This window comes from Pediococcus sp. AC40 (assembly GCF_030252485.1).
In the GTDB taxonomy this organism is placed as follows: Bacteria; Bacillota; Bacilli; order Lactobacillales; family Lactobacillaceae; genus Pediococcus; species Pediococcus acidilactici.
In genome coordinates, this window is sequence record NZ_CP127012.1 from 1,095,760 (window position 1) to 1,153,430 (window position 57,671).

Annotated in this window: 59 protein-coding genes and 1 pseudogene (2 of these 60 only partly in view); 3 read left to right on the forward strand and 57 right to left on the reverse strand. The window is 41.0% G+C overall.

Annotated features, from left to right (window positions below; genetic code table 11):
- The 26 genes from purH to NL111_RS05380 form a co-directional block, all read right to left on the reverse strand.
- On the reverse strand, positions 1 to 1,370 hold the 5' portion of the coding sequence (gene purH / locus NL111_RS05255) for a bifunctional phosphoribosylaminoimidazolecarboxamide formyltransferase/IMP cyclohydrolase (RefSeq protein ID WP_063504746.1). The gene continues 166 nt to the left of window position 1, outside the view; only the first 1,370 of its 1,536 coding nucleotides appear in the window; its start codon is at positions 1,368 to 1,370; its stop codon lies off the left edge, out of view.
- Positions 1,371 to 1,382: 12 nt separating this feature from the next.
- Complete coding sequence (gene purN, locus NL111_RS05260) at positions 1,383 to 1,964, reverse strand: phosphoribosylglycinamide formyltransferase (protein ID WP_285109984.1); 582 nt, start codon at positions 1,962 to 1,964, stop codon at positions 1,383 to 1,385.
- Entirely contained in the window at positions 1,964 to 3,010 is a 1,047-nt protein-coding gene (gene purM / locus NL111_RS05265) for a phosphoribosylformylglycinamidine cyclo-ligase (RefSeq protein WP_285109985.1), read from the reverse strand. The genes purN and purM overlap by 1 nt, the downstream gene beginning before the upstream one ends.
- 2 nt (positions 3,011 to 3,012) lie before the next feature.
- Positions 3,013 to 4,482 (reverse strand): amidophosphoribosyltransferase, encoded by a 1,470-nt coding sequence (purF, locus tag NL111_RS05270; RefSeq protein ID WP_285109986.1) that lies wholly within the window; start codon positions 4,480 to 4,482, stop codon positions 3,013 to 3,015.
- On the reverse strand, positions 4,467 to 6,671 hold the full coding sequence (gene purL / locus NL111_RS05275; RefSeq protein WP_285109987.1) for a phosphoribosylformylglycinamidine synthase subunit PurL: 2,205 nt from the start codon (positions 6,669 to 6,671) through the stop codon (positions 4,467 to 4,469). The genes purF and purL overlap by 16 nt, the downstream gene beginning before the upstream one ends.
- A 17-nt stretch (positions 6,672 to 6,688) precedes the next feature.
- Positions 6,689 to 7,363 carry a phosphoribosylformylglycinamidine synthase subunit PurQ gene (gene purQ, locus NL111_RS05280; RefSeq protein WP_058120820.1) on the reverse strand — a complete coding sequence of 225 codons (675 nt, stop codon included), beginning with the start codon at positions 7,361 to 7,363 and terminating at the stop codon, positions 6,689 to 6,691.
- Complete coding sequence (gene purS / locus NL111_RS05285) at positions 7,360 to 7,620, reverse strand: phosphoribosylformylglycinamidine synthase subunit PurS (RefSeq protein ID WP_285109988.1); 261 nt, start codon at positions 7,618 to 7,620, stop codon at positions 7,360 to 7,362. The genes purQ and purS overlap by 4 nt, the downstream gene beginning before the upstream one ends.
- Complete coding sequence (purC, locus tag NL111_RS05290) at positions 7,607 to 8,341, reverse strand: phosphoribosylaminoimidazolesuccinocarboxamide synthase (protein ID WP_285109989.1); 735 nt, start codon at positions 8,339 to 8,341, stop codon at positions 7,607 to 7,609. Before purC ends, purS begins: the two co-directional genes overlap by 14 nt.
- Entirely contained in the window at positions 8,319 to 9,479 is a 1,161-nt protein-coding gene (gene purK / locus NL111_RS05295) for a 5-(carboxyamino)imidazole ribonucleotide synthase (protein WP_285109990.1), read from the reverse strand. Before purK ends, purC begins: the two co-directional genes overlap by 23 nt.
- Complete coding sequence (gene purE / locus NL111_RS05300) at positions 9,463 to 9,945, reverse strand: 5-(carboxyamino)imidazole ribonucleotide mutase (RefSeq protein WP_285109991.1); 483 nt, start codon at positions 9,943 to 9,945, stop codon at positions 9,463 to 9,465. The genes purK and purE overlap by 17 nt, the downstream gene beginning before the upstream one ends.
- A gap of 392 nt (positions 9,946 to 10,337) precedes the next feature.
- Positions 10,338 to 10,514 (reverse strand): hypothetical protein, encoded by a 177-nt coding sequence (locus tag NL111_RS05305; RefSeq protein WP_162891422.1) that lies wholly within the window; start codon positions 10,512 to 10,514, stop codon positions 10,338 to 10,340.
- Positions 10,515 to 10,785: 271 nt separating this feature from the next.
- The gene (locus NL111_RS05310; protein ID WP_285109992.1) at positions 10,786 to 11,184 is read right to left on the reverse strand and encodes a helix-turn-helix domain-containing protein; all 399 of its coding nucleotides are present in this window, start codon (positions 11,182 to 11,184) and stop codon (positions 10,786 to 10,788) included.
- A gap of 211 nt (positions 11,185 to 11,395) precedes the next feature.
- Positions 11,396 to 11,725, reverse strand: coding sequence for a DUF4260 family protein (locus NL111_RS05315; protein WP_285109993.1), 330 nt, complete (start codon positions 11,723 to 11,725; stop codon positions 11,396 to 11,398).
- A 26-nt stretch (positions 11,726 to 11,751) separates the two neighbouring features.
- A complete protein-coding gene (locus tag NL111_RS05320) occupies positions 11,752 to 12,498 on the reverse strand; it encodes a LytR/AlgR family response regulator transcription factor (protein ID WP_285109994.1) in 747 nt (248 codons plus the stop codon).
- 16 nt (positions 12,499 to 12,514) lie between these two features.
- On the reverse strand, positions 12,515 to 13,813 hold the full coding sequence (locus tag NL111_RS05325; RefSeq protein ID WP_285109995.1) for a sensor histidine kinase: 1,299 nt from the start codon (positions 13,811 to 13,813) through the stop codon (positions 12,515 to 12,517).
- Between the two features lie 79 nt (positions 13,814 to 13,892).
- Positions 13,893 to 15,548 (reverse strand): ABC transporter ATP-binding protein, encoded by a 1,656-nt coding sequence (locus NL111_RS05330; RefSeq protein ID WP_285109996.1) that lies wholly within the window; start codon positions 15,546 to 15,548, stop codon positions 13,893 to 13,895.
- Positions 15,526 to 16,251, reverse strand: coding sequence for an ABC transporter ATP-binding protein (locus NL111_RS05335; protein WP_058120813.1), 726 nt, complete (start codon positions 16,249 to 16,251; stop codon positions 15,526 to 15,528). Before NL111_RS05335 ends, NL111_RS05330 begins: the two co-directional genes overlap by 23 nt.
- Positions 16,252 to 16,275: 24 nt before the next feature.
- The gene (locus NL111_RS05340) at positions 16,276 to 16,995 is read right to left on the reverse strand and encodes a hypothetical protein (protein ID WP_119178924.1); all 720 of its coding nucleotides are present in this window, start codon (positions 16,993 to 16,995) and stop codon (positions 16,276 to 16,278) included.
- A 192-nt stretch (positions 16,996 to 17,187) separates the two neighbouring features.
- Entirely contained in the window at positions 17,188 to 17,355 is a 168-nt protein-coding gene (locus tag NL111_RS05345; protein WP_002831747.1) for a hypothetical protein, read from the reverse strand.
- 61 nt (positions 17,356 to 17,416) lie between these two features.
- Positions 17,417 to 18,046 carry a thiamine phosphate synthase gene (thiE, locus tag NL111_RS05350; protein WP_285109997.1) on the reverse strand — a complete coding sequence of 210 codons (630 nt, stop codon included), beginning with the start codon at positions 18,044 to 18,046 and terminating at the stop codon, positions 17,417 to 17,419.
- A 214-nt stretch (positions 18,047 to 18,260) separates the two neighbouring features.
- Positions 18,261 to 18,686 (reverse strand): nucleoside-diphosphate kinase, encoded by a 426-nt coding sequence (gene ndk / locus NL111_RS05355; RefSeq protein ID WP_002830276.1) that lies wholly within the window; start codon positions 18,684 to 18,686, stop codon positions 18,261 to 18,263.
- A 209-nt stretch (positions 18,687 to 18,895) separates the two neighbouring features.
- Positions 18,896 to 20,968 carry a hypothetical protein gene (locus NL111_RS05360; protein WP_285109998.1) on the reverse strand — a complete coding sequence of 691 codons (2,073 nt, stop codon included), beginning with the start codon at positions 20,966 to 20,968 and terminating at the stop codon, positions 18,896 to 18,898.
- Positions 20,969 to 20,979: 11 nt separating this feature from the next.
- Entirely contained in the window at positions 20,980 to 21,297 is a 318-nt protein-coding gene (locus NL111_RS05365) for an EF2685/EF0750 family sortase-dependent surface protein (protein ID WP_058120811.1), read from the reverse strand.
- A 1-nt stretch (position 21,298) separates the two neighbouring features.
- Positions 21,299 to 22,354, reverse strand: coding sequence for a WxLIP family cell surface protein (locus NL111_RS05370; RefSeq protein ID WP_285109999.1), 1,056 nt, complete (start codon positions 22,352 to 22,354; stop codon positions 21,299 to 21,301).
- Positions 22,341 to 22,994, reverse strand: a complete 654-nt coding sequence (locus NL111_RS05375) for a WxL domain-containing protein (RefSeq protein ID WP_002830284.1) — start codon at positions 22,992 to 22,994, stop codon at positions 22,341 to 22,343. The genes NL111_RS05370 and NL111_RS05375 overlap by 14 nt, the downstream gene beginning before the upstream one ends.
- A gap of 232 nt (positions 22,995 to 23,226) precedes the next feature.
- Entirely contained in the window at positions 23,227 to 24,684 is a 1,458-nt protein-coding gene (locus NL111_RS05380) for an AcpB/EbpR/MafR family transcriptional regulator (protein WP_285110000.1), read from the reverse strand.
- 242 nt (positions 24,685 to 24,926) lie between these two features.
- Here NL111_RS05380 and NL111_RS05385 point away from each other — a divergent pair, with 242 nt between their 5' ends.
- Positions 24,927 to 25,295 carry a TIGR02328 family protein gene (locus tag NL111_RS05385; RefSeq protein WP_002830286.1) on the forward strand — a complete coding sequence of 123 codons (369 nt, stop codon included), beginning with the start codon at positions 24,927 to 24,929 and terminating at the stop codon, positions 25,293 to 25,295.
- Between the two features lie 230 nt (positions 25,296 to 25,525).
- Here the strand turns inward: NL111_RS05385 and NL111_RS05390 are convergent, their stop codons facing one another.
- The 3 genes from NL111_RS05390 to NL111_RS05400 are packed head-to-tail and all read right to left on the reverse strand — an operon-like array spanning position 25,526 to position 29,658.
- Positions 25,526 to 26,953 (reverse strand): glycoside hydrolase family 1 protein, encoded by a 1,428-nt coding sequence (locus NL111_RS05390; protein WP_220444305.1) that lies wholly within the window; start codon positions 26,951 to 26,953, stop codon positions 25,526 to 25,528.
- A gap of 10 nt (positions 26,954 to 26,963) precedes the next feature.
- Positions 26,964 to 28,814 (reverse strand): beta-glucoside-specific PTS transporter subunit IIABC, encoded by a 1,851-nt coding sequence (locus NL111_RS05395; protein ID WP_285110001.1) that lies wholly within the window; start codon positions 28,812 to 28,814, stop codon positions 26,964 to 26,966.
- Positions 28,804 to 29,658 carry a PRD domain-containing protein gene (locus NL111_RS05400; RefSeq protein WP_058120808.1) on the reverse strand — a complete coding sequence of 285 codons (855 nt, stop codon included), beginning with the start codon at positions 29,656 to 29,658 and terminating at the stop codon, positions 28,804 to 28,806. The genes NL111_RS05395 and NL111_RS05400 overlap by 11 nt, the downstream gene beginning before the upstream one ends.
- Positions 29,659 to 30,034: 376 nt before the next feature.
- Here NL111_RS05400 and NL111_RS05405 point away from each other — a divergent pair, with 376 nt between their 5' ends.
- The gene (locus NL111_RS05405) at positions 30,035 to 31,588 is read left to right on the forward strand and encodes an APC family permease (RefSeq protein WP_051069949.1); all 1,554 of its coding nucleotides are present in this window, start codon (positions 30,035 to 30,037) and stop codon (positions 31,586 to 31,588) included.
- 332 nt (positions 31,589 to 31,920) lie between these two features.
- On the opposite strand, the gene NL111_RS05410 is transcribed toward NL111_RS05405, so the two are convergent.
- From NL111_RS05410 to NL111_RS05455, 10 genes and pseudogenes are all read right to left on the reverse strand, one after another.
- Positions 31,921 to 32,274, reverse strand: a complete 354-nt coding sequence (locus NL111_RS05410) for an arsenate reductase family protein (RefSeq protein ID WP_002830291.1) — start codon at positions 32,272 to 32,274, stop codon at positions 31,921 to 31,923.
- 200 nt (positions 32,275 to 32,474) lie between these two features.
- Positions 32,475 to 33,893, reverse strand: coding sequence for a S41 family peptidase (locus NL111_RS05415; RefSeq protein WP_285110002.1), 1,419 nt, complete (start codon positions 33,891 to 33,893; stop codon positions 32,475 to 32,477).
- Positions 33,893 to 34,117 carry a YozE family protein gene (locus NL111_RS05420; RefSeq protein WP_002830294.1) on the reverse strand — a complete coding sequence of 75 codons (225 nt, stop codon included), beginning with the start codon at positions 34,115 to 34,117 and terminating at the stop codon, positions 33,893 to 33,895. The genes NL111_RS05415 and NL111_RS05420 overlap by 1 nt, the downstream gene beginning before the upstream one ends.
- Before the next feature lie 31 nt (positions 34,118 to 34,148).
- The gene (locus NL111_RS05425; RefSeq protein ID WP_285110003.1) at positions 34,149 to 34,739 is read right to left on the reverse strand and encodes a YpmS family protein; all 591 of its coding nucleotides are present in this window, start codon (positions 34,737 to 34,739) and stop codon (positions 34,149 to 34,151) included.
- 9 nt (positions 34,740 to 34,748) lie between these two features.
- Positions 34,749 to 35,699: an SGNH/GDSL hydrolase family protein gene (locus NL111_RS05430; RefSeq protein WP_285110004.1), complete on the reverse strand. Its 951-nt coding sequence runs from the start codon at positions 35,697 to 35,699 to the stop codon at positions 34,749 to 34,751.
- A gap of 61 nt (positions 35,700 to 35,760) precedes the next feature.
- Positions 35,761 to 36,606: a DegV family protein gene (locus NL111_RS05435; protein ID WP_002830297.1), complete on the reverse strand. Its 846-nt coding sequence runs from the start codon at positions 36,604 to 36,606 to the stop codon at positions 35,761 to 35,763.
- Positions 36,607 to 37,001: 395 nt separating this feature from the next.
- The gene (locus NL111_RS05440) at positions 37,002 to 37,484 is read right to left on the reverse strand and encodes a dihydrofolate reductase (RefSeq protein WP_004165921.1); all 483 of its coding nucleotides are present in this window, start codon (positions 37,482 to 37,484) and stop codon (positions 37,002 to 37,004) included.
- Between the two features lie 17 nt (positions 37,485 to 37,501).
- The gene (locus NL111_RS05445; RefSeq protein WP_285110006.1) at positions 37,502 to 38,452 is read right to left on the reverse strand and encodes a thymidylate synthase; all 951 of its coding nucleotides are present in this window, start codon (positions 38,450 to 38,452) and stop codon (positions 37,502 to 37,504) included.
- A gap of 4 nt (positions 38,453 to 38,456) precedes the next feature.
- Positions 38,457 to 40,351, reverse strand: a pseudogene (locus NL111_RS05450) (ABC-F family ATP-binding cassette domain-containing protein).
- A gap of 2 nt (positions 40,352 to 40,353) precedes the next feature.
- On the reverse strand, positions 40,354 to 41,562 hold the full coding sequence (locus NL111_RS05455; protein WP_285110007.1) for a CCA tRNA nucleotidyltransferase: 1,209 nt from the start codon (positions 41,560 to 41,562) through the stop codon (positions 40,354 to 40,356).
- Between the two features lie 114 nt (positions 41,563 to 41,676).
- Here NL111_RS05455 and NL111_RS05460 point away from each other — a divergent pair, with 114 nt between their 5' ends.
- On the forward strand, positions 41,677 to 42,546 hold the full coding sequence (locus NL111_RS05460) for a YitT family protein (RefSeq protein WP_002830302.1): 870 nt from the start codon (positions 41,677 to 41,679) through the stop codon (positions 42,544 to 42,546).
- A gap of 63 nt (positions 42,547 to 42,609) precedes the next feature.
- Here the strand turns inward: NL111_RS05460 and NL111_RS05465 are convergent, their stop codons facing one another.
- The 18 genes from NL111_RS05465 to pyk all read right to left on the reverse strand — a co-directional run.
- Positions 42,610 to 43,080 (reverse strand): nucleoside 2-deoxyribosyltransferase, encoded by a 471-nt coding sequence (locus tag NL111_RS05465; RefSeq protein ID WP_002830304.1) that lies wholly within the window; start codon positions 43,078 to 43,080, stop codon positions 42,610 to 42,612.
- 57 nt (positions 43,081 to 43,137) lie between these two features.
- Positions 43,138 to 43,389, reverse strand: a complete 252-nt coding sequence (locus tag NL111_RS05470) for a hypothetical protein (RefSeq protein ID WP_002831868.1) — start codon at positions 43,387 to 43,389, stop codon at positions 43,138 to 43,140.
- 67 nt (positions 43,390 to 43,456) lie between these two features.
- Positions 43,457 to 44,728: a tetratricopeptide repeat protein gene (locus NL111_RS05475; protein WP_036671484.1), complete on the reverse strand. Its 1,272-nt coding sequence runs from the start codon at positions 44,726 to 44,728 to the stop codon at positions 43,457 to 43,459.
- A gap of 65 nt (positions 44,729 to 44,793) precedes the next feature.
- The gene (gene hbs, locus NL111_RS05480; protein WP_002830307.1) at positions 44,794 to 45,069 is read right to left on the reverse strand and encodes a non-specific DNA-binding protein Hbs; all 276 of its coding nucleotides are present in this window, start codon (positions 45,067 to 45,069) and stop codon (positions 44,794 to 44,796) included.
- A 184-nt stretch (positions 45,070 to 45,253) separates the two neighbouring features.
- Entirely contained in the window at positions 45,254 to 46,561 is a 1,308-nt protein-coding gene (gene der / locus NL111_RS05485; RefSeq protein ID WP_002830308.1) for a ribosome biogenesis GTPase Der, read from the reverse strand.
- 139 nt (positions 46,562 to 46,700) lie between these two features.
- Positions 46,701 to 47,912, reverse strand: coding sequence for a 30S ribosomal protein S1 (gene rpsA / locus NL111_RS05490; RefSeq protein ID WP_002831871.1), 1,212 nt, complete (start codon positions 47,910 to 47,912; stop codon positions 46,701 to 46,703).
- 74 nt (positions 47,913 to 47,986) lie between these two features.
- Entirely contained in the window at positions 47,987 to 48,667 is a 681-nt protein-coding gene (gene cmk, locus NL111_RS05495; RefSeq protein ID WP_002830311.1) for a (d)CMP kinase, read from the reverse strand.
- 15 nt (positions 48,668 to 48,682) lie between these two features.
- Positions 48,683 to 49,408 carry a LysM peptidoglycan-binding domain-containing protein gene (locus tag NL111_RS05500; RefSeq protein WP_159214272.1) on the reverse strand — a complete coding sequence of 242 codons (726 nt, stop codon included), beginning with the start codon at positions 49,406 to 49,408 and terminating at the stop codon, positions 48,683 to 48,685.
- 73 nt (positions 49,409 to 49,481) lie between these two features.
- A complete protein-coding gene (locus NL111_RS05505) occupies positions 49,482 to 50,906 on the reverse strand; it encodes a RecQ family ATP-dependent DNA helicase (RefSeq protein WP_285110008.1) in 1,425 nt (474 codons plus the stop codon).
- Complete coding sequence (locus tag NL111_RS05510) at positions 50,903 to 51,916, reverse strand: helix-turn-helix domain-containing protein (protein WP_285110009.1); 1,014 nt, start codon at positions 51,914 to 51,916, stop codon at positions 50,903 to 50,905. Before NL111_RS05510 ends, NL111_RS05505 begins: the two co-directional genes overlap by 4 nt.
- An 8-nt stretch (positions 51,917 to 51,924) precedes the next feature.
- Positions 51,925 to 52,638: a pseudouridine synthase gene (locus NL111_RS05515; RefSeq protein ID WP_285110010.1), complete on the reverse strand. Its 714-nt coding sequence runs from the start codon at positions 52,636 to 52,638 to the stop codon at positions 51,925 to 51,927.
- 2 nt (positions 52,639 to 52,640) lie between these two features.
- Entirely contained in the window at positions 52,641 to 53,231 is a 591-nt protein-coding gene (scpB, locus tag NL111_RS05520) for an SMC-Scp complex subunit ScpB (RefSeq protein WP_002830317.1), read from the reverse strand.
- Positions 53,209 to 53,961 carry a segregation/condensation protein A gene (locus NL111_RS05525; RefSeq protein WP_004165932.1) on the reverse strand — a complete coding sequence of 251 codons (753 nt, stop codon included), beginning with the start codon at positions 53,959 to 53,961 and terminating at the stop codon, positions 53,209 to 53,211. Before NL111_RS05525 ends, scpB begins: the two co-directional genes overlap by 23 nt.
- Positions 53,951 to 54,310, reverse strand: a complete 360-nt coding sequence (locus tag NL111_RS05530) for a hypothetical protein (RefSeq protein ID WP_002830319.1) — start codon at positions 54,308 to 54,310, stop codon at positions 53,951 to 53,953. Before NL111_RS05530 ends, NL111_RS05525 begins: the two co-directional genes overlap by 11 nt.
- A 15-nt stretch (positions 54,311 to 54,325) precedes the next feature.
- Positions 54,326 to 55,213 carry a site-specific tyrosine recombinase XerD gene (gene xerD / locus NL111_RS05535; RefSeq protein ID WP_036671239.1) on the reverse strand — a complete coding sequence of 296 codons (888 nt, stop codon included), beginning with the start codon at positions 55,211 to 55,213 and terminating at the stop codon, positions 54,326 to 54,328.
- A gap of 3 nt (positions 55,214 to 55,216) precedes the next feature.
- Entirely contained in the window at positions 55,217 to 56,083 is an 867-nt protein-coding gene (locus NL111_RS05540) for a CvfB family protein (RefSeq protein WP_004165934.1), read from the reverse strand.
- A gap of 12 nt (positions 56,084 to 56,095) precedes the next feature.
- The gene (locus NL111_RS05545; protein ID WP_002831884.1) at positions 56,096 to 56,554 is read right to left on the reverse strand and encodes a DUF441 domain-containing protein; all 459 of its coding nucleotides are present in this window, start codon (positions 56,552 to 56,554) and stop codon (positions 56,096 to 56,098) included.
- A gap of 301 nt (positions 56,555 to 56,855) precedes the next feature.
- Positions 56,856 to 57,671: the 3' portion of a pyruvate kinase gene (gene pyk / locus NL111_RS05550; protein ID WP_002831885.1), read on the reverse strand. It continues 948 nt past the right edge of the window; 816 of the gene's 1,764 nt are visible here — the last part of the coding sequence; the start codon falls outside the window, past its right edge — the gene reads right to left on this strand; the stop codon is at positions 56,856 to 56,858.

Consider the following 57,671-nt stretch of genomic DNA (forward strand, 5'->3'; position numbering starts at 1 on the left):
GACGCCATAATTGCATTTTTAAATCCAGCAGCTTTTTCTGCCTGTTCAACGGCAATTTCAACCGATCCAATCCGATTCATTTGCCCTGCGCCAATTCCTAAAGTCTGATTTTCCGTAGCAACCACGATTGCATTGCTCTTAACGTGTTTAACCACCGTTTGACCAAAAACCATGGCTCTTAGTTCGGTCTCTGTCGGTTGGCGCTTAGAAACCACCTTGAAATTAGCCTGGCTTTCAGCGACTTCATCAGGCTCTTGTACTAAAAGCCCGCCCATTACGGAGACTGTTTCGAGTTCCTTAGACGCTTGTTTTTTACTAAAATCAACCGTCATTATTCGTAGATTTTTCTTCTGCGCCAACACTGCAAAAGCTTCCTTTTCAAAACTAGGAGCAATTATAATTTCCAAAAAGAGCTGGTGCATTTTTTGGGCAGTCGCCAAATCAACTGGTCGATTTAATACAATAATCCCGCCAAAAATAGAAATTGGGTCAGCAGCGTACGCCCGGTCCCACGCTTCCTGAATCGACTTGCCTAGTCCAATTCCGCAAGGATTCATATGCTTAACGGCAATCACCGCAGGCTGCTCAAACTCGGCACTCATTTTCAAAGCCGCGTCAGCATCTTTAATATTGTTATACGAAAGTTCCTTTCCATGTAATTGCTTAGCTCGGGCAATCGAGAACGGTACTGGTAAGGCATTCTCGTAGAAAGCGGCTTTTTGGTGACTATTTTCACCGTAGCGCATTGCCTGTTTTTTAGTATAGGTCATTGTGAGTTGGGTAGGAAATTCTTCATCCGCACGGCCCAGATATTGGGCAATTAACGTGTCATACGCTGCCGTATGCTGGAAAACTTTCAAAGCTAGCGCCCGCCGAAAAGCAATTGCATCGTGCGGTTGCGCCAGCTGTTCTAAAACTGCTTGATAATCTGCAGGATCCGCCACCGCCCAAACCGACGCAAAATTTTTAGCCGCGGAACGCAACATGCTGGGTCCGCCAATGTCAATTTGTTCAATTGCTTCTGCTTCAGTGATTCCGTCTTGCATAATGGTGCTTTTGAATGGATAGAGGTTCACGCAGACTAAGTCAATCAGGTCAATTTGGTGTTCTTTTAGCGCCTGCAAGTGGTTCGGTAAGTCGCGTCGAGCCAATAGTCCGCCGTGAATTACGGGATGTAACGTCTTTACCCGACCATCCAGCATTTCTGGGAAACCCGTTAATTCCTCTACTCCCGTCACCGTTAGCCCCGCTTCTTCAAGAACCTTTTTAGTCCCGCCAGTAGAGACTATTCTAAATTCTTGAGCTGCTAAGCCCTTGGCAAATTCAACAATTCCAGTTTTATCCGACACGCTTAATAATGCAGTTTTCATGAGCACGCTCCCTTATTTAATCAATTTTCGTTGTTTTAAAACTTCGCATAGGCTAACAAAATATAACTCATGCTCAACTTGATGAATTCTTTGTGCTAATCGCGGCACATCATCATCGGGCAAAATAGGAACCACCCGCTGCGCAATGATGGGGCCAGTATCAATTCCATCGTCAATCCAGTGCACGGTGACCCCGGTAACTTTTATACCGTATGCCAAAGCGTCTTCAATTCCGTGTCGTCCCGGAAAGGCAGGCAACAATGCGGGATGAATATTAATAATGGCCTGCGGGTAGGCTTCTAGTAGCACTTTCGTAATAATTTTCATGTAACCGGCTAACACAATTAGTTTTAAATCGTATTTTTGCAACTCGAGCAGAATTGCTTGTTCGTAAGCCGTTTTGTCGGCAAACTCGCCCAAACGGTGGGTCCAAACTGGAATCCCCAATCTGACCGCTTTTTCAACTACTGGTGCATCTGGTTGATCACAGACTAAACATGCAATGCGAATTGGTACGTTAGTTTCTTCGATGTGGCGGGCAAGTGCAACAAAATTGGTGCCGGTCCCCGACGCAAATATTGCGATTTTAATCATTAATCAGCTCCTAAAAGTACGACGGCTGGTGCATTTTCTGGGCGCCTCTTCACTTGGCCAATCTTAAAATACGGTTCTTTTTGACGGTCGAGTTCGTCCCTTACTTGCTGATATTGCTGAGGGCTCACGGTTAACACCATGCCAATCCCCATATTGAAAGTTTGGTAACGGTCGGTTTGTGAAAGTTTTCCAAGCTTAGTGAGAACCTTAAAAATCGCTGGTTTAGGCCAACTAGCCAATTTTATTTCAGCCTGTTGGTTAGGTTGTAACATCCGCGGTACGTTTTCTAGTATTCCGCCACCAGTAATGTGAGCAATCCCGTTTAATAACCTTTTTTGTAATAGTGGTCGGATCACGTTGCCATATAACCGGGTCGGTTCCAAAAGTTCTTCGATTAATGGACGGGCGATCCCTGGCAAATGGTCGTCAAATTGATAGTGGTGATCCGTGAAGAGAATTTTACGCACCAATGAGTAACCGTTACTATGTAAGCCAGTCGAAGGTAAGCCAATCAAATAATCCCCTTCACTTACCATAGCTGAACTAAGGAGATTCCTTTTAACTGCTAAACCAACCGCAAAGCCGGCTAAATCAAAATGCTGGTCTTGATAAAGTCCTGGCATCTCGGCCGTCTCTCCGCCTAATAACGGGATGGATTGGGCCTGGCAAGCTTTCAAAATCCCTTTTAAAATTGCGGCTGTTTGGTCGCTTTCTAAATGTGAAAACGCCAAATAATCTAAAAAGAATAGCGGTAATGCGCCCTGTGCCAACAAATCGTTAACGCACATTGCTACCAAATCTTGCCCTAACGATTCGACTTTTCCAGTTTGGGCAGCTAACAGCACTTTAGTTCCCACTCCGTCAGCCCCCGCCACTAAAACTGGATCGTCTAATTGATCTTCGGAGAGTTGGTAACATCCGGCAAAATTGCCAATCCCATTTAGAATGTGGGGGCCTTGTTCACCAACTGCTTGCTTTAAGCCTTCAATAATTTCTTCGCCCGCAGCAATGTTTACTCCCGCTTGTTCATAAGCATTTTTGGTCATTATTATTTCTCCTTTGCGACTCCCGTTGCCGATAACATAGTATCTTTTGCGGTTTTAGGAACTTCAAAATCGGCCGCGTAATCGTAAAGCGGCGTAGGATATTTTCCATCAAAGTACGCTACGCAAAGTCCGTCGTTAGGGGCATCTTGGTGTAAACCGATTGCGTCAATCAAACCGGGCAAACTTAAAAAGTGCAACGAGTCCGCCCCGATTGCAACGCACATTTCCTTTACCGTGAGGTTTGCCGCCATTAATTCACGAGTATGTTCGATATCAATTCCGTAAAAGCAAGGGTATTTCAACGGTGGTGAACTGATCATCAAATGCACCGCTTTAGCCCCCGCTTTTTTCAACATTTTTACAATGTACTTGCTGGTGGTCCCCCGAACAAGCGAGTCGTCAACGAGGGCTACCTTTTTCCCCGCAACTACCGCGGATAACACTGTCAACTTCATCTCGACCCCCTGTTCACGTAACTTAGGGGTGGGTTGAATAAACGTGCGGCTGCTGTACTGATTTTTAATCAGGCCCATTTCATTTGGGACCCCCAACTGCTCCGCCACTCCTGCCGCTGCTGATAGCGAAGAATTGGGTACCCCGACGACAATGTCCACGTCTAACGGATTTTCTTGGGCTAATCGCTTACCCATTCGTTGTCGCGCGCGATGGACGTTCACCCCGTAAAGATTCGAATCTGGACGGGCGAAATAAATAAATTCCATCGAACAAATTGCTAGCTGAGTCTCGGTCGTAAAATGGTTAATTTTAATTCCCTGGTCGTCAATTTGGACTAGTTCGCCAGGTTCTACGTCCCGAACAAACTCGGCACCCACCGCCGTTAACGCACAAGTTTCACTTGCGATCACGAATGCGCCATTAGCTAATTGTCCAATTACCAAAGGCCGGAAACCATTGGGGTCCAATGCTGCGTATAAAGCATTTTCCGTAAGAATTAGGTACGCGAAACCACCCTTAATTTGTCGCAAACTAGCCTTTAATTTTTCACTAAAGCTCGCCTGCTTTTGGTGCTGAATGAGGTGCATTAGAACTTCGGTATCCGAATTGGATTGAAAAATTGCGCCCTGCTCTTCTAACTGGTAGCGCAGTGTAATTGCATTTGTCAAATTACCATTATGGGCCATCGCCACGTCCCCTTGTAGATAGTGGAAAAGCAGCGGCTGAACATTTTCAACCCCGCGGCTTCCAGCCGTACCGTAACGGACATGGCCAATTGCACTGCGCCCAATTAAGTTCGTTAAGTCATCCGGGTTACTGAATACGTCCGCTAAAAGACCTAGGCCTTTGTGGATGGCAAATTTTCCCGTGGGAGTACGGGTTACGATGCCCGCCCCCTCTTGCCCGCGATGCTGTAAGCTGTGTAATCCGATATACGTTCGTTGCGCTGCATCAGGATCTCGCCAAACTCCAAAAATGCCGCATTCTTCGTTAAGTCCCTTTAATTCAGTTGCCATGCGAGTGCTTCCTTCCAACTAGTTTCGGCCGCCATTAAACCAACGTCCAACATGTCATCAGTGGTTAAGATTTTAAGCCGATCACCCCCTACACGCCCTAATAGCATTGCTTTGCCAGCAGTTTTAGCTTCAAAATGCTCCCGGTTTGCTGGCGTAACGGTTACGAGGAATCGCGATTGGTTTTCAGCAAATAATTCGGCGGCCGCTAAATCAGTTTGCACGTTAAACCCAATTTCTCCTGCGAAGGCACTTTCTGCGAGGGCGATCGCTAATCCACCTTCTGCCAAATCGTGTGCACTAGCCAAAAGTCCTTCATGAATTAGGTCGCTTACTAAGCGTTGCTGGTCAAATTCGTATTGCAAATCAAAGTCGAACAGTTTACCTTCCACGTGGCCTAATTGCATTTTTTGGAGTTCACTACCGTTTAAGGCATCCGTAGTTTCGCCTAAAACATAAATCAAATCACCCGTTTGTTTAAAATCTAAGGTGGTTATCCAAGCTGGATCTTCAATTATTCCGACCATGCCCACCATGGGAGTAGGATAAATTGGTTGCCGATTAAATTCGTTGTACAGTGAAACGTTGCCCGAAATCACGGGAGTATCAAAAACATCGCAGGCCGCGGCCATTCCATTAATGGCTTGGGCTAATTCGTAGTAACATTCTGGATCTTCTGGGCTCCCAAAATTCAGACAATCGGTAATTGCTAAAGGCTTTCCTCCCGTTGCCACCACGTTGCGGGCGGCTTCGCTAACGGCAATTTGTCCGCCAAGGTAAGGATCCAAGTATAAGTAACGGGGATTCGCGTCGGTAGTCATTGCGAGTGCTTTTTGGGTCCCGCGGATTCGAACCACAGCAGCGTCACTTTGGACGGTTGAAATCGTGTTAGTTTGTACCTGTGCATCGTAGCGTTCAAAGATTGCTTCTTTATTAGCAATCGTGGCTTGACGCAACATGGCATTAAAAGTTGCCGTTAAATCCTTAATTTGCGGTTGAAATTGCTTTCCATCGTTCTTGACACGTTGCGGTTTTTGGCTTGGCCGATGATAAGTTGGTGCTTCATCAACTAACGCATGAATTGGGACATCGGCTACGGTGGTCCCTTTAAAAATCAGTTGATATCGCTGGTCTTCGGTAACCTCCCCAATTTTTACAGCGGTACTATCATATTTTGCAAAAATTTCCTCTACTTCACGTTCGTGCCCCTGCTTAACGCAGAGCAACATCCGTTCTTGGGATTCAGAAAGCATTAATTCGTAGGGAGTCATGTCTGCTTCACGTTGAGGAACCAAGTCAAGATCCAAGCGCATCCCGAATCCTGCCTTGGCCCCCATTTCTGCTGATGAGGAAACTAAGCCCGCTGCCCCCATATCTTGAATGCCTACCAACCATTCGGCATGGTTATGGATTAATTCTAAGCAAGCTTCCATTAACTGTTTTTCAGCAAACGGATCCCCAATCTGGACCGCCGACCGTTGTGTAGTCTGTGCATCATTAAATTCAGTGGAAGCAAAAATAGCTCCTTGAATCCCATCTCGACCAGTTTTAGCGCCCGCATAATAGATTGAATTGCCGACCCCGGCGGCAGCTCCCCGCTGTTGGTCGGCGACGTTCAACAAGCCCACGCACATGGCGTTCATCACTGGGTTATTCTGGTAAATTGCATCAAAAGTCGTTTCTCCGCCAACCGTGGGAATCCCCATGCAATTACCGTAGTCGCCAATTCCCGCTACAGTTTGGTCCACTAAGTATTTTGTCCGGGCGTCAGTCAATTCACCAAAATGCAGACTATCCATTAACGCAATTGGTCGAGCGCCCATGGAAAAAATATCTCGAATAATGCCGCCCACGCCGGTTGCCGCACCTTGATAAGGTTCCACTGCCGTAGGATGATTATGACTTTCGGCTTTAAAAACTACCGCCTGCCCGTCGCTAATATCGACAATGCCAGCACCTTCTCCCGGTCCCTGTAATATTTGCTGACCCGTTGTGGGAAATTGTTTTAAAAGTGGCTTAGAGTTTTTATACGCACAGTGCTCACTCCACATGGCAGCAAATAATCCTGTTTCAGTGAAGTTAGGGAGTCGACCCAGCGTGTTCCTGATTTGGTTAAATTCGTCTTCGCTTAGTCCCCACTGGATATATAATTTTTGATCCCAAATTTCGGTCGGTGTTAATTCCGTCATCATCGCAAAATCTCCCCTTATTAAACGTGTTGCGTGATACTAGCAACTAAACTTTGGAACAATATTTTCCCGTCCGTCCCCCCTAAAACTGCTTCACTAGCTCGTTCCGGATGGGGCATTAGTCCGAGGACGTTGCCCCCTTGGTTAGTAATTCCGGCAATGTTATCAGTACTGCCGTTAGGGTTGTTTACGTAACGCAGAACAATTTGGTTGTGTTCCTTCAAATCTTGTAAAGTTGTTTCATCACAATAATAGTTTCCTTCACCGTGAGCGATGGGGAACGTTACGGTTTGCTTTAAACTAAATTGGCGGGTAAACGGCGTTTGACAATTTTCAACAACCAATTTTTGGGGTCGGCAAATAAAATTTAAGCTCTCATTAGGATGCAATGCTCCGGGTAAAAGCCCGGCTTCCGTTAAAATTTGAAAGCCATTGCAGACTCCGATCACTGGTTTTCCAGCTTCCGCAAATTCTTGCACCGCGGACATGATGGGCGAAAAACGGGCAATTGCGCCGCTCCGGAGGTAATCACCGTACGAAAAGCCTCCCGGAATTAAGACGGCGCCGGTTTCAGCTGGTAAAGCAGTCTCGCGATAATCCACAAAACGTGGAGTGACCTTAAGGACGTCTCGTAAAACGTAATACATATCCCAGTCACAATTGGAGCCTGGAAAACGAAGGATGCTATATATCATTTTTCGTCCTCCTGATCGTCTTGAATCTCAAACCGGTAAGTTTCCATGTTAACGTTGGCTAATAATTCATCACACATTTTTTGGACTTGTTCGTTAATTTTTTGTCCGCCATCGACCACCTGGATTTCGAAATATTTTCCCACCGACACTTTTTGGACCTCTTGGTAATTCAAATGATGAAGCGCTTTTTTAATGGCGGCTCCCTGAGGATCCAAAATAGATTCTTTATAAGTGACGTAAACTTTAGCTTTGTACATGCGCTTCCTCCCGTGAATTTATTAAACGCCGGAGTACCTCTTGATAAACTGTCACCAGATCACCCGTTTTTTTGCGAAAAACGTCCTTATCTAAGGAAGTTTTGGTGGTTAGGTCTACCAACCGGCAAGAATCGGGTGAAATTTCGTCCGCAAGCATAATTTTTCCATCTGCGGTTTTGCCAAATTCAACCTTGAAGTCCACTAGTTGCAAGTGAGCCTGCCAAAATCGTTCCTTTAACAGCCGATTAATTTGAAGTGCTAAGTTTTCGAGGATTTCACCTTCTGCATAACTAATAATTTTCAAAGCTACGGCTTGATTAGTGTTGATGAATGGATCATCCAATTCGTCGGATTTATAAAAAAATTCCACAATCGGCTGGTCGAACTCTCGTAAATACGGCACCGCAAATTTTCGCTGAAAACTGCCTGCTGCTGCATTACGTACGACTACCTCTAGTGGAATAACGTCTACTTTGTAATTTAATTGTTCGGTATCGGAAATTTTTTTAATAAAGTCCGTATGAATCCCTTTTGCACCTAGCATTTCAAAGAGGATACAATCGATCTGATTATTCAAAGCTCCCTTACCAATAACTTGGTCTCTCCGTTTACCATTTAACGTCGTTGCTTGATCCAGGTACTCAACCCACACCACGTCTTCCTCATCCGTCCTATACAATCGTTTAGCTTTACCCTTTTTAATTAACGTCGTTTTCTTCATTGCTAATCTCCCAAATCTTTTCCGCTTGAATTGAATCTAAGCTTGGTTGCAGTTCTCCTAACAAGGTAATGTGCCCCATCTTCCGATTCACCCGACTTTCCGCTTTGCCATAACCGTGAAAATGCCAATGCGGCCGTTGTGCTAGCTTTTGGCGGGCTAATGTTAAATGTTGCCCGAGTAAATTGACCATCACTGCGGGGGCGTGTTGCGTAATTTTCGGTATTTCAAGTCCACAGATACTGCGAACGTGGGCTTCAAATTGTGAAATGTTACATGCTTCAATCGAGTAATGTCCCGAATTATGGGGACGGGGTGCTAATTCATTCACTAACAAACGCTCATCAGCTAACATGAAGAATTCAATCCCCAATACTCCTCGTAAACATAAACCTTGCGCAATTTGGCGAGCAATTTTTTGTGCTTTTTGCTGAACCTCTTTCGTTACCCGTGCCGGGACAATGCTTTGATGGAGAATATGGTTGTGATGGATATTTTCCGCTACTGGAAAACATCGCACCTGGCCATCCCGGCTTCGCGTCACCATTACCGATAATTCTTTGCTGAATCTCTGACGCTTTTCCAAAATGCACGGTGTTTGAGATGCTAAACTCCGGTCCGCTGGCAAATCGTCCTCCGAATTAATATCTTGCTGACCATGCCCGTCATAACCGCCCTCACAAGATTTTAAAATGCAAGGGTACCCTAGCTTAGTAATCGCGTCATTTAGCTCGGTTGGATTGCTGACGGGTTGATAAGGCGTTACCGGGAGGTCGTGGCTAGCAAGAAAATGTTTTTCGCGAAGACGATCACTAGTTACGTATAGTAAATTAGTCCCTTGCGGAAGAGCCGCTAACTTTTGTGTAGCCTCCAAGCTAGCTAAATCGACATTTTCAAATTCATAAGTTAAAACATCGCTACGTTCGGCCATCTTTAATAGGGCTTGCTGGTCGTTATAAGCGGCCACGATTTGGAAATCACTAACCTGACCAGCCGGACAGTTAGGGGTCGGATCTAAAATGCCCACCTTATACCCCATTGCCTTGGCAGCCAGAGCGATCATCTGTCCTAATTGGCCGCCGCCAATAATTCCAATCGTTGCTGGCGGTAGGTATACACCCGCTTCACCACTGCTTTTCACTATTCTGGGCCTCCTGTGTTTGTTCTTGCCGAAATTCAATCATTTTTTTAGCAAGCCGCGGCTCGGTAATCGCTAAAATTTCGATTGCCAGTAAAGCTGCATTTTTAGCCCCGGCCTCTCCAATTGCCGTGGTTGCTACCGGTACTCCGCTGGGCATCTGCACAATTGACAATAAAGAGTCCAAGCCGTGCAACGCATGACTTTCAATCGGGACGCCCACCACCGGCAAAATGGTGTTGGCCGCTAACATTCCTGGTAAATGTGCAGCTCCACCAGCTCCCGCAATTATTACCCCATAACCATCTTTTTGAGCTTGCCCGCCAAATTTTTGAAGTTCACTAGGCATCCGATGCGCTGAAATTACGTGTCGCTCATAAGCCACCTCAAACTTATCAAGCATCGCTGCCGTTTCCTTCATCGTGGGCCAATCGGAAATTGATCCCATCACTACCGCAATTTTTTTCATAACAGCTCCTTTCAAACAAAAAAACTTGGTTAGTTTTCACGTTTAGTGTACCAACTTAGTTAACTTTAATCAACGCTTTTTACGAACTATTTTTATTCAATTTAATTTTATAGTTCGCATATAACTCATAAAAATAGATATTTCATCATTAATCATTCGAATTATACGTAAAAAACTCCCCAATCAGCACTAAGCGCTGCTCGAGGAGGTCCAATATAAAGTATGGTGAAAATAATTTTTGAATAAGTGCTTAAAAATAAGGTCCCGAAACTGGGTCTGGAGAAAAAAATATTCACCACTAACTCAATTAATAAAGTATGCATCCGTAGGTCCCTTTAAGTTATTATTTAGTAACTAATCATCAAAAAAGTTGCATCACTAATCTTAAGGTACTACCCACCTATTTTTACTTGTCCGCTAGCAACTTGCATTTTTTGAGCAGCCACTAGTAAAAGTTTTTCCGTTCCAACTGCCGACGACTTTGCGTCAGCGCATACGCGCCCGTTGTTAACCAGTGGCCCTAAACTTCTCAAAATCACGGCCAGCGTTAATAAATCTTTTTGTCCCATATTGATCCCTTCTTTCTTAATTTTAAAGTATTATATATGTGAACGCTTTCATTTTATCGTGGATACTTCTGGGACGCAAATAATAACTATCGTCAATTTCTTATACTTAGCCATCCAACTCTTTCAAGTTCACTTATTTAAGTAAGCCCTCCTACCTCTCATCAAGAAGAAACGCGATTCACACCAGCTTCACAGCAAAGACTCTTTACTATTGCTAAATCATTTTCTAACTGCTAACCAAACCATTCCACTACATCCTAATCCAGTAACGCTAAATATAATCTGCCTCCAATGTATTACGTTTAGGAAGACCTAGCACGGGATTTAAATTATGTCTATGGGAAGCAACCACGCTAAACACCACGCAAAAAATAAAAATTAGCCACCACCGTTTGCTTAAAAAATCCCAAAAAGTCATCCCCGTCCGGGCTCTTTGAACCCGTAATTTTTTGGCAGGGGCTTCCCGATCCCGGATCAACGCGTCTAAACTAATTTCAAACAAGTCGCTAAGTTGCATCAACCGTTCTACGTCAGGATAAGCACTTTCCGTTTCCCACTTCGAAATGATTTGCCGACTAACTTGCAATAACTTTGCTAAATCATTTTGGCTCCACCCCTTTTTTCGCGTTCTTTTCGAATTCTTTGACCAACCATTTTTGTTCCTCCCCACTCAATATGCAACTTTCCTCAGTAAAAATCACGAACTTGTTGTTAGCATTCCGCCCCGATTATAACAAGCGTGCTCTATCAACGTCTTAAAGTTACTTATAAATGACCTGAGTGTACTGGGTCCCGCAATTTAAGGGCGCTTTTATTTCAATCTATTTAAAAAACTTCAAAATTAAAGTAGGATAACTTTGATTTTGAAGTTTTTCTTTTTATTATCGCGGCATTAGTCCCCAACCCAATAATCGATCAATTGTAATGTGAATTAGCCATACTAGTATAATTGACAGCGTCATTTTTCCTAAGACATTTTCTCCAACCAAGTAGCTGCATGATAAAACCAGTGGCAACGTAAATGTATGGGTTAGATTATATAAATAATTACCCATCTTCGGGGAAATCAGGTAGCCTAAAGCTCCCACATCAAATATTAAAAATGTCGCCAGTAAAAAAAGTAGGTTTACCCTAACTTTAACAAAAACGATTCCTAAAACCACTAACAATAACAAATATTCTAATTTGGTTGCCCACGTTTTAAAGTCCATTTACTCACGCTCGCTTTTTAAATTGCCTAAACCAGTAGCTGTCTTAATTTACTAAGGTACTTTCTAGAAACAAAACAGCTCTCACCACTACTCAACAGTACTTGCATTTGGTTCAAATCTAAAACTTGGATCTTTTCTCGGTTAATTACAAAAGAGTTATGACACCGCACCATCTTTGGCGACTCTTCTAATAAATTATTTAGCGAGCCGTAAATCTCTAAAACTTTATTTACGGTATGAATTATAATGCGATGTTTGTTGGCGGAAGTTTCAGCGTAAAGTACTTCGTTTTCTAAGATTCGTTCTAACTTAGGACCAATTTTAAAAGTTAAGTACCTTTCACTATGTACTTTACTATTCTTAAACGCTTGATTTTTTTCGTACGCAGCTTCAATACAAGCTTCGATTCTTTTTTGGTAAGTTACAGGTTCATCTTTAAGAACGTAATCCAACGCTTCAACCTTATATAAAAAGGTCAAGTAGGTCATTTCATCGTGAGTTGTAGAGAAAACAATTGACGAACTTCGATCCCGCTGACGGACTGCTTTAGCGACCTCAAATCCGTTAACGTTACTTTTATCTAAACAGATGTCTAAAATAAACAGCGCGCCACTTGCATACTCTTTATTTTTAATGATTGGCAAAATATCTTCAGCCTTCGTGCTCGCTGCCAAAACGTTTAATTCTAGGTTCTTCTTTGAACAATAATTCTTGATAATTTTTTCTAAATTATAAAGTTGCTCAATGTTGTCTTCGCAAATTAGAATATCCATATTATGTTCCCCGTTATTAACACACAATTTCTTGCAAGAAGTAGCCGTTTTCAATTGAAGTCATTACTTCCAAATGATCTTCTTTAGCGGTGATATCGCGTAAACTACTCAACCCAATTCCCTCATGGGTCCCTTTTGTTGTATAACCTTCTTGAAAAATTTCCCGTAAATTAGTTTTACTGGCCCTTTTCAAGGAGTTACGAATTAAAATCGATCGGTATCCTTCGTTTACGGTAACTACAACGTCAATTTGTCCCCCATTTGTTTCAACGTATTCAATTGCGTTATCCATTAGAATTCCCACAATTTCAACTATATGTACGTTAGCCACTTGTAGCTCACCAATCGGTTGAATACACTCAAAATGAATTTTAAGTTTCTGATGCTCAGCTTGAATTAATTTATACGCGATAATTCCCTTCAATGCCGTATTACCAATATTTTGCAAATCGCCAATCCTGATTTCATCATATTTATCATCTGCATTTAGCATTGTTAACGTTTCTTTATAATATTTACGCAAATCGGCGTACTCTTGGTCCTCAAGCAAAAATAACGAACTAGAAATCACATTAACGTAATCATGTTTAATTTTTCTGAGATTCCTATATCCATCCTCAAGAACGGCAGCGTAATTTTCTAATTGTTTAATTTGTTGCAACTCATTTTTTAGCTTAGTCCGGTGCAGTTCGTTTAAAAAAGAAAAAATCATACTCAAAACGGCAATCAGCAATAAAGCAACGAATAAAGCTTCTAAAATCAACGAATTAACGTTTGACCCAACGACAACTTTGCCTTGTACCGTCGTAAACATTAAAATTGCCAAAATAACTATGTACCATTTGCAGAGCAATTTTACTATTTTTCGCTTGTTAAAAAAATCAAGTAAATTATTAGTGAGATAACTTTGCAAATAAACTGCAATAAATCCTCCCACAACGAAAGCACCTAAGCGGATAAAATCCCCTAAATGCGCGCTTACCTTCGATAAAGAGAAAATATCACTAATCAGCAAATACATAATTAGGCTGCATAGCAAAAATGAGATGGGAAACAAAGAATCGATAACGTTGCTTTTGGTAATTACTTGGTTTAACCCCACTAAAACTGCCGTTAAAAATAAGCCCGAAAATATCGGAGATTGGTTTGCGATAAGACCGCTCAAAATTGACAATACCGGCGCAAGCACAATCAGAATAGGATAGGATTGTTTAGCTAAATGCGCTTTGAGTATGTAGAAGTTAAAGATCTGCATAATGAAACACTGTGCACCCGCAGTTACCGCCACATTGACCATATACTTCACCTCATACATATTCTACACCTCAAATAATGTTTGCGCTTTCTTCATTTGTCTTATAATTTAAAAAAATCGTTTCATCTCCCATTAACATCTATACTTCGATTAATTTCTTGTTTACTAACCGAAAAACTTTATCAAAGCGCGCTAAGTTGACCACGCTAGTTTTATGGGTAATTACGATTACGGTAATCTTAGTTTTGGCAAGTAAAGTTTGTTCAATTTCATTGCTTAATTTATTGTCCAATGCAGAAGTAGCTTCGTCTAATAAAATGATCGACTTTTCTTGGATAAAAGCTCTGGCAATCGAAATCCGTTGCCGTTGTCCACCAGAAAGGTTTTTTCCATTTTCGCCGCAATTATAATTTAAGTCGCCGTTAACTGTCGCTAGAAATTCCCCTAATCCAGCTTCCTGTAGCGCCTGCACAATTTGCTGGTCACTATACAAATGCCCCAAAGTCACGTTGTACTTGATTGAATCATTAAAAATAAATACTTCTTGTTGCACCACTGCCACTTGAGAATACCACCACTTTGCAGAAATGCTATTTAAATCATTCCCATCAATCGTGATCTTTCCTTGATCGGGTGAAAAGAGCTTCAGCAATAAGTTAAAAATGGTGGTTTTACCACTGCCCGAATTGCCAATAATTGCATAATTATGATTTGCCAGCAGTCGACAATTCACATTGGTCAATACTTGTTTTTTAGTCTCTGGATATCTAAAGCTAACGTTGGTAAATCCGATTGCTTGAGTAAAATGATTCTGGTGGCTTCCGGATGTGATTGAACTTGTTTCTTTTCGCAAAAATACGGTTAAAGAATTTAAAAGCGCTTTAGCCCCTTGATAACGAGAATTCTGTAATCCTAGTTGATTAATCGGCATCACCACAAAATTTACCAATTGCACAATGGCCGTAACGCTTCCCACACTTAGCGTTCCTTTAGTTGACATTATCATCCCGCCACCAAAGGCAACTAAAAAAATCATCAGCCCAGAAATTTCCGAAATGGTGGAAGTTATGTCTTCGGTAATGCTTAGTTTTAAACTTTTTTGGGTGTACTCACGTAAAAAAAGCTGGTACGAACGATTCACACTCTTTTCTGCTTGATAAATTTTGATGGTTAAAAACCCCGCCAGCATCTCTTTAATTTTATTTGCAAATGTTTTTTCGGCAGCCAGCGCACGTTCTTTTTGAATTTGGCCCTTTTTTGCTGAAAAAGCACTGAGTATAATTGGGACTGCTGTTAGAATCAATATTGCCGCGGCCAAAACTCCACTACTCATAAACATTGTCACTAACGAATATCCCACTAACATCAGGTTGCGAACCATTTCAAAAAATCCCATCAAATAATCTTTACCAATCTGGTCAGCCTCACTAAGCAGTGCGTGTTGGTAATCAGAAGTAGTTTGCTTTATAAAGCTTACGTAGTTTTCTTGAAGCATGCTGGACATTAAATACATTCGGTATTTTTGTATTTGCTTGGCCGTGTATAAACTAGTTAGCACTTTTGCAAGGTAATTTCCTAAAACAAAAACAATTACCACAAGGATGCTAACGCAAAGATGGCGGTAAAGCAGAGTTAAATTTTGTTGAACACCATCATCAATTAAGAACTTAATTGAAAACGCAAATCCAATATTAGCTAGCGGAGCTAATATATTTATTAGCATTGTTGCAACCCAAAGGCTGTTGATCGTAACTAACTTTTCCTTACCCATTTTAAATACCTGATTCTTTTTCAAATTTTTTTAAATAGTAATCCCGAATACCGTCTTGCAACTCACTGTCTTTGATCTCCTTGATTACTTGAGCATCAACCAGGTACAGATAATCTGCAATGTTTTGTAATTCTTCTAAAATGTGACTAGTAAGCACCACGCAAGTCCCTCGGCTCGCTAGCTTAACGATCAGCTTCTTTACTTGTTCTACCGCAGATAAATCCAACCCGTTAAAAGGTTCATCCAGTAGCAAAAGCTTAGGAAGTGTGCACATTGCCCGAGTAATTCCTATTTTTTGCCGCCAGCCTAACGATAAATTTGCCGCGTTATCATTTTGCTTGGTGGTCAATTGCATCTGACTTAATAGATCAGCTAACATCGTTTGGCCTACCCGAATGTTCATCATTTCCAATTGCACATCAATAACATTTTGTACGGTGTAACTACTTGGAAATTGAGGTGTTTCAATTAAGCTTCCGATGCTACCCCTTTTCATAAAGTTTTGCCCATTAGTAATTTCTTCTCCGTCAAAAACAATCTTTCCGCCATCCACTCGTGATAAACTTAATATGCACTTCATCAGGGTGGTTTTTCCCGCTCCATTAGGTCCTAATAGACCGTATACCCGACCACTTTTAAAATTTAAATTTACGTTATGTAAAGTATCTTCATTATCAATTTGTTTTAATAATCCCTTGATTTCCAAAATGCTATTTTGTTTTTTCAAAGTGCGCCCCCTTTCGTTTAAAAACTACAGTTCTAATAAAGCAAATTTTTTAAATGCTACCAATCCCAGCAACGTTGCAATTACCAGTAAAGCTAGCAAAGTTATTAACGGAAGCTGAATACTGTTAGTGCCAAAGCTTAGCGTACCAGCGTTACAAAGGATAATAATCATCAATACCGCAGAACCAACTACGTAACTAACCTTAGGGATTAATAAGGCAACTGAAGCTGGAATTAATGCAATAAATCCGTACAGTAAATCAAGTAACCAATCTTTCACTAAAAAAACTTGATACGTACCTGGTAAAAACTGCTTAAACTTTAAATACGTTAACGCCACAATCGAGCTGTGAAGTAGTAATAAAATCATGCCCGAAAAAATGCAGATCATTAAAAACATCCCTGCTAAAATACTTCTTCTAGAAAAAGGGAAGGTTGCAATTTGGCTGAGTCGTTGCGTTTGCCTGCTCCTAGCGATGATTTGAAATGCTAAAAATCCTTGCAGTAATAAAACTCCCGCTCGTATAAACAAACTAAAAAAATAATAATAGACGGCCCAATATTGAACTAGCTTCGGGACGTTTATAAAGGAATCCGGAAGCAATTCCATCAATTTATTTTCCTTAACTAACCCATGTAAAATCACTGTAGTAATTATTAAAGCTGCACCTAAAATAATGGTTAAAGTACCTACAAGTCTTTTTGAACCCACTTGTTTTGAACACATTTTCGTAATTTTAAACATTTTTACCGTCCTCCTTGCTTCTATCTTGCAAGAGCTAAATAATTAAGTAAATTAACTATTCCTGAATAGTCCTTTTTAGTTCCTAATTAGCTAAAAAAAGATCCTCACGCTTGCAAAAAAGTCCTTGGTTACTTTCTAGCTCACAAGTAACCAAGGACTTTTATAAAATATTTAATTAAGTTTATGTAATGCTCACCCTAATTTTTTCAAATCCTCCTGAGAAATAAAAAGAGTCACTTCACCAGTTTCCTTATTAACCTTAGCTTTTACTTCCACACCATGGGCAAAGAAAGTTGGCTTGCCAACGTCAATTCTTAAGTATTGATTGCCATAGCATAACACTTGATAAAGTTTTTCCATTATTATCTCCTCCGTTAATCGAGTCTAAAAAAAATTATTAGCCATCAAGGTAATCCCCAGCTTAACTAAGAACATCTATAACTGTAGATTTTAATTGCTGAGCTACTTGCTGCGGTTGCGTAGCCTTCATGATTGCCGAAACTGCTGCAACTCCGTCGACATTCGTATTCCGCAAAACGGACAGATTTTCCGCATTTAGCCCGCCAATTGCAAAAACCGTTATTTTTGCTTCCTGCTTAATTCGTTTTAGCGTTACAACACTAGTATGCACGGCTTTAACGTGGGTCGTAGTGGGAAAAATTGCTCCCACTCCCAAGTAGTTAGCCCCTTCTTCAACCGCGCGTCGTGCTTGCGCAACTGTTTTAGTAGTCGCTCCAATAATTTTGTGGGGTCCTAAAATTCGCCGTGCTACCGCCGCTGGTAAATCAGCTTGTCCAAGATGAACACCCGCAGCATCGACAGCTTGCGCAATCGCTACCTGGTCATCGATTATTAACGGGACTTGGTAACGGTCGGTAATCTTTTTTACATGACCCGCCAATTTATAGTATTCAGCACTGCTGATTTCTTTTTCCCGTAGCTGTAGTAAATCAACCCCTCCTTGGCAAGCCAACTCAATCCTTTCTAAAAATTGTTGTTGATTTAGTCCTAACCGATCCGTGACGAGGTAAAGTAATGGCTTTTCTAACATTTGATCCACCTCAAGGGGCTTTAATAAAACTCAAACGTAGCCAAAAATCAGTTTGCTCCGCTCAACAAAAAAGCGGCCATTATGCCTAAATTTAGGTATTAATGGTCGCTTTTTTGTTGACACTTGCAAACTAAATCATTTAACAACCCACCAATTGCAATATGACTAAAATAGTTATTGTCACACCGTAGCTGGTAAATTACGGAAAATTAAGTTAGATTAATTCGGGGAACCAAATTTTAATTTCTCGTTCGGCACTTTCAACGCTATCGGAGCTGTGCACAACGTTTCGAAGTAGTCCATCTGGCCATTCCCGACCAAGATCTCCCCGAATCGTTCCGAAGGCAGCTTCGGACGGATTGGTAGCCCCCGCCATCCGATGAAAAACTTCAATCACGCGAGTACCACTAGCAATCATGGCCACGATTTTGCCTTCCAACATGTATGTTTCAATTTCCTTAAAGAATGGTTTATCAACTAATTTTGCATAGTGCTGATGTAACTGGCTTTTAGTTGCCCGGGTAACTTTAAGAGCATCAATTTCGTACCCCTTACGCTCTAGCCGCGTAATCACTTCACCAATGTGCCCTAAATTAACTCCATCCGGTTTGACTAAAATTAAGATTCGCTCTTGATTCATTAAAAATCCTCCGTTTCCGTCTAAGAGTGCCTTAATTGTACTAGAAATTATAAAGTCACACTACACATTAACTAAATCTATAGTGTAATCTGATAAGACTTACACGAAAAAAGTCAGATTTTTAATTAACCTTCGTATTACGATACTTCGTCGTAAATATCCACTTTAAGAATTGGCCCAAAGTTAAAAATTGATTAATAGATTTTCTTTTATTCAGGAGCATCTTCTAACGTCCACCTTAATTCACCATGATAATCGCCCACTCGATCCAGCGGGTTTAATTCAATTTGCAAATATTTACTTAAATCTAAGCTGACATTTCCCTTACCTTGATAAACAATTTGACTTACGTTGTTTATCGACACTTCTCCAAACCGTAAGCGTTGCGAAAGTACCCAGTTTTCTTTGCTGGTCAAGGGCCGTTGTTCACATAGCTTTACGGTCCAGTAACGCTGGTCCACCTTACTTTGATCAGCAATCTTTAAAAATTCTTCTTTTGGTAATGAAACTGTAGTAGTTTCGGCTGGAATGTTAAGTGTTTTAAAATTAATTTGCTCGGGCAATAACATTTGCGGACCGTGTTCTTGCTTAATGGTTCGAACTTCCTTATTAGACCGTTGATGATTAGCGTCTTCAACATAAAATGTCACTTGTTCGCCCAACCAAGCCTTAGGAAATGAATACATAAACTCGTCAGTCACTCTTTTAGGTGCATTAGTGTACTCCTTTAGGACCTGCTGCTCTCCTTTACAGCTGGCTACCAGAGTTATTTTCCCAGCTGTTGCTTGCGCAAAGGAAAAGGCCACCTTTCCTTTATTAGTAAATCGGGAAACGTAAATATTATCATCCTTGTCTTTTAATTCAAAATGCATCTGCTGTTTTTTTCGGTAGCGGTGCACCACCGTTTGGTCGTAAGGCATGAAGTAACCAGTATCTTTACTTGCATCATTTTTAACTGGAAAATATCCTGAAACTTCTGGGTACGTTGTGGACATGTCAAAAGGTGTCGTTAAAATCCCCTTTTTTTCAATGGAGGAACGAATTTCTTTGTATTTTTCGTTTACAAAAATTGTAGATATCTTGCCAATATAATTAATTGTCGTAACAGCACCACTTTTACCAACAGTCTTTCCTTTTACAGTTGTAGTTACGTCAAATGGTAGAGCTAATTCTCCGTTAACTATTTTAGCGGGATTTACATGATTTTGTTTTCCACACCACCTTAAATAAATCTTATAATGTAAAACGGTATCAGAAATTTGATCGGCAGTATTTTTTTTTGCCTGGAATCGAATTGTTTTATTCCCCTTTGCATCATAAATATAGTAAAAATTAAAGTAGTTAGATACATCCTTCCCATCAAAATCAGTTACCGTTGTTTGCTCAATCTCATATTGTCCGCTTTTCTCAATTTCCTGCAACCCACCAAAGTTAACTTCCACAGCCGAGTCTCCACTAGAAACAGTTTGGTGCGCAGCTAAATAGACTCCGCCGCGGTCTGCTAGTTTAAAATAGGCGTCTTCAGCGTAGGCCGGGGGAGTTTCAGGCTTTGCTAAAAATTCGGTCTGATACACTAATGATGATGGTGAGCTATCATTGTTATGCACTATGAAATTAACTTCAGAAATCGACTTAGTAACAACTTCAAAACTTTGTCGGGGGTCCCGCCACGGAATCCCCGCAGTAAGGTTTTTTAAATATAACCATTGTGCCCCATCCTGATTTTCGTTGTCATACATAATATTTGTGGGATTATTTGCATATACCGCTTCAATTACTCCACCAGGATCTTTGTAACCAATAAATTTATTAGTATTAAGTCCGTAATAATTAAACGCCGTCTTGACTGTCAAGGGCTTCTCGTGCTCGTCGACAAATTTATAGGTAACCACTACTTCATCAGCAACATCTATCCCTAAAAAATATGTTTTAGAAAAGCTCAACGTACCTCCTTTCAAGTTACTTTTACTTCGTTTTAAAGTTACTAGTAAATTAACCGTATTTCCCTTATAAAACCCTACATTTTTTATCAATGCTTGACTTTCATTAGTCTTTTGATCAACCGCTAAACGATTAGCGGTCGCATCTCCTTTCAAAGGGGTTACTTCTGTATGGGCTCCACTATGCATAATGAAGGTGTTTTCGGCGGGAGTAACTGCTTGGTTAGCCCATTTAAAACCATCCAAATTAGGTAGTGGTCTCAAACTGGCTTTTACACCAGGAGCTAGCCACCACAAACTCATTAGAAAAGTTACCAATATCAATCCTTTAACTTTTTTCATCAGTCGGCCCCTTATTCATAAAACTTTTTATACCAACGTCTGACCAAAACGTAACTGACCACAATTAGTCCTATTAAAAATAGCCCCCAAGAGGTGCTTTCATTAGTTTGCGGTAAACATCGAACATAGTCACTGTTTACTGGGGATTGAGGCTTTTTGGGAGAATCTTGTTTCGATAAAGAAACTTTCTTCATGGGCACCACTTGGTTAGCATTATTTTCCTGATAAAAGGTAATTCCAGCTTCGGTATTAACTCGGTCACTCGCGAGTACATCCGGATTTACGTTGACTAACAATGCTAATAAAATTAATCCACCCCAAAATTTCATTTTACTTCTCCGTTTTTTGATTTTTGTGCTTCAATCGATAAATATAAACGCCTAAAATTAAGATTATCATTACCAAAAAGTCCATCATTAGATAAATTAAGCTATTATCTGCCGGCTTCTTAACTTCAACCGCGCTTTTATTTAGTTTCTCAGCATCTCCTTTAATCGAAAATTCTTTTTTTAGTAGCCATTTTTCTCCAGCAGGACTCTTTAAATGAATTGTTAAAACGTATCTACCACTTTTCAAAGGCTCATTATCCCAATCAATCGGCAAGCAAAAACGAGTCCGGGGAGCGATCGATATTTTTTTGGTAACCTGTTTTAATACGGCAGATTGTCCTTTTTTAGTTACGGTGGCCCGCATATCTAATCTACTCAGCAGCACCGGTTGGGGGTTTTCCAAGGTTGCAAAAACGGTCAAGTATCCATTAGCTAGCCCCGGAAAAACTTTTTTTAAAGTTAACTTCGGATGAATCACTTCATTTGTACATTCTAATTTTGCACCAATTGTGTAAGCAAAATTATTTAACAAACTTACTCCTTGCTCTTTGGGGGAATTTTTTAACGGCTTGGAGTAACAATAAAATCCACCTAAAACAGTTCCTTTAAACCCCTTTGTAGGAATTTTCAAAGGAAATTCAACTTTGCGAACTTCTTTTGGTTTTAAGATGACGGAATGCGGTCCTGAAACCATTGCTTTAAACGAAGGAGTCCCTAGCAACTGCGCCTTTGATTTAGAATAGTCAATCGCCCCATTCTGGTTAGTAATTGCATTATTAGTTTCAATAATTATTCGTTGCTTTTGATTGGTTATGTTTCGTAATTTGATAGTTAATTTTTCAGAAGAACCTGCCCGAACTCGTAAATCAAAATAGCTAGCTTTAGATTGCTGATTTTTTGGCAAAATAGCCTCTGCGTCGAACGACACTTGGTTATTTTTGGTCGTACTAGCTCGAGTGTTAGTATGGCTAACCAAAATAGTAAAAAAACAAACCAATCCAAGTAATTTTATCCACGACGTTCCTTTTTGAATGAATGGTGATTTAAACTGGCGCATCGGTCAACACCCAAGTCAAATCAGCTGTATAGCTTTGCGCTTCAACTCCCGCGCGCGGCACATGTAATTTAACGTTCTCATTTTTACCATCTTGACCTGCAAAAACGGCCGCAAACGCTCCTGCGCCTTGCCCTTCTTTTGCAGTCATCACTTCTTGATATTCCTTATTTAGTTCAAAAGAATTTTGTACAATCTCAGGTTTGGGTGATTCATTGTTCTTGGTGGCCACTTTTCCATTAGATAGGGACATTTTTGCACCGACTAATTCCTTACCGTTCGCGCCCACAAAAGGCGAAATCGCGACTCCTAGCGTCCAACCTTTTGCACCGCCCCGGGTGTCGTTAACCTGGACATGGGGTTTTTGATTTAAAGCGTAGTAATCCGTGTCTTCCTGCTTAATTTCTTGTTGCCCAAAGGTTATGTTAGACGCGTAAGGAATCGATAACGCTCCCATGTCTCCTGTACCAGAATCATCATCGTGCGTATCATCTGGAACAACTGGGTGTACGTCTTCACCAGAACCTGCCGTTAAAGTTACGTCCGTTTTATTAGTTGCTTCAGAAATTTGCGAAGCCATTACTGTAGTTGAATTTAAAGCCAATATGCCTAATGCAAGTGTTATGATCACCTTTTTTCTCATTAAGATTCCTCCTTAAAATATATAAGTTACAGTAATTCTCGCACGTCTTTTTTTCAGTTACTAGTTCACCTTTTTTCTCTATTTTAAAAAAATTTAAGGTTCAGTAATAACAAAAGACCCCTCTCCAACTGAATCTTGGAAAGAGGCCTTCTTAGACTTGAATTAATAGTAATTTCCCAGCCGTTTGTATACACGCTTCAAAGTTGGAATGACCCAACGTAGCCCGTATTAATTACCTTGACAATTGATATAGCATTCCTCCTAGCTGTCGCCAATTACGTTCGGTAGGAAGTACTTTCATCAGAATAAGCGGCGTATCTCCAGTGTTAACGTAAAAATTAGAAATCACTAAATCTACTTGCGAAACGGGAGTTTTGTAATCAAAAAACTCAAAGGTAAAGGAATGACCGAAATAAGCCCTGATCTTATTCATTAGCCATAAGCGATGGGTGTGGTGTACATCGTCTTTCACTAGAATTTTAATAGGGACAGCTTGCTTCACGAACAGACCGTAATAGTCTAGAACAAAATAATAATTCAAAAATAATTGTTGCCAGTTTGATAATAGCTTTTCAACTGATTCACTAGCATTTCTGAGTAGTTCTTGATGAAAATTATTCATAATCTGGCACTCACGTGGACGTTCCGCCTCTAGTTCCGTAATGTAAGAACGGTTAAAAAAAACATCTGTATTACCAAAAAAGAAGGCACTTCTTTCATGAAAAGCTATAAAATTAAAGACCAACTCCAAATCGGTGGTTGCTAGCTGAAAATTAAAATGCTCTTTTACTACCTTCGCTAAATTTACTACTGCCTGATAGGACGCCGTTTGACTTTTTTGATGCGCTAATGCGTAGCTATTTTCATAATTTGAATTTCCATCAATAATCCCGAAACTATAAATAACTTGATATAAAAAATATAGCTCCGACTCTTTTAAGGGGAGTTTTCCAATTAAGTGCCACTTCCTCATCAAAGCAAAACTAGGATCGTTATCGACCACTTTTTTCTTTGCTAATTCAATTTGAACCGGTGCGTGTGAACTACGCTCCAAAGTAATTGCCATCCAATAAGCAAAAGTTTTCCATTGTAGAGGCTCTAATTCAATTCCATATACTTCCTCAAAATTAGTAATGTACGCTTTAATTTTCTTTAAATCCGCTTTAAAAGGCCAGCTATTCGTTATTTCTCTAGTAGAATTCCAATAAAAGTAATAATAAAAGCTACGAATATTTACTTCGCTACCTTTTAAATCCAATCGATATGGCAAAAAATCCAACCGGTAACGACTGAAGTACTGTTTTAATAATTTAGCGTATCGAGAAACGGTTGATATACTCGTAAATTGGCTATCTGCATAATCCGTGAGTCGTAAATGTGGGTTCTGGAACATAAAATCAATTAGCTTATAATTATACGAAGCTCGGTAAAATTTCAAGTAAATCGGGTAAATTGGAAAATCCTCTTCTTTTAAAATTTGGACGTTTTTATTGCGATCGTTAAATAATTGTATTTTTTGGCTAGTTTCTTTAAATAATTGCTCAAATTCGTCTAGATAATTTAAAATTGATTTTTCAGTTACGCCCATTACCCCTGCAAGTTCCTTAGTTGAACACCAAGTGTTACTTTCCAACAAATATTCTAACAACTTAACTTTTTTTAATGACGATGCCGTTAAAAACGTTTTCATTTTTACCTCCAAATCCAACTAAAAACGCTTTTCGTTCCAGTTGGTTCATTATCCAATTAAAAATATGCAAATACTTTTATTTTTGTAGTTATTTATATCATATTGGTTCTCTAAATTACACGTTCATTTTAAAATTGGCTTTATTTCAGTATAGTAAGTAATCACGCTCAAAAATCAAGTTAGTTCCTTTTTTTCACAGATTAAGCTATTCTTAAACTAAATTAATACAGGAGGCCGAGTTCATGCGTTTATGGCACGAAGAACTAATTTCCAAACTGCCCCGGGCCCAGCTTTTAGGTCAACACCGGGAAGTTGCGGCACTCCGCGGCAAGGGCTGGGGCAAAAAACACGCCACCGTCGATTATGTTTTCACCCATTCGCCATACAAGTTGTACCAATTTCATTTGCTAGTAATGGCTGAAATGCAAGCGCGGGGATACCACCCTGATACCAAGTGGTTCGATTCCACTTACCGGGGATTGCATTGCCCAGCTTATTTAGCATTGGCACCTTGTCCGCTCACCGACCCAATCTATCCCGAACATGATCAGCAATATTTGGCAGAATGCTTGGAAAATTTGAGATCTAAGGGAATTCAGATAATGATTTGAAAAAGAGAGTGGGACAAAAGTCGGGCAGTTTGCGAGCATTAACTAAAAATAGACCATCATGTCTGAAGTTGGCATGATGATCTATTTTTGGTTAAGCGGAACCAACTGACTTTTGGCACACGTTTTGGCTTTATTGAAGGCAAAACACTAAAACAACTTTCTAATGACCTTTTCATCCTTGAAAAGTATTTTTTTAGTTTGTTCCCCACCTCTTCCGATTATAAAATGTTTTATAAATCTTTTCCGTTAGATTTAATCACCTTTTTGTACCAATCAAATGAATCTTTTTTCAATCGTTGCAACGTCCCGCGTCCGGAGTCATCCAGATCGACGTAGATGAACCCATATCGTTTGCTCATTTGGCCGGTTGTCGCGCTAACAAGATCAATTGGTCCCCAAGTTAAGTAGCCAAAACAATTTACTTGGTCAATTTCTACTGCCTTTTTGACTTCTTGAACATGTTTACGTAAATAATCAATTCGATAATCATCATGGATTTTTCCATTATCATCCAATCGATCCTCCGCACCTAGTCCATTTTCTGTAATCATAATTGGGATTCCATACTTTCGATACGTATAATTTAATAAGTATCGAATTCCCACGGGGTCAATTGTCCAGCCCCACTTGCTCGTTTCCAAAAAAGGATTAGTTAAACCGCCAAAAAGTGCGCTTTTTGCTTCCTTTGCCCCGTGATATTCGGCCACCGATGAGGCGTAGTAATTCATGCCGATAAAATCGATTTTTCCTTCTTTAAAATCTTCGGAATCATTTTTTGAAAATGCCAGTTGAATCCCGTCATCTTCATACTCTGCTAATTTGTATTGTGGAAACTCGCCGTTACACATTGCATCAATTTGATAAAAATCGCGGTCCATTTGTCTAAAAGCGTTCATTATATTTTCCGGTTCGCTGTTAATCGGGTAAACGGGTTCAATTCCGAATACGCAGCCAATTTTATTGGAAGCATCAATTTCATGTCCTAACCGGACTGCTTTACAACTGGCTAAGGTCATGTTGTAACCAATGGTTGCCAACGTTTGCGATTTATCTTTCATCTCAGAATATTTCAAGCCAGCAATTATATACGTAAAGATGTCGCTAGCCTCCGTTCGTGGATCAATATGATTCATTTCATTAAAGGTGACCCAATATTTAACCTTCCCGCGCAACGCAGTAAACATCGTCTTGCAAAATTTGAGATATAACTCAACAACCGAGCGATTTTGCCAAGAACCATATTTTTTAACCAGATTAATTGGCATTTCAAAATGATACAAAGTTACGATAGGCTCAATATGATACTTTTTTAACTCGTCAACTAAATTTATATAAAATTCAATTCCTTTTGGATTAGGCTCTAAGTCGTCGCCATTTGGATAAATTCTACTCCAATCAATTGAAATTCGAAGTGCCTTAAACCCCATCTGCGCAAGGAGTTTAACATCATCTAGATACCGGTGATAAAAATCAATTCCAATATGGGATGGGTACCGACATTCTGGATCAATTGTCTGGTGGATCTTTCTTGGTTGCCCATCCTCACCAACCGTTACGTAGTCCATAATCGCTGGTCCCTTACCGTCTTCGTTCCAAGCTCCTTCCGTTTGGTGGGCAGCAATACTTCCGCCCCATAAAAAGTTATCTGGAAATTTCATTACTTCCTCCTTAGCCGAGCACTACGTTTAGCATCTGGTCTTTGTCAGTTACAATCTGATTAACACTGGGGATTACGTCTAGAAAGTCGTTTGTGTTAGTAATAATCACCATTACGGTCGGGTCATATCCAGCTTCGACCACCTTGGAAAAATCTACGACCGCTAAAACATCCCCCTGGGAAACGGTTTCCTCTTCTTTTACTTGGAGCGCGAAATATTTCCCCTCTAATTCGACGGTGTCAATTCCGATGTGAATCAAGACTTCAATTCCATTGCTTCCGGTAATTCCAATTGCGTGTTTAGTCGGAAAAATCGCAGTTACCTTTCCATCAATTGGTGCATGAATATGGTCGTCAATGGGCTTAATGCCAATTCCTTTACCCATGGCTCCCGTAGAAAACGCGGCATCACCGACTTCTGCTAGCTGAACTAAATCTCCCTTCACTACACTACTCAAAGATACCGTTTGTAATTTTGAAGCAACCGCGTTCTCAACATTTCCAGGTATTTCTTCTGCAGAATCTTCAGCAGGCACACCTAGTAAGAATGCTGCAATTGCCGCACCAACAAAGCTAATAATAACGGAAGCAACCATCAACCATAAGTTCATGAAATGCCCTTTACCAATGTAAGCTGGTAAACCAAATAGTCCCCAAGCAATTGAATATGCTTTTACACCAGTAAGACCGGCAAATAAGCCTCCTAAGCCTCCGCCAATCATAACGGCAATAAAGGGCCGACGATATTTAACAAAGACACCGTAAATTGCAGGTTCCGTAACACCTAAAATTGCGGATAGGGTCACCGTTCCAAATAGTTGCTTTTGCTTACGGTTACGGGTTCGCAAAAAGTATCCTAACATTGAGCCGCCAACTGCAATATCTGAGATGGTACATGAAGAAATAAATGCAGGATCGTACCCGTTAGCCGAAATTAAGGAGGCAACTACTGGCATGATAAAGTTACCCGCCCCTAACATGACGATGAACGGTTGTAACGCTGAATAAAGCATCATTACAAACCAGCTGCCAACGTATTTCATTAGCAAATTAAAGAAGGCAATAATTCCTTCACCTAGGTAATAGCCTAGCGGGCCAAAAATTAGTAGCGTTGCCGGTAAAGTTATTAACATGATAAGCAGCGGAGTCATAAAATACTGTAGAGCATTGGGAACTATTCGTTTCACAAATTTGGTTACGTACCCCATAAACCAAACTGCTAGGAGAATCGGAATAAAACTATTTGCGTACGTAATTTGGGGCAATGGGATTCCAAATAAATTAAGTCCTTTTACTCCGTTGATACTCTCCGATAAAATTGTTGCGGCTAACGCAACCGCCAAGTACGGGCTGGCACCTAAACGTTTAGCGCTGCTCATTGCCATTAAGATTGGTAAGAAGTAAAATACCGAAACCCGCAACGCGTCAAAAATCTGGTAAGTTGGACTATTGGGTGAAATTAACCCCGTAAGCGAGATGATCGATAAAAAGGCTGCCAACAAGCCTGCGCAAATAATCGGTTCTAAAATTGGCGTCATGGATTCTGAAACGACATCCAACACTGCTTTAATCCAGTTCTTTTTTACCTTATGTACTTCTTCTTTATCGTTACCACTAATTCCCAACAAGTCGATTAATTCATCATACACATCTACTACGTGAGTGCCAATAATAATCTGGTAAGCCACGTTGTTACTAACTACGTCAATCACCCCGTCTAAATCCTTGAGTGCTGCCGTATTTGCTTTATTACGATCTTTGAGTGTAAACCGTAGTCTTGTCATGCAATGGACTACCGCTTGGATATTTTCTTTTCCACCGACGTACTTGATAATATTTTCATTAAACTCTTTATACTTCATTTCCAACGTCCTTTCTGCTTGTAACTCGGTTAATATGGATCATTAAATAGGTATATTCATCAGGGGAAATTTCCTGCCCGAAACTTTTACTAATGTACTTATCAATTTTTTGTACCGCCCGAAATGCTTCAGGATAAATTGCCCTTATTTGTTCATATAAAACGTTTACGTCGGTTTTCGTGGACAGTTCATGACAATTTAATCGATCAATAAAATATTGTAAATGCGTAACCAAGCGCATGTAATTAATACTGGTTTCATCAAAATTGATATTGAAATGGTACTTAATTATATTTAGTAAATCTCTCAGTACCGTAATGTCTTTAACTTTTTGTTCGACATTGATCTGTTCATCTTGGACATTAATAAAGTGCAAACTAATTGGAATTGCTTCATCTTCTGGAAAATTAACCTCATAAGTCTGGTTAAGCCAGTTAATTGCCTTTATTCCAATTTCGTAATATTGGGGATAAAATTTCTTTACTTCCCATACCAGCGGGCTTGCAATAAACTGTCCTTTTTGTCCTCGTTTTAACGCAAACGAAATATGATCTAATAACGCTAAATACAAATAATCAGTCACCTTAACTTTTAGGTAATTTTCACCGTAATCAACAATTTTATTAACCAAAGTAATAATTTTTTTATCAGAATGGGTTAATAAAAAACTAAGATGTTCTAAACGATCTTTTGAATCTAGAACGTACAGTTTACTAATCTCTTTTTCCTCGATTTGCTGTCCAATTTTTTTCTTGAAAGCAATCCCTGGAGAATACGCGATTGATTCATGAGTACCTTTAGATATAATGGCAACGTTGTTATTTAGTATCTTTTTTACTTTCATTCCTACTCCTTTCCAGAAAAAAACTCAGGCAAAACACGCCAAGCCATTTATTGGCTAAAACGTGTCTTGCCTGAGTCCTGCCCTTTGTTCGGTCACATTACTCAAAGAAAAGTTACGTACTCTTCTAAGCTTTTTTCTATATTTAATTCTTCAACTTCTTAATATTATCATTTCTAATTTTATTTTGTCAACGCTTTCATCGTTTAGTTTTTGGTGCAATAATTTTTTCACCTCCATACGTTCTATAAAGTTCCCTATCAAGAACACCATCTATACCAATTTGATTTATACCTACAAATACGTTAACATTTTCCTTATCAATCAAAAATTAAGGAGCGTATTTTTTATTAAAAAACTAAATCTTTTTCAGCTAGTAATGCTCGGACTTGGTTCTCTAATTGGTTCCGGGTGGCTTTTCGGATCAATGGAGGCTGCTTCGGTGGCAGGTCCGGCAGCAATCTTTTCTTGGATAATTGGGTTTATCGTGATTGCTGTGATTGCCTACAACTATATCGAACTAGGCACCATGTTTCCCGAATCCGGAGGAATGAGTAAATTTGCCCAATACAGCCACGGTTCGCTGGTGGGCTTCATTGCCTCTTGGGCCAACTGGATTTCTTTAATAACCTTAATTCCCATTGAAGCCGTTGCCTCGGTCCAATACATGAGTACCTGGCCGTGGGCTTGGGCTAATTGGACCCATCACTTTTTCAAAAATGGGACCATCACCACTAGTGGTTTGTTAGTAGTATTTTGTTTCATTTTAATCTTTACCCTACTAAATTACTGGTCGGTATCTTTATTAACTAGGTTTACAAGTTTAATTTCAATCTTTAAAATTGCCGTGCCCTTAATCACCATCATCTTTTTAACGTTAAGCGGTTTTCATCCAGAAAATTACGGCCATTCTTTAACTGAATTTATGCCGTACGGATCGGCTTCAATCTTTGCTGCCACCTCGGCTTCTGGAATTATTTTTTCCTTCAATGCCTTTCAGACGGTAATTAATATGGGTAATGAAGTTAAGAACCCTAAAAGAAACGTTGGTTTGGGTGTGGGGATCTCCCTTTTAATTAGTGCCGTACTTTACTTAGTTTTACAAAGCACCTACATTACTTCAATTCCAAGTTCATTGATCGCTCAATCAGGTTGGCACGGGATTAATTTTGAATCTCCCTTTGCTGATTTAGCAATCCTCTTAGGGATTCACTGGTTGTCCGTCCTACTTTACCTGGACGCCTTTATTTCACCGTTTGGTACCGGGGTCTCCTTCGTTGCTTCAACGGGACGGGCCTTAGCCGCCATGTCAAGTAATAACCATTTTCCTAAAATTTTAGGGAAGATCAATGCTAAGTATGGAATTCCACGGATCGCAATGGCCTTCAATGCCGTTTTAAGTATGGTAATGGTTTCGATTTTTAGGTCATGGGGTACTTTAGCAAGTGTCATCTCAACTTCAACCTTAATCGCTTACCTAACGGGCCCGATTACGGTGGTTTCGTTAAGAAAGATGGCCTCGCGTTTCAACCGGCCCGTCCGGTTAAAAGCAATTAAATTCATGGCTCCGTTAGCCTTCATCTTAGCTTCCTTAGCTATTTACTGGGCAATGTGGCCCACTACGGTAGAAGTTATCCTAGTTATTTTACTTGGCTTACCAATTTTCATATATTACGAGTGGCGTTTACATTGGAAAGAAACCATTAACCAGTTGCGTAGTAGTCTTTGGCTAATTGTGTATCTAATTTTTCTTTCAATCATGTCCTACATTGGTAGCGCCGATTTTAACGGTAAAAACTTAATTCACTACCCCTTCGACTTTATTGTGATTATTATAGCGGCGTTCATTTTCTACGTATGGGGAATGCGTAGCCGAATTATTACCGTCTCATTTGGCAATGCTCGCGAAGTTAATAATCGCGTCAAAAAATAAACTAACTAATGTAAAAATAAGGGGCTGTGACAAAAGTCTCTAAACAAAAAAACGATTCATGTGGTGAAAATTCCTCATGGATCGTTTTTATTTTGGCTTTTTGACTTCAATTGAGCCAAAAGGTGTGCCAAAAGTCAGTTGGTTCCGCTTAACTAAAAAATTGATCATCATGTCAAATTCAGGCATCATGGTCAATTTTTAGTTAATGCTCGCAAACTACCGATTTTTTGTCCCACTCTCTTTTACGTAGGAACAAATTAGTAGGCACCGAATTGTCAGATTACTTTTCTAAACTAGCTTTTATTCCACCTTGGATAAAATTTTTCCTTAGACTAAAGCCAGTTTTTTTCATATACCGCGGTATTAAAGCCGCAAGTAACCTTAGTATCGTCAACCATTAGTGGGCGCTTAATCAATTTGCCATTCTGCGACATTAATTCCGCTGCTTGTTCCTTTGACATCGTATCTATCTTATCTTTAAGTTTCATCTTACGATAGTCTATTCCACTGGTATTGAAAAAATAGCGTAAATTCTGATCACTTTTAGCAAAAAAATCCAGCATCTGCGCCTTAGTTGGCGGCTGTTCAACTAGGTCAATTTTGTTATATGAAACTTGTTGCTCTTTTAGCCATTTTTCGGCCTTTTTACACGTACTACACTTAGAATAACAATAAAATGTGGTCATAGTAGCCTCCTAAGTCATCTCTAAACTTTAATTTATGATACTACATTTTTTAGCTAAAGAACCAGACTCCATCCGCTTTTTATTTAAAGATTCACTATTATTTTGAAAATTCCGTATTAAAAAAGGGCTTGCCAATTTAATGACGAGACCCCAATTACTTTTACTAAATTGAAGTTCATGTTAAAAGTTTTGATTCATACTTATTTTTGCTTAGCAAGCACCTGTTCCGCTTTATTTAACGCGGGGTCACTCTTCGAAAGGACGTTAATTACCGCTTGTTCAATAGAACGCATGGTCTTCGCGTCAGTTTTTCCGGTAACCGTTAGATGATTAGCTTGTTGGTAAGCTTGCACTGCTTGCGCAACGCTTTCTGTGTAATCTTTAGTAACTTTGCCAGAATAATAACCCAAATCTTTCAACGCAATTTGTAGATTCTTAATATCGGTTCCGCTTTGCCCCACTTGGTACGTTTTATGGTGGTTAAACGTGGTGATGTAGGCCATTTCAGGATAGTCGGCTTTGTAATCTGGCGTTAGTCCTTTTTTATTGATCCAAGTTCCATCCGGCGTTAACCACTTAGCAATCGTTAGCTTAAGTTCGTCATTATCCGTGTACTGGGTAATATTTTGTACGGTTCCCTTGCCGTAGCTTTGCGCGCCCACCAACGGAATCCCCGCTGATTGATGCAAAGCAGCCGCAAAAATTTCGGCAGCGCTAGCACTTTCGCCATTGATAATTACTACGGCCGGTTTCTTAACTTTGTAGCCCCCGTCTAACTTACGACTAGCCTTATAAACTTCAGGCTTACCACTCCGGGTTTTGACCTGCATAATTGGCTGGCCGTCTTTTAAGAACATTGAAGACATCTTCAACGCCTGTTGCATCAAGCCTCCCGGATTATTACGCACGTCGATGATGTATGATTTAGCCCCTTGATGATCTAGCTTCTTCAAGTTCTTCTTTAGTTCACTCGCCGTCTTCTCTGCTACAGAAGAAATCGTGATGTATCCCACTTTATTCTTCAGTAGCTTTCCAGTCACTGTTTCGACCGGAATTTTGGCGCGCTTAAGCTTTTTAGTAAAGGTGGTGTCTCCGCGCTGTAGTTCCAATTCCACCGTGGTTCCCACCTTACCACGCATAATGCTCATCGTTTTGGATAACGACTGGCTGGCAACTGATTTACCGTTAACCTTAATAATCTGATCGCCGGCCTTCAGCTTCGCTTTTTGTGCGGGAGTTCCGTCAATCGTGGACATGATTTCGATATGACCATTCTTTTTAATTACTTGGATCCCAATTCCGCCAAACGATCCCGCCACGCTATCATTTAAGGAGGAAGCGTCGCTATCGGTAAGGTAGTTTGAAAACGGATCGTCTAAGGTTGCCAGCATCCCATTAATTGCCCCGGTAGCTAACTTGTTAGAATCAACGTTCCGGTAATAATTAGCATCAATTTGATTATAAACGCTCGCAATTCGATTTAAATTGGTTTGGCGGTCTGCTGATGAATTAGTGAAACCCAGTAGAAAAGTCATTACCCCCACCAAGGTAATAACACCCCCTAAAATTACCGACCCAACCACGGTAAGGTACGGGTGTCGATTAATAAATTTTTTCATTAATTCTGTTCACTTTCCAAGTATCGTTGCCAAGCCTGATCAAAAATGGTCATGTTTTGCAAATAGCTCCCGTTGAGCTCTAGATACTTACTGATTTCTTCAAAATCCCGGTCCTGTTTAGGAAATGATTGGTCGAAAAAAGCTTGGTTTGCAAACTCTTCAACTTCGTCATTAGGTTCTGGATTCCGTTGGGTCATTAAAAACTGGTAAAATGTTTTTCTCAAAATATTCCTCCTCTACTTCACGACAACTCGGCTAGTTTGCTGATTTAGGCACGTTGATAATGAATTTAAACTGGTCGTGTACAATATCAATCTTTTCAACTTGGAAACTAACTTTATTTGTGGTTTTGATCTGGTCTAAACGTAGCAGTGCCTGATCCCCATTAATAATTACCCATTTAGGTAATTCATAGTTGCGGGAAATATATTTCAAAACCACCTTAGCTGGCAATTTTAACGTTCCTACTGACAAGCTGTGTGCTTTAAGCCGAATATTGCCCCCCTTAGTAACTGAAGGCACCATCGTTAACGCAAATTGAACCTTTTGCCCTAGGACTTCAATTTGCCCGCCTAAAATCGCGTAACGTTTTCCAATTCTAAATTGGTAGGTAAAGTCTTTGCTTTTTTGAAACTGGTTCAAATAGGCCGCACTCAAGTCATTTAACTGCGTTTTATTCAACGTGATTGGTACTTGTTCAAACTTATGAGGATCTTTCTTGGCGGTTTTTTCAAACTGGGGGACCGGTAAGCTCGCTTTGAAACCCACGTAAACGCTCCCCGCCAATAATAACGCTACCAGAGTTAAAAATCCCCATTTCCAAAAATTATATAAATACTTGTTCATTCCGCCCTCCTAATCAAAAACTTCCAATTTTTGCAAAGCGGATTTTATTTTACTTGTCATCATATCATACCCCTTGTCATTTGGGTGAAAATGATCTTCATTTGAAAGGTATGCGTTCTTTTCTTTACTGTCCACTTTCCGAGCTTCCACCCGACTCTTCTCCACTACCGCAATATCATCTTCGGTACTTTGCTTCTTTAATTTTTTGATTTGTTGTTTAGTAGTAAACTGCCCTTTAGACAAGGCGTCGATGTTCACAAAAGTAGCGTCGTCAAATTCATCAGTCGTCGCCTTAGCAGTTGTATTAAAAGTCGTTACCGCTTGGGTAATGCTAGTTACGTTGGGGAAGTACACGTAAAATGGATTATAAATGCCCACCATCACGATTTTTATCTTAGGATTATTCTTCCGGGCAATTTCAAAAATTTTTCGTAAATTATTTTGATATTCTAGGCTAACTTTATTAACCCGTACTAAAATTTGACTTTCTGATTCACTAACGTTTTTTTGTAAGTTCTGGAAAAGATCGTTGCCTCCCGCAGTAATCACCAAAACATCACTTTTAGCCGCTTCTTTTTGAATCCGCTTTGTATTCTGCAACCGGTGTAAAATTTGGTCACTACGTTCGCCACTAATCCCTTCATCATAAACGGTTGCTTTACCTGCAAGGTTTTTTTGAACAATTTGCTTTTTTAGCCGCTTTTGGTACCCATCCTTGTCCTGAGTGTCTCCCACACCCTGGGTTAGCGAGTCTCCTAGCGCCAGAATCTTTACTTGCGACGTTGCAGGCTGTGGCTGCTTAGCTTTGAGCTTCACGCTCTTTTTAACGGCAGTTGGGGTAGGATTTGGCGAGTGGCTAGGCTGCGAGCTTTTGAAAAAACCCATGGCCCACAAAAAAACCGTTGTGATTAACAGCACCCCCACGATGCTAAACACAATTTCCTTTAAAACTTTTTTCATTTTTCCTCACTCTTAAACCAAATTAGGGCCAAAACCGCTTATTCGATTTTAGCCCTAAAGGTTAGTCTTCACTGTAATATAGTAAACAAAATGCGCCCATGCCAGTGTGGGTAGCAATGATTGGCACCGTTTCACGAACCACAATATCCTTCACAGGGAAAAGCTCGCCAACGTGCTTCTTCATATCTTCAACCATTTCATCAGCATGCACATGTGAAATCCCGACTGACTTAATTTTACCGCTTTGTTTCATTTCTTCGTAAATATCAAGCCAGATCTTCTTCATGGCCTTCATACCACGAACTTTGTTAGCAATGTCTAATTTACCATCTTTTACTTGCAAAAGCAGCTTGATATTTAACAATCCGCCAAGCATTCCACTAACCTTACTAAGTCGGCCACCCTTAACTAAGTTTTCAAGGTTAACGATACCTAAATAAAGTTTAGTGTGGTCGCGAATGTAGGCAGCACGTTCCAGAATTTCTTCTTTGGTTGCTCCAGCTTGGGCCATTTTAGCTGCTTCAATAACTTGGAAGGCTAGTGCCCGATCGGTAAACTGGCTATCCACCACCGTCACGTCGGACTTACTTAGTTCAGCAGCTTGTTGCGCAGTGTGTACCGTCCCACTAATGGCCGCAAGCATATTAAAACTAATCACCTGACTGCCATCCGCACCTAACCGATCAAACATCTCAACGAATTTACCTAGCGGTGGTTGGCTAGTTTTAGGGAGTGAATTTGACTCGGCCATCTTTTGAATAAATTCTTCGTTAGAAATGGTCTCCCTTTCCACGTATACGGTGTCATCAATCATCACGCTCAATGGTACGATTGAAATATTATATTTTTTGATTTCTTCATCCGTTACACCACAGGATGAATCGGTGACAATTTTAATTTGAGTCATATGCTTCCACTTTCCCTTGTATCATAATTATTACGAGCCAACCAACGTCAATTAACACTTTCAATTAAGTTAGTAAAACTCGCTTGCTTAATAATATCATTATAACAATCTCTGTTGATTTTTGGCTGAATAATGCCGTTTTTTAATAAAAAGGTTGGGAAAAAATAATAAAATGCTTTTCAAGGATGAAAAGGATCTTAAAAAGTTGTTTTGGTGTTTTGACTTCAAGAGAGCCAAAACCTGTGCCAAAAGTCAGTTGGTTCCGCTTAACCAAAAATTGACCATCATGCCCAATTCAGGCATCATGGTCAATTTTCAGCTAATGCTCGCAAATTACCCGACTTTTGTCCCACTCTCTTTCGTCATGGCTATTTTATAGTTAATTTTTCCCAAAATTAATTACGCCTGATCCATTGCTGAAAAACGTGGTCTGGAACTCCAGGTACACTCTTTCCCGGACGTTCTTCCTGTAAAGTAAACTTTTGTTTATCCACCACGGGAGCAAATACGTCGCATTGAAAGTCGCCAGTTACTTTAGTGATCAATAATTCATCCGCAACCGGCATTAACTTATGATATACCGCTGACCCACCAATTACGAAATGCTTTTCTGTTTTCGTAAGGCTAGCTAACAGTTCTTCGTAAGAAGAAAATCCCCGAACTTCCGAGGGCAAATGTTCCGGATGGTGAGTTAGTACCAGATTTGTTCGACGCGGTAACGGACGACCAATCGACTCAAAAGTCTTGCGACCCATAATTACCGAATGGTCCAGCGTAGTTTGTCGGAAAAAAGCCATATCATCCGGTATGTGCCACGGGATGGATTGCTGCCGACCAATTCCATGACGGTCATCTTCCGCCCAAATCATTGTAATCATGCAAATCTCCTAATTTTTTAAACAGCTACCGGAGCCTTAATGGCAGGATGTGGATCGTAGCCTTCTACCACAATGTCGGCTGGTTCGTAATCAAAAATATTTTCGTGAACTTGGTTAAATTTCAACCGCGGAGCCGGACGAGGGTCCCGAGTTAATTGTTCCTTAACTTGGGCAATATGGTTACTGTAAATATGCGCGTCCCCAAGGGTATGCACAAATTCATCAACTTCTAGGCCACAAGTTTTAGCAATCATCGCCGTTAGCAATGCGTAACTAGCAATGTTAAACGGCACCCCGAGGAAAATATCCCCGCTACGTTGGTAAAGTTGACAACTCAGCTTGCCATCAGCCACGTAAAATTGGAATAACGAGTGACACGGTGGCAAAGCAGCCGTTGGGACATCCTCTGGATTCCAAGCGGTCACGATCATTCGGCGAGAATCAGGATGGTTCTTAATCAAATCAATCACGTTTTCAATTTGGTCAATAGTTTCTCCAGTACTAGTTTTCCAAGCCCGCCATTGACTACCGTACACATTCCCCAAATCGCCGTACTTAGCAGCAAAGGCGTCGTCTTCCAAGATTAACTTGGTAAAACGATCCTTTTGCACTTGATACTGTGCGTTAAAATTCGAGTCGATCAAGGAGCGGTGCCCAAAATTGGTCATATCTGGCCCATCGTATTCGGCACTCTCTACCCATTTTTTAAAGGCCCATTCGTCCCAAATGTGGTTCTTGTGTTGTAACAAATAGCGAATATTCGTATCGCCCTTCAAAAACCACATCAACTCGCTTTTAATTAAGCCAAACGGCACCCGTTTGGTAGTTAACAGGGGGAACCCTTCACTGAGGTCAAACCGCATTTGGTAGCCAAAGGTACTCAAGGTTCCCGTTTGTGTCCGGTCACTTTTTTGGTGACCATTTTCTAAGACGTATCTTTCTAGGTTCAGGTATTGTTCTTCGAGCATCCCGTTACTCCCCTTCTTCAAAACTTTCCAAATACTCCCAGCGCGCCATTTTATTCTCTAACTCATCGGATACCTGGTTGAGTTCAGCCTGAAGTTCCGATAGTTTGCCATAATCCGCAGCGTATTCGTTCATTTGTTCGGTAATTGTTTTAGATTTTTGTTCTAGTTTATCAATTTCTGCTTCAATTGTCTGCCATTCTTTTTCTTCGGCATAGGTTCTTTTTTCTTCTTTTTTGGTTTGGCCACGGAAGTTGGTTCCGTCCGAGGCTTAGCCGCGGTAGCGCTAGTAGACGTGGTTTGCGCCCGCTGTTTAAGGTAGTCGCTAATTTGACCAGTGTATTGTTCAATCTGCCCGTTACCATCAAAAATTAACAATTGATCGCTAACCTTATCAAGGAAATAGCGGTCGTGAGATACCGTTAAAACGGTCCCGTTGAAATGTTCAAGGTAGTTTTCTAATACGGTTAAGGTGGCAATATCTAAATCGTTCGTCGGTTCGTCTAGTAATAAGACGTTGGGTTGTTGCATGAGAACCTTAATTAAGTACAACCGGCGCTTTTCACCACCTGAAAGTTTTTTAATTAAACTTCCATGCATAAACTTCGGAAAAAGAAATTGCTCTAATAAACTGGTAACGCTAATTTTTTCACCGTCCCGGTTAACAACTTCTTGACCAATTTCCTTGATGTAATTAATTACCCGTTTGTCTTCTGGAATGGGCTCCATCTTCTGAGTATAATAGCCAATTTTAACCGTTTCGCCAATGTCGATCGTCCCGCCTTGGATGGGGAGCTTTCCGGCTATCGCATTCAAGAAGGAAGATTTTCCCGCACCATTGGCCCCGGTAATCCCAATTCGGTCGCCAGCTTGAATTAACTTGGTAAAGTCACGGGCAATCGGATGGCCCCCCACTTGCAAATCAAGGTGCTTAATTTCAATAACTTTTTTACCTAACCGTTGTTGGGTTAGTCCAATCTCAACGTCTTGGTCAATTTCCTTAGGCGCGTGCACGTCTTGATCAAGTTTCTCAAACTTGTTAATTCGAGCCTGTTGCTTTGTTCCCCGGGCTTTAGGACCCCGCTTAATCCATTCCAGCTCTTGCTTATAAAGCTTGTACTTCTTTTCTTGGCTAGCTTCATTTTGCTGTTCGCGTAACGCCTTTTGTTCCACGTATTTAGCATAATTACCTTCATATTCGTACAGGTGACCGAAGCTTAGTTCCCAGATGTGGTTGGTTACCCGATCTAAGAAATACCGGTCGTGGGTAACTAGTAAAAGGGCGCCCTTGTAATCGGCTAAATACTTTTCTAGCCACTCAATTGAGTCAAAATCCAAGTGGTTAGTGGGTTCGTCCAGTAGCAATAAATCCGCGGGTTCTAATAAAGCCTGTGCTAACGCAATTCGCTTCACCTGGCCCCCTGATAGTTGGTTAATTGGGGCATCCAGCATATCCACGTGGAGTTGCGTTAAGATTGTCTTGATATTGCTTTCGGTATTCCAGGCGTCCAGCCGGTTCATTTCATCTTCAGCTTTAGTAAACTTCTCAAAAATCGTATTTGAAGTGGGATTATCAGTATATTGAGCTAAAACTTGCTCGTAACGTTTGATTACCCGAAAAACTTCTTGGGCCCCACTATAAATAAAGTCCCGAACCGTTTCATATTGGTTAATCTCCGAGCTTTGCTTTAAGTAGGCAATTCGGTAATCGTTGGGAGCTTCAAACTCGCCGCTATCAGCCGGATCAATCCCAGCGACCGCGTTTAAGAGGTTGGTTTTTCCTGACCCGTTCGTCCCGATCAACCCAATCCGATCATTTTCGTTGATGGTGAAATTAATCGACTGAAAAAGTTGCTTTTCCCCATATGTTTTGGTTAAATTTTTAGCCTTTAATGTTTTCATTCTCAATCATCTTTCCCTAATTTTCGTGCTGCTGTAAACAATGCTTCTGGTTGGTTCGGTAATTGATCGTTAATCACCATAGTTTTTAAGGAGTTTAAAATCCGCCCCATTTGGGGTCCCGGAGTGACGATCTGGTTTGCAATCAAGTCCTTACCAGTTACCGCTAATTCTTTAGATGATTTGATTTGTAGCGTTTGGTAAGTGTCCAACCATCCCTGTGCATCATGGCCTAAAATTTGCGCCACCCGGACTGCGTTAGCGACGTTATTAGCACCAGCTTCAAATAAAATTATCCGATCCACCCCGGTACTATCCAGCATGCTAAGTACCCGAACGGTTGCCGTAACGTGGCGAATCAATTCGTTAGAGGTCTTCCACTGCTTTAAAAAGCGGTTAATTTGTGCGCCGCGTAGCTGCAACATCCACGCTAAAAGCGCCCAAATTTGGGTTTCGTTTTCTAACTGGCTTAGCGGATAAGCTAGCAATTCTTGCAGTACGGCTCCCTTACCGGCTAATCCTGGACAGTACTCATGGAGCCGCGTGGCAACCATATCAGCTAACCCCCGGTTAGGATTAGTTCCTAGCATCATCTTTTGAAACTCTACTAGGGTTCGTTCCACCGAGATTTTAGCCAACAAACTGCTATTCATTTTAATGGCCGCCAACGTTTGCGGTTCGATCACAAAATCTAATTGACTAGCAAACCGGACTCCGCGCATCATTCGTAAAGCATCTTCGTGAAAACGTGCCTTAGGGTCCCCGACCGCGCGAATTTTCTGCTGTTTAAGGTCGGTTAAACCGTCAAAAACGTCAATAACGGTTCGATCTTCCCGTAAGGCAAAGGCGTTAATGGTAAAATCGCGCCTCATTAAGTCTTCCTTTAGTGACCGGACAAACGTAACCTGATCAGGCCGCCGAAAATCTTGGTAACCACTTTCCGTTCGAAAAGTGGTGATTTCGTAACTATGTTCTCCAGTTAAAACCATTACGGTTCCGTGTTCGATTCCCGTATCAACGGTTCGTTTAAAAATTTGTTTAATTTCAGCGGGATAAGCACTCGTCGCAATGTCTACGTCGTGAATGGGCTTACCAAGCAACGTATCCCGGACGCTACCGCCCACAAAATAAGCTTCATATCCAGCTTCTTCGATTTGTTGTAACACGTTTCGTGCTTCTTCAAACTCTTGTGGCATTTTTTCTAACTGCACCATTCTCACATCCAATCCACATTTAATACTACCAGAAACCACCCTGATTTTGAAAAGGAAGTTCCACTTCTATGGTATGATATTTGCAAGTACTGCATAAGGATAAGGAGGTTGTTTATGCAAAAAGATGAATCAATTCGGTTGTTAGATTTCGTCATGATTACGCTAGGCTGTTGTCTGTACGGGCTTGGCCTTGCCGTGGTTAACATCCCCAATCACCTCGCGGAGGGTGGGATCACCGGGGTAACTCTGATATTGCGGGCCTTGTTTGGGATTGATCCCGCGCTTTCCACGCTGTTAATCAACGTTCCCTTAATTTTAATTGGTTACCGCTTTTTGGGTAAGCGTTCCTTAATTTACACAATTTTTGGAACGTTAGCACTTTCGTTTTGGTTGTACTTTTGGCAACGCATCCCCATTAGCTTGGATATTCATCACGACATGTTCATTGCCGGGATTCTCGCCGGGATCGCCGGTGGTTTCGGAAGCGGGGTCGTTTACCGTTTTGGTGGAACTACCGGTGGAACCGACGTCGTTGCCCGAATTTTGGAAAAGCGCCGCGGAATTGCAATGGGACACACCCTTTTCGCGCTTGATGCGGTTGTCTTAACCATTTCGCTTTGCTACATTGACGTCTTGCATATGATGTACACGTTACTAGCTGCCTACGTTTTCTCCCGCTTAGTTTCCCTGACCCAAGTCGGAGCTTACGCGGGCCACGGCTTAATCATTATCAGTGACCAAAATGAAGAAATTGCAGAAGCCCTTATGAATGAGCTCGGTCGTGGTGCTAGTTACATAAAAATGACGGGCGCGTATTCTAATAGCGAACACCAGATGGTTTATTGCGTAATCGGCCCTAACGAACTCAACTTAGCTAAACGAATTATTGAACGCGTCGACCCCCGCGCGTTTACTTCCGTAATCGACGTTCACGAAGCCATTGGTGAAGGATTCACTTACGATTCCGATAAACAACCTGAATAATACAAAAAAATGCAGAAGTCGCCAATTGGCAATTTCTGCATTTTTATTACCGCTGCCTAACCTTTAAAATACCGTTAAATCAGAATACTTCGGAGTTAACTCATTAAAATCATAGGTAGCTAAATTTTTAATATCTTCTCCATGGAAGAATGCTGCATGACTACGAGCCAACATGAGGTTAATCTTGTCGGTGTCGTCAAATTGAACTAAAATAACTGGTTTGCCATTTTCAAATGCGGCGCCAATTTCAAATACCGTTCCAGGATCTGAAATCACTTCTTCATCTTGCTTAGCATAATCAAGAATTGCAACCACCACGTCTGATTTACGAACTTGACGAACGTCAGCTTCAAATACGCCAACTTGCCACTTAAAAGTACCAAACTTTTCTGCTTCGTATTGGTGATCCATTGGAACGTAGATGTTATCACCGTCGATCGTCGAATTTTTCTTTAAAAGTTCTTCAACCTTCCGTACCCGTTCAATTTGTAAATCACTGAAGAAAGGTGCTGCTAAATATACCGAATTTGCCATTCTTCCAATCACTCCTTTAGCCTTGTGTAATAAAACTATAACATAGCTAAGAGCATTTTAGAGCAATGTTTTTAACTCCGCGGTCGAAATTTTTTCCGGAAGATTCTTGTCTAGCGCATAGAAAAACTGACCGGTTGCGTTTTTACCAACGACTCCGTAAACGGTTCGTTCGTTAAAACTAGTGAGTAGTTTAATTTGGTAATTTTTGGCAATCACATTTTTCATTAACGTTTGTTGTTCATTAAAACTTGCGTCGTTAAATTTCGTAAAGTCCGCCGGTTGTTCTGCCGTAAATTGGTTTTTACGCATAACCTCGACCATCTTTTTGTTAAATTTAGGCGCCCAATCTTTAATCTTAAAGTTATCTTGCCAACGATTAATAACCCTGCACCTCCAAATCTGCTAATTCATCTTGCATATTCAAATCGGTTGGGACCAATTTGACATACTTCCGCGCTACGTCTACCGCTTGTTCAAGTTGACCATTTTCTTTACTGAAGTGGTACCAATCTAGCAAGAACGGCGCAGAATCAGCCAAATCATTCGCAGCAGCACTAAAATGCTTCTGTGCTCCCGCAAAGTCTTCCGTTTTCCACTCGGCAAGCGCCACGTTCCAATTTAATTGGGCATCCGTGATTTCGTCCGTCGCGTAATTTAAAGTTTCTGCGTAACGACCTTGGCGATTATAAAAATCGGTAATCCGAATTATGGCTGCCTGATTATCTGGAGCCAATTCTACAGCTTTTTGTAGGTACTTCTCAACTAACTCGTCATCATGGGCGTGCTCAGCCATTTCAGCAGCCAGCAAATACAGGTCCGGGTTATATTGGTCAGCCGCTAACCCCTCTTGTGCAGCGGTTAAGCCCTTATCCCATTCCTCATCGCGGCGGTACGCATCAATCAAGTACGGATAGACACTGCTATACGATGAGTCCATGTCGACAACTTTCTCTAACACCGTCTGCGCGCGTTGCACTTCATTAAGCTGCAGATAGGTAATTCCCTCCTGCATTAAAATATCGGGAGTCAAGTCTTCATCATGAATCTGTTCATAATAAGCGATTGCCTTTTCAAACTTGCCAGAAGCCGCATAGGAAGCCGCTAAACGCTCGACAATGTTGATTTGGCTCATCATAGGGATCCCTTGCTTAATCAGCCTGAGGTAGTACGTGACGGCCTTAGGATAGTCTTGCATTGTGTAGTACAACTCCCCTAAGGCTAATTGAATTGCCGGTTCGTCTGGGGCAAGTTGCTCAGCAGCTAAAAGTTTTCTTTCCGAAACCTCGTATAATTCTTCAGTTTGATAAAGATCGGCTTCCACCATCAATGCCGACACGTAAAATTCAGAATCTTCAGGAATCTTTTCTAGGTTCGCTAGAGCACGATCATTTTCTCCTTGGTCCACCAAAATTTCAGCAGCCAATACCGGTAATTCATGATCACCAGGATATCGTTCGATCAATTTTTCATAAATCCGGAGTGCCTTGCCATCAAACCCCAAAGCATACAGTTCCCCAGCTAGGTTATAAAGGGTCTCGTCATCGTCTTTTCTCAACGCCCAACCGTATAACCGATTGAATTCGTCAATTTGTCCCGATTCTAAGGCATCTAATGCTCTTTTAGAGTAATTTGCTTCTTCGTTATTCATAATTTTTACAGGCAAACAAAAAGCCAGCATAACAGAGCTATGCTGACCCAAGTTCAGAAATCCGCTTATTTAACAGCGTCCTTCAAAGCCTTACCAGGCTTGAATGCTGGAACTTTGCTTGCTGCGATTTCAATTTCTTTACCAGTTTGTGGGTTGCGACCCTTACGAGCTGCACGATTACGTACTTCAAAAGTACCGAAACCGATCAATTGAACTTTGTCGCCCTTCTTCAAGTCATCTTGAATTGAGCCAAATACAGCTTCAACAGCCGCTGTTGCATCCTTCTTGGTTAAACCAGTCTTCTTAGCAACATTTTCAACTAATTCTGCTTTGTTTGCCATGTATATTTCACCTCCTGAATTTTGTTTATCAAAACAAGGTGTTTTGTCATTTTTGAAAAATCAAAAACGGTGAAACAATAATCTGTTATTATTTCAACTTGAAATATATCACACAGAGTCTGCTGTGACAAGCTTTTTTGCGCTTTTTGCATTAAAAAGAGCATCTATAATACTTATTTAAGAATTACTTCCGACGACGTTCAATTAAATGCACAGGTGTTCCCTCAAAGTCGAATGCTTCGCGAATTTTGTTTTCTAAGAAGCGTTCGTACGAGAAATGCATTAAGTCCGGATCGTTAACGAAAATCACGAAAGTTGGCGGCTGTATGCTAACTTGCGTACCGTAGTAAACCCGTAGACGTTTGCCGTTCTCACTAGGTGTAGGGTTAACTGCAATAGCATCCATCAACACGTCGTTTAAGGTGGATGATTGCACTCGACGGCGGTGATTTTCATCGACCCGTTTGATTAATGCGGGAAGTTGCGATAAACGTTGTTTTGTAACGGCAGAAACAAAGATAATTGGTGCATAGCTGAGGTAGGCAAACTCTTGGCGAATTGACTGTTCAAAGTTAGATAAACTATGGTTATCCTTTTTTAGCTTATCCCACTTATTTACCACGATTACGATTGCCCGGCCCGCTTCGTGGGCATAACCCGCAATCCGCTTATCCTGTTCTCGAATACCTTCCTCAGCATTTAGTACTACCAAAACTACGTTACTGTTGTCGATGGCTTTCATTGCCCGCATCACACTATAGCGTTCAGTGTTTTCGTAAATTTTCCCTTTTTTCCGCATTCCAGCGGTGTCGACCATTACAAACTCGTCACCATTACTTGTAAATCGCGTATCGATTGCATCCCGGGTCGTTCCCGCAATGTCAGAAACAATTACCCGTTGTTCGCCTAAAATTGCGTTAACTAATGAAGATTTTCCAACGTTAGGCCGCCCAATTAAACTAAAGCGGATTGCTTCGTCATCTTCTTGCGCTTCTTTTTCTGGAAAATTAGCGATGACTGCGTCTAGCAGGTCCCCTAAACCTAGTCCGTGGCTTCCGGATAATGGGTACGGGTCACCAAAACCTAAGCTGTAAAAGTCATAAATATCTTGGCGTAATTCCGGGTTATCGACTTTGTTAACCGCTAAAATAACCGGCTTATCGGCTTTATATAAAATTTTAGCAACCGCTTCGTCCGCGTCACTAACGCCTTCCCGAACACTTACGATAAAAATAATTACGTCCGCTTCGTTAATTGCCAATTCGGCTTGATCCCGAATTTCTTCTAAAAATGGTTCTTCACCAATTTGAATTCCGCCAGTATCAATTAGGTTGAATTTCCGACCTAGCCATTCGCTATGGGTATAAATTCGGTCTCGGGTTACTCCCGGAGTATCTTCCACAATGGAGATTCGTTCCCCCGCAATTCGGTTAAAAATGGTTGATTTTCCGACGTTTGGTCGACCGACAATTGCTACAGTTGGATTTCCCATCAATTGGCCCCCTTTCTAAATACAACATTAAAAAGGTCTTGGACAGACTATCATTCTCCGCCAAGGCCTTTCTAACTGAGTTGATAGGCATAATCTAGCACTCGACATGTTAAATTATTAATCCTAACAATTTTTTGAATTATTTATCTGAATCTTTAAGGCTATCACCAATGATATCACCTAGTGTGAAACCAGTTGTTTCTTCTGGCATATCCTTGCTGTAGTCAGTTGCTGGAGCCTTAGAAGCTTTCTTTTCACTCTTTGGAGCTTCTTCTAAAGCTTTGATCGATAATGCCAAACGGCGTTCTTCTGGATGTACTTCAAGTACTTTAACCTTAATGTCTTGACCTTCTTCAAGTACATCTGCTGGAGTAGCGATGTGCTTGTGAGAAATTTGAGAAATGTGAACTAATCCTTCAACACCAGGGAAGACTTCAACGAATGCACCGAAATCCGTTAACCGTTTTACTTTACCATCTAAAACAGCACCTACTGGAGCTTTTTCAGCAATATTTTCCCAAGGTCCTGGTTGGGTTTGTTTGATTGAAAGTGAAATCCGTTCTCTTTCTGGATCAACACTTAAAACCTTAACTTGAACTTCTTCACCAGGCTTAAGAACGTCAGAAGGTTTTTCAACCCGTTCGTATGAAATTTCTGAAATATGAACAAGTCCGTCAATTCCACCAAGGTCAACAAAGGCACCAAAGTTTGTAAGACGAGCTACCTTACCAGTAACGACTTCGCCTTCTTGCAATGAGCTTAATACTTCTTGGCGTTTTTCAGCACGTTCAGCATTGATAACCGCCTTGTGTGAAAGAATCAAACGATTGTCTTCAGGCTTGATTTCGATAATCTTAACTTTAAGAGTTTGACCCTTATAAGCATTTAAATCATCAACGTAGCGGTTTTCAATCATTGAAGCAGGAATAAATCCACGTACTCCAGCATCAACTACCAAACCACCCTTAACTACTTGAGTAACTGGTACTTCAAGTTCTTCGCCATTAGCAGCCTTTTCTTCAATTTCTTTCCAAACTTTACGAGCTAATAGACGCTTACGAGAAAGTAGGTAACTGCCACCTTCCTTATCGTCACCAATCCGTGAAATAACTACAAGTTCTAGTTCATCACCAATTTTTACTTCGTCATTAATATTGTCGATATGTTGCGTAGAAAGTTCACGTAAAGGTACGACACCTTCCACACCAGCACCTTGAATTCCCACGATCACTTGACGATCGTCATCAATATCAAGTACTTCGCCAGTAACTACGTCACCAACTTTTACTTCTTCAACGCTATTAATTGCGTTGAGTAAATCACTGTTTTGATTAACATCATTTTCGGCCATCCGAATAATCCCCCTTTTACAGCACTTATACTTATATGATATCGAAAAAATTGCATAATTGCTAGTAATTGTTGTTACTTTCTGAATACAGTTTCATGAACAATGTCTAAAATCTTCTGTACCACCTCTTCAATCGACATGGCAGTAGTGTCTACCTCGATTGCATCAGCAGCTTTAGTGAGTGGTGAAATTTCTCGGGTAGAATCTTTGTGGTCCCGAATTTCAATTTCTTTCTTTAATTGTTCCAAATCTGTATCCATGCCTTTTGCAATATTTTCCTTATAGCGACGTTCGGCCCGTTCTTGGACACTAGCCACGAGAAAAATTTTAACTTCGGCATTTGGTAATACTGCTGAACCAATGTCGCGGCCATCCATGACGATTCCGCCATCTTTGGCTAAGTCGCGCTGCCAGTCCGTCAATACTTTACGGACTTGTTCTTGAGCCGCAATCGTAGAAACCGCATTGGTTACGTCCGTTCGCCGAATTGCTTCCGTGACTTCTTTTCCGTCCAAAAAGACCTTTTGTACGGGATCACCGGGTTCAAAATTTAAATTAGTTTCTGTCAACATTGTCGCGATCTTTTCTTCATCATTTAAATCAAAGTGATTTTGCATCGCTTTTAAGGTAACTGCACGATACATCGCGCCCGTATCGCAGTAAATGTAACTTAAATCCTTAGCGACAATTTTAGCAACCGTACTTTTCCCTGCTGATGCGGGTCCGTCAATTGCAATTTGTAATTTCTTGTCCATAAACTAACTAACGACCTACCTTACTCTTAATTGTTGTCCAGGTTCAATTTCGGAGTTACTGTTCAACCCGTTTAATTCCATCAACTTCTGAACAGAGATTCCGTTGTTAACCGCAACCCGATACATTCCTTGACCAGCTTGGACCGTTGCGTAAGAAGCACCTTCTGCAGAGCTAGCGCTGCTTGATGATTGCGTTGTTGCACTGCTTGAGGATGCTGTTGACGAGCTTGCTGACGATTCTACTGCTGTCGATTTTGACTTATCATCGTTCTTTTTCGTCGTTGATGATGTTGAGCTAGCAGATGACGAAACATCCTTTTCATGCTTCTTAGATGAAGACTTGGCCTTACTTGCCGAATTTTTCTTACTTGATTTAGCTACCTGAGTGGTTGTAGTATTTGCAGTTTTTTGCTGAAAATCTTGCCGTTGGGTCATGTAATAAGCTAACGACGCAATTGCCAAGATGATTACTACCCAGATCATCGAACCTACAATGGTTTTAGTCCGCTTTTTTTGCTTATGAAACTCGCCGCGTTCCGACTTACTTGCGACTTGCTCTTCAGCAGCATGTTCATTCGTAGCTGTTTGCTCGGCGTGGGCTGATTCCTTAGGATTCGTTGTGGAAGCAGCTGCCTTATTTTCAGAGTTCGCTACCTTTTCGTTAGCAGCTCGTTCCTCAGTAACTTCATTTGACGAAGCCTTTTCGATTGATTTTTTGTTTTTCTTGTTTTTGCTACTCAATGTTCGTCCTCCTAATGCATACCAATATGATGTATTTTACAATATTTTATTTAGAATGACTACGTAAAACAGGCTAGTTAGCCGCAAAAATTTGTGCTAATTTGTCCTTCCAGCCCATCATCGCCAATTTACTAGAATCATGCGCCTCTTGCAACCCGAATTCTGTGAAATCACTTATCGAACCGCAACATTGTTCATCGTGTTTCGTAAATGGTTCATCAAAATGTTGCAATAAAAAGCGCCGGTGACATCCCGTAGTCCGAATTAATTTTAACATTTCTAAAATCTGTTGTTCCTTTTGTTGCGCTTGTTTTTTAAATAATTTTTTTAATTGGCTTTCAGTTAGACCAAATTCCCGATAATAATTAACCAAAGCTTGCTGCTCTTCAGTTTGCTGTTCACCATTTGACAACGGCAATCCATCAGTGTTTGGAAGTGAATAACTATTTAAAATAGTTGGAATCAATTCATCTCCCGTCGCGTACAACGTAATCGCCACGCTTGACTTACCGTCGCGTCCGGCACGACCAATTTCTTGAACGTAGCTTTCAATGTCGCCCGGCATGTGGTAGTGAATTACGTAACGAATATCAGCCTTGTCAATTCCCATGCCGAAAGCGCTAGTTGCACAAATCACGTCAAGCTGATTTTTTTGAAACTGACTTTGAACTTGTAGTCGGTCATAGGTGGACATCCCCGCATGGTATGGCGCAGCCGTTTGCCTAAGTTGGCGATTAATTAGTTCACTTACTTGGCTAGCAATCTTTCGACTGGAGAAGTACACAATACCCGCGCTCGGTAGCTGGTCGATCAGGTTTAATAACAATTCTTCCTTATCAGCGACGTTATCGGTCGTCAAAAAATCTAGAAAGATATTTTTGCGGTCTACGGAAGCAACGTACTGCTCAGTTGTTTGAACATTTAAGGCGAGGTATCGCAAAATTTCCGAGCGGGTGTTCCGGCTAGCAGTGGCCGTTAACGCTAACGTCAATGGATTTCCAAACTGCTGACGGGCTTGCCCAATTCGCAAATAGTCCGGACGAAACGACTTCCCCCACTGCACAATGCAGTGAGCCTCATCCACGACCATCAACGCAATCTTTAAGCGGGCAATTCGCCCTTGTACCTCTGCTTTTTGTAAGCTTTCTGGTGATAAAAAAATAAATTTATATTCCGCCAAATGGTTTAATACGTATAGTTGATCGGTGAACGCTACTTGAGAAGTAAGCTCTGCAATTTGACGCTCGCCACTCAAACGCAACCGTTGAATTTGGTCCTTAATAAGGGATAACAATGGGGAAACCACCACTACCGTTCCGGGGACTAGTAAACCATACATCTGGTAAATTAAGGTTTTACCGGCTCCCGTCGGCAAAATTGCTAGCGTACTTCGCCCTTCCAGCAATTTATGTAAAATTTCCAACTGTCCGGGCCGAAATTCCTGAAATCCAAAGCGGTCCTTCAATTTATCATAAATTAATTGGTCCGAAATTGTCATTGTCTTTGCCGTTCCTTAATAAATCTAATTTGGCTAAGCCGAAAATCAAAAAAGGTCAGCTCAGGATATTCTTGTAACGCAGTTTGAAAATCAACCCCCGCAATTTCCATTTGCGCAACACCAGGGCTTAAAAATTGTTGGTAGGGAAAATTATCCAGCAAGATTGCCATCATCAGTAAGTGTTCTTTTACAGTATTAATTTTCACCCGCCGCAATTCTGCAATTTTCTCTATATTATAGCCCTTCTGTAATAGCTGCAAAGTTTGCCACGTACTTTTTGGCAAAACGGAGGGTTGCATAACCATTCCAATTAATTGATTGAAGGGCGTCACTTGATTATTAATTACCGAGCTAAAAATTTTCCTAAAAATTAAGCGTAACCGTAATTCCATTTGAAATGGACTAACGTTATTAACCCGGGCAAGCTGCTCCACCGTTAATCCCAAGTCGTGATGGTTGGGTAAGTAGTTTACGAACCAGTCGGCTTCTTCTTTAGGTAATTGCTCACAGAGTGCACCCAACGCCTGTTGGTATTCCTGAACCAATTTTGGACGGGACGTTTCACTTTGTTTCCAGTTGGCAAACCACTTTTTTACCATGAAGTTTATCTGAGAGTCTTCACTTATTGGGATGTACCGCGTATTTTTAAAACTATACTCTGAAACTACCTGGGTTGCCATTAGCCATAGCTTAATTGCGGGATCAAATTTGACTCGTAAACTAGCTTCCGGTGGCGGCAAAACTCTACTTTGTTGCTGTGCCCCCCGTTCCGTTAGCTTTAACGCATCCCGTTCCCCAGTTAAGTAACCCATTTTAACTGCTTGATCTAAACTATTTAGGAATTCCTGACGATCCAGTTTTTTCCAAAAACCAATGTAATTTAGCAACCCGTATTCTAAGCCGCCATAAAGTGCCGATACCGTTAGTTTATTTTTCAACAAATTTAAAATCACCTTTGGTCGGCGACTTTGATGGCGGTCAAAAAAAATTAATCCGTCTTCCGGTTTCATTTGTATGTTTACCGTTTCAAACGTTTAACTTCGCTCAGTTTCAAGGCGCGCCATTTTCCAGATTGCACATCATCAATTGATAAGAAAGAGTAGCTATTACGGTGTAATTTTTGCACCGGATGGCCAACCGCCATGAACATTTTCTTAACTTGGTGATTCCGCCCTTCATGGATCGTTAGTTGCACGATGGACGTCTTTTTTTCTAAATCAGTACTAATCAGCTTGGCCTTGGCTTTAGCAGTTTTGCGGTGATCGATTACGACCCCTTCTTCTAGACACTTCAAGGCTGACCCATTGACCAGTCCCTTGACCTTAGCAGTGTATGTTTTTTCAAATTTAAACTTCGGATGCATTAGGCGGTTAGCCAATTCACCATCGTTAGTCATCAAAACTGCGCCAGAAGTGTCGTAATCCAACCTTCCCACGGGATAAATCCGTTCAGTAACGTCTGGAAAAAAGTCCATGACCGTTTTGCGGTTTTTGTCATCGCTAACTGAAGTAATTACCCCGCGCGGTTTATTTAATAAGAAATAGACGTTTTGCTCGCGCTGAATAGGCACCTCGTCGACTTCAATTCGGTCATGCTGTTCTACTTTAGTGCCCAATTCTTTTACTACCCGTCCGTTAACTTTAACGTGTCCTTCAGCGATTAGCTTTTCCGATTTCCGTCGCGAAGCTACTCCAGCCTCAGCCATTACTTTTTGTAATCTTTCTTCTGCCATAGTTACTCCTTGTTGGTTGTCATTTTCGATTCAAACTCTTGTAAAAATAAATCCTCATTATCTTGATCTTCTGCGGAATTTTCGGTATCTTCAGGCAACGCCGGCAGTTCCGTAAGATCTTGTAACCCAAAATAGTCTAAAAATTCTGCGGTGGTTCCGTACGTTTTCGGTCGTCCCGGTTCGTTCAACCGTCCCGTAACCTTAACCAAATTTCTCAGGACGAGATTTTGCAAGGTAGTTCCGCTATGAACACCGCGAATCTGATCAATTTCAATCCGGGTGATTGGTTGCCGATACGCCACAATCGCTAAAATTTCCAAAGCTGCCGCCGATAATCCTGCTTGGTTGGAACGAGCAAAATACTTTTTAATTAGCGAAGCTAACTCTGGTTTGGTAACTAATTTATAGGTTCCGCCCGTTTGAATCAAGCTTAACGCCGAATTGGGATCCTGGTGATATTTTTCGGCTAACTTTTCCAAAATGGCGGTTACCGCTGGTTTAGCGTAGCCGGTTAATTCAGCTAGGCTAGCCAATGCAATCCCTTCAGCTCCCGCTACAAAAAGTAGCCCTTCAACTTTTTGTTCCTTGTTCATTAACTTCACCTATCTTGATTGTAATTGATTGGTCTGCTGAATCCTGTGATAATTTTATTTGCTGGTTTTTGGCTAATTCCAAAATTGCCATAAAAGTGGTAACCAACACTTCCCGGTTCACCCGGATGGTAAACAAATCTTCAAAACGACAAACCGAGCGCTGTTGGATCCTTCTCTTCACAAAATCCATTTGTTCTTCGATGGAAACTTTTTCGGTCTGTACCGTACGTGAAACTGGCTCCAACAATGCTTGCCGAGCAAGTACTTTTTGTAAAGCTTTTTGCAAATCGGTAAGCTCGATTCCAGGTGCTAGTCTAGTGACCGTTGCGGGGTCAATTTCCATCTCAGGTCTCGAAAACGAGCGTTGCCGTTCGCCTTCTAAGTCCCGTAAATTTTCAGAGGCCGTTTTAAAAATCTGGTATTCAATTAATTGGTCAACTAAATCAGTTCGGGGATCTTCGTCAACCAATTCTTCATCTTCTTCGTGAGGCAACAGCATTTTTCCCTTAATTTCAGTTAGTTTCGCCGCCATTACTAAATATTCTCCGGCAATATTTAATCGCAGAGTTTCCTGAGTATGCAAATACTGTAAATACTGGCTTGTAATTTCTGAAATACGGATATCGTAAATGCTCATCTGCGATTGACGAATCAAGTGTAATAATAAATCGAGCGGCCCCTCAAAATCGGCTAGCTTCACGTCCGGTAAGTTATACACTTTAGCTTTCATCAACTTGCCCCATTTCAAACCTTTCAATCATTGCACTCGTTTTTAAAGAGCCCATTAAGCGCCGGTCTGGAAAGATCGACAATAATGACCGAAAGATTTCATTTTCATTAAAAACCGTTTCTTCATTGGCGATGAAGGCCATCCGTTCTACAACTACGCAATCTGCCTCCAAAACAATTAGTACCAATCCAATGTAAGTACCATTTCTACGTTCTAGATAAATTTGCCGATTCTTTTTGGTATATCGCTCTAGAACTTGCTGAACAACGTCGATTGAACCAAACGCATCGATTGTTGACAATAAGCCCATTGCAATTTGTCTTTTTGATTCTGTATATTTAACTAACATTTTGCTCCCCTGTTATCAGGCTCGCGGATGGTACTTATCGTATACATCCACCAACCGCTGTTGAGTAATGTGCGTATAAATTTGGGTTGTCGAAATATCCGCGTGTCCTAGTAGTTCTTGAACAATACGCAAATCTGCACCATTTTCTAACAAATGTGTCGCAAAAGAATGTCGCAACGTATGCGGGGTGATATTTTTCTTGATTCCTGCTTTTTGCACTTGAGCTTTTAAATTTTTCCAAACTCCTTGTCGGGTTAACGGGTGACCATGCTGGTTTAAGAAAATTTCATTGTATCGCTTAGCTCCCAGCAACGCTCTTCGCGGACCGTTAATATAACGTTCTAGCCATTGGATCGCTACGTCCCCAATTGGGATAATCCGTTGCTTATTTCCTTTCCCAACCGTCTCAATAAGTCCCATCTCTAAATGAAGTTCATTTAGATTTAACGCAATCAGCTCACTAACCCGTAGACCGGTCGCATACATCACTTCTAAAATCGCCCGATCTCTAATTCCCAAAGGTTTACTAGTATCGGGCACTTTAAGCAGTCGTTCAACTTCTTCAGTGGTCAAAACCGATGGTAAATGTTGTGCCCGTTTAGGCGGGTCAATATTTACCATAGGATTCGTTTGGATTTGGTCATTAAGCAGCAGATACTTAAAAAATTTCCTTAAACTTGAAATCGTATGAATCGAAGAACTGCGGGCCCGGCCAGTTTGTTTTAAAGCATCTAGGTAGTTCAAGATGGTATAACGATCAACATCTTTAATATCCGCAATATGTTGCTCCTGCAAAAAATTTTGCAAGTGGCGCAATTCTTGACGATAACTCACAATTGTATTATCTGAAAGTCCCCGTTCAACTTTTAGAGCGTGGAGATAATCGTTAATCAGATCATCCATCACCTATTGCTCCTTCAAAACAATCCCATCAGCGGTTTGCTCAATTACGCCTGCCTTAAGCAAGTGACCAATCGCCATTTTAAAACGACTCTTGCTAATCCCAAAATGTTCTTTGATATCACTAGGATTACTGTGGTCGTTAAAAGGTAGTTGCCCATCCGAACGGTGTTGCAACAACGCTAAAATCATCGCCGCATCGTCGCCAAGCGCTTCGTAATTGCGCGGCTTTAACGACAAGTTCAGCGTCCCATCCGGATGAATTCCGATCACCCGTGCTTGAACCTTTTCACCTAAACGTGGCTCCCGATCCCGTTCTGAAGGATGGATAAAGCCTAGTTGGAATTGATCAGTAATTACTAATGTTCCGGCTAATTTTAGCCGGTATGCCGTTGCAGTAACATTCTGGTTAATCATTTTTTTATTTGCCCGGACAGAAATCGCCTTAAAAACGGTGGAATCGGCAGGATGTGCCCACATTCGTTCCTTATTATCCACCGTGAGACAAACTAGTAACTGATCATCCACGTGTGGCCACAGCTTGGTTTCCGTTGGTAATTCGTCAAGCGAAACCACCACGTCCTTGTTATTTAAACCGATATCCACAAAAACTCCTAAGTCTTTGCGAACCTTAACCACCGTCCCCCAACCGTACTTTCCGGTAGTGGCTTTTGGGGCTTCGCGCGTCATTTGACGCTCGTGGTTAGCATTTTCGTAAGCGAACCCGCTGAAATTACTATCCTTTTTTAAAGGCTTCTTTATTTCGCTTTTGTCAATGCGATAAGTGAGGCCATCTTCAGCCTGTGCAAAATAAAATTGGTCATTTTCATCAATAACCTTCGCCTGAATCTTTTTGCCTAATAATGTTTCCATGTTTTCTCCCGTTTATTTAATTTGTATTTGTAATAATTGAATAATTAAGTACGCTATTCCAGAAGCAATAATTGGTCCAGCAGCAATCCCGTTCATGAAAACCACCCCAATGATCGTTCCCATGACTAACGCGACCGTCACCTCTGGGCTAGCAGATAAAAAGCCGACCCCTTGGTATGACAATAATGAAACTAAAATCCCACAAGCGACCGCAATCCAGCCAACTGGTGACTTGAATGAGTTAATCAAGTCCATGATACCAATTCTTCCCGTAGCAATTGGAACTAAAATTGCTACTGAAATAATGGTCACTCCCCAGTTGATTCCCTGCTTGTCAATAATGCTAAAGAGTTTAGCAGAATTAGGCAGCAACTTAAATAGCAAAACGGCAATTGTGGCAATCATTAATGATTGGTTTTTTCCCAACCAAGAAACTAATAAAATCCCTATTAAAAAAAGCCAGCTTTCCAATATTTTCACTCCGAACTTTTCAGTTTACATAAAAAATTTTCTTTTCAATTATAATACGAAGCCCCAACGAAGCTTCGCATTCATTTTTTAATCTAAAAGTTTATTTATTATACTATTGTACACTATTTTGGCTTAGGCGAAAAATGCAAATCCCCGTTTTTCAACGTATTTTCAAAAAGATTTAGCAAATTATTTTCTTTTCATATTGGGCGCTTTTTCACTTGAAAAACGCTCATTTTCCAGCGCACAAAAAAAGACCCAGGGTCCTAGACCCCAAGCCTTTAATGGTTCACTTTAAATCTTAAAGTGAGTTTGAAGCACCGTGGTAGATAATTCCACGACGTGAATCAACCGTAATTAATTCATCGTCAGAAAGAATTGATGTAGCGTTTTGAACACCAACGATTACTGGAATACCCATTGAGATTCCAACAACTGCAGCGTGTGATGTCAAACCACCATTTTCAACAACCAAAGCACTTGATTTTTCAATTGCTGGTAAGTAATCTTTGTCAGTTGTCTTTGTAACTAAGATTCCACCTTCAACAGCCTTTTGGTTAGCTTCGTCAGCTGATGTAGCAACAACTGCTTTACCAATTACAGTTTCGTCGCCAACACCTTGACCAGATGCCAACTTAGAACCGATTAATTGAAGCTTCATCATGTTAGTTGTACCACTTTCACCAACTGGTACACCAGCAGTAACAAGGATTAAGTCGCCTTCCTTAGCAAAGCCAAGGTCAACTGCCTTGTTAGCAGCCAATTCGAACATTTCATCAGTAGTTGCAGGACGTTCAGCAACGATTGGGTGAACACCCCAATTAACCATCAAGCCACGACGTACACGTTCGTCGAAAGTAATTGCCAAGATGTCTGCATCTGGACGATACTTAGAAATCATCCGTGCTGTGTAGCCTGATTGAGTTGCAGCAACGATTGTCTTAACGCCCAAGTTCTTAGCAGCGCGAGCAACGGCAGCAGCCACTGTTTCAGTAACGTCACTTTGATCAAAAGTATTGATTTGAAGGTTACCGTCATCAGCCATAGCATTTTCAGCTTTTTGGTCGATCTTAGCCATTGTAGCAACTGCTTCAACTGGGTAGTCACCATTAGCACT

Excerpts from the sequence above, each read along its gene's own strand:
- purN (WP_285109984.1), bottom strand. The coding sequence starts at position 1,964 with ATGATTAAAATCGCAATATTTGCGTCGGGGACCGGCACCAATTTTGTT.
- purM (WP_285109985.1), bottom strand. The coding sequence starts at position 3,010 with ATGACCAAAAATGCTTATGAACAAGCGGGAGTAAACATTGCTGCGGGC.
- purF (WP_285109986.1), bottom strand. The coding sequence starts at position 4,482 with ATGGCAACTGAATTAAAGGGACTTAACGAAGAATGCGGCATTTTTGGA.
- purL (WP_285109987.1), bottom strand. The coding sequence starts at position 6,671 with ATGATGACGGAATTAACACCGACCGAAATTTGGGATCAAAAATTATAT.
- purQ (WP_058120820.1), bottom strand. The coding sequence starts at position 7,363 with ATGATATATAGCATCCTTCGTTTTCCAGGCTCCAATTGTGACTGGGAT.
- purS (WP_285109988.1), bottom strand. The coding sequence starts at position 7,620 with ATGTACAAAGCTAAAGTTTACGTCACTTATAAAGAATCTATTTTGGAT.
- purC (WP_285109989.1), bottom strand. The coding sequence starts at position 8,341 with ATGAAGAAAACGACGTTAATTAAAAAGGGTAAAGCTAAACGATTGTAT.
- purE (WP_285109991.1), bottom strand. The coding sequence starts at position 9,945 with ATGAAAAAAATTGCGGTAGTGATGGGATCAATTTCCGATTGGCCCACG.
- NL111_RS05305 (WP_162891422.1), bottom strand. The coding sequence starts at position 10,514 with ATGGGACAAAAAGATTTATTAACGCTGGCCGTGATTTTGAGAAGTTTA.
- NL111_RS05315 (WP_285109993.1), bottom strand. The coding sequence starts at position 11,725 with ATGGACTTTAAAACGTGGGCAACCAAATTAGAATATTTGTTATTGTTA.
- NL111_RS05320 (WP_285109994.1), bottom strand. The coding sequence starts at position 12,498 with ATGGATATTCTAATTTGCGAAGACAACATTGAGCAACTTTATAATTTA.
- NL111_RS05325 (WP_285109995.1), bottom strand. The coding sequence starts at position 13,813 with ATGTATGAGGTGAAGTATATGGTCAATGTGGCGGTAACTGCGGGTGCA.
- NL111_RS05340 (WP_119178924.1), bottom strand. The coding sequence starts at position 16,995 with ATGTTTAAAATTACGAAAATGTGTTCAAAACAAGTGGGTTCAAAAAGA.
- NL111_RS05345 (WP_002831747.1), bottom strand. The coding sequence starts at position 17,355 with ATGGAAAAACTTTATCAAGTGTTATGCTATGGCAATCAATACTTAAGA.
- thiE (WP_285109997.1), bottom strand. The coding sequence starts at position 18,046 with ATGTTAGAAAAGCCATTACTTTACCTCGTCACGGATCGGTTAGGACTA.
- ndk (WP_002830276.1), bottom strand. The coding sequence starts at position 18,686 with ATGAATCAAGAGCGAATCTTAATTTTAGTCAAACCGGATGGAGTTAAT.
- NL111_RS05360 (WP_285109998.1), bottom strand. The coding sequence starts at position 20,968 with ATGAAAAAAGTTAAAGGATTGATATTGGTAACTTTTCTAATGAGTTTG.
- NL111_RS05365 (WP_058120811.1), bottom strand. The coding sequence starts at position 21,297 with ATGAAATTTTGGGGTGGATTAATTTTATTAGCATTGTTAGTCAACGTA.
- NL111_RS05370 (WP_285109999.1), bottom strand. The coding sequence starts at position 22,354 with ATGCGCCAGTTTAAATCACCATTCATTCAAAAAGGAACGTCGTGGATA.
- NL111_RS05375 (WP_002830284.1), bottom strand. The coding sequence starts at position 22,994 with ATGAGAAAAAAGGTGATCATAACACTTGCATTAGGCATATTGGCTTTA.
- NL111_RS05380 (WP_285110000.1), bottom strand. The coding sequence starts at position 24,684 with ATGAAAACGTTTTTAACGGCATCGTCATTAAAAAAAGTTAAGTTGTTA.
- NL111_RS05385 (WP_002830286.1), top strand. The coding sequence starts at position 24,927 with ATGCGTTTATGGCACGAAGAACTAATTTCCAAACTGCCCCGGGCCCAG.
- NL111_RS05390 (WP_220444305.1), bottom strand. The coding sequence starts at position 26,953 with ATGAAATTTCCAGATAACTTTTTATGGGGCGGAAGTATTGCTGCCCAC.
- NL111_RS05395 (WP_285110001.1), bottom strand. The coding sequence starts at position 28,814 with ATGAAGTATAAAGAGTTTAATGAAAATATTATCAAGTACGTCGGTGGA.
- NL111_RS05400 (WP_058120808.1), bottom strand. The coding sequence starts at position 29,658 with ATGAAAGTAAAAAAGATACTAAATAACAACGTTGCCATTATATCTAAA.
- NL111_RS05405 (WP_051069949.1), top strand. The coding sequence starts at position 30,035 with ATGCTCGGACTTGGTTCTCTAATTGGTTCCGGGTGGCTTTTCGGATCA.
- NL111_RS05410 (WP_002830291.1), bottom strand. The coding sequence starts at position 32,274 with ATGACCACATTTTATTGTTATTCTAAGTGTAGTACGTGTAAAAAGGCC.
- NL111_RS05415 (WP_285110002.1), bottom strand. The coding sequence starts at position 33,893 with ATGAAAAAATTTATTAATCGACACCCGTACCTTACCGTGGTTGGGTCG.
- NL111_RS05425 (WP_285110003.1), bottom strand. The coding sequence starts at position 34,739 with ATGAACAAGTATTTATATAATTTTTGGAAATGGGGATTTTTAACTCTG.
- NL111_RS05430 (WP_285110004.1), bottom strand. The coding sequence starts at position 35,699 with ATGAAAAAAGTTTTAAAGGAAATTGTGTTTAGCATCGTGGGGGTGCTG.
- NL111_RS05435 (WP_002830297.1), bottom strand. The coding sequence starts at position 36,606 with ATGACTCAAATTAAAATTGTCACCGATTCATCCTGTGGTGTAACGGAT.
- NL111_RS05440 (WP_004165921.1), bottom strand. The coding sequence starts at position 37,484 with ATGATTACAATGATTTGGGCGGAAGATGACCGTCATGGAATTGGTCGG.
- NL111_RS05445 (WP_285110006.1), bottom strand. The coding sequence starts at position 38,452 with ATGCTCGAAGAACAATACCTGAACCTAGAAAGATACGTCTTAGAAAAT.
- NL111_RS05455 (WP_285110007.1), bottom strand. The coding sequence starts at position 41,562 with ATGGTGCAGTTAGAAAAAATGCCACAAGAGTTTGAAGAAGCACGAAAC.
- NL111_RS05460 (WP_002830302.1), top strand. The coding sequence starts at position 41,677 with ATGCAAAAAGATGAATCAATTCGGTTGTTAGATTTCGTCATGATTACG.
- NL111_RS05465 (WP_002830304.1), bottom strand. The coding sequence starts at position 43,080 with ATGGCAAATTCGGTATATTTAGCAGCACCTTTCTTCAGTGATTTACAA.
- NL111_RS05470 (WP_002831868.1), bottom strand. The coding sequence starts at position 43,389 with ATGCGTAAAAACCAATTTACGGCAGAACAACCGGCGGACTTTACGAAA.
- NL111_RS05475 (WP_036671484.1), bottom strand. The coding sequence starts at position 44,728 with ATGAATAACGAAGAAGCAAATTACTCTAAAAGAGCATTAGATGCCTTA.
- hbs (WP_002830307.1), bottom strand. The coding sequence starts at position 45,069 with ATGGCAAACAAAGCAGAATTAGTTGAAAATGTTGCTAAGAAGACTGGT.
- der (WP_002830308.1), bottom strand. The coding sequence starts at position 46,561 with ATGGGAAATCCAACTGTAGCAATTGTCGGTCGACCAAACGTCGGAAAA.
- rpsA (WP_002831871.1), bottom strand. The coding sequence starts at position 47,912 with ATGGCCGAAAATGATGTTAATCAAAACAGTGATTTACTCAACGCAATT.
- cmk (WP_002830311.1), bottom strand. The coding sequence starts at position 48,667 with ATGGACAAGAAATTACAAATTGCAATTGACGGACCCGCATCAGCAGGG.
- NL111_RS05505 (WP_285110008.1), bottom strand. The coding sequence starts at position 50,906 with ATGACAATTTCGGACCAATTAATTTATGATAAATTGAAGGACCGCTTT.
- NL111_RS05510 (WP_285110009.1), bottom strand. The coding sequence starts at position 51,916 with ATGAAACCGGAAGACGGATTAATTTTTTTTGACCGCCATCAAAGTCGC.
- NL111_RS05515 (WP_285110010.1), bottom strand. The coding sequence starts at position 52,638 with ATGGCAGAAGAAAGATTACAAAAAGTAATGGCTGAGGCTGGAGTAGCT.
- scpB (WP_002830317.1), bottom strand. The coding sequence starts at position 53,231 with ATGAACAAGGAACAAAAAGTTGAAGGGCTACTTTTTGTAGCGGGAGCT.
- NL111_RS05525 (WP_004165932.1), bottom strand. The coding sequence starts at position 53,961 with ATGAAAGCTAAAGTGTATAACTTACCGGACGTGAAGCTAGCCGATTTT.
- NL111_RS05530 (WP_002830319.1), bottom strand. The coding sequence starts at position 54,310 with ATGTTAGTTAAATATACAGAATCAAAAAGACAAATTGCAATGGGCTTA.
- xerD (WP_036671239.1), bottom strand. The coding sequence starts at position 55,213 with ATGGATGATCTGATTAACGATTATCTCCACGCTCTAAAAGTTGAACGG.
- NL111_RS05540 (WP_004165934.1), bottom strand. The coding sequence starts at position 56,083 with ATGGAAACATTATTAGGCAAAAAGATTCAGGCGAAGGTTATTGATGAA.